The 43,932-nt window shown below is 65.2% G+C and carries 37 protein-coding genes; 20 read left to right on the forward strand and 17 right to left on the reverse strand.

The window, feature by feature from the left end:
• The 4 genes from A5740_RS20125 to A5740_RS20140 form a co-directional block, all read right to left on the reverse strand.
• Positions 1–1,515, reverse strand: a 1,515-nt coding sequence (locus tag A5740_RS20125) for an FAD-dependent oxidoreductase (RefSeq protein ID WP_076196981.1), incomplete at its 3' end; no start/stop codon positions are given.
• Positions 1,499–2,248 carry an ABC transporter ATP-binding protein gene (locus A5740_RS20130; RefSeq protein WP_076196915.1) on the reverse strand — a complete coding sequence of 250 codons (750 nt, stop codon included), beginning with the start codon at positions 2,246–2,248 and terminating at the stop codon, positions 1,499–1,501. The genes A5740_RS20125 and A5740_RS20130, both read right to left, overlap by 17 nt.
• Positions 2,245–3,120 (reverse strand): ABC transporter permease, encoded by an 876-nt coding sequence (locus A5740_RS20135; RefSeq protein WP_076196917.1) that lies wholly within the window; start codon positions 3,118–3,120, stop codon positions 2,245–2,247. The genes A5740_RS20130 and A5740_RS20135 overlap by 4 nt, the downstream gene beginning before the upstream one ends.
• Positions 3,099–4,058: an ABC transporter substrate-binding protein gene (locus tag A5740_RS20140; protein ID WP_076196919.1), complete on the reverse strand. Its 960-nt coding sequence runs from the start codon at positions 4,056–4,058 to the stop codon at positions 3,099–3,101. The genes A5740_RS20135 and A5740_RS20140 overlap by 22 nt, the downstream gene beginning before the upstream one ends.
• A 181-nt stretch (positions 4,059–4,239) precedes the next feature.
• On the opposite strand from A5740_RS20140, the gene A5740_RS20145 reads away from it, so the two are divergent.
• On the forward strand, positions 4,240–5,433 hold the full coding sequence (locus tag A5740_RS20145; RefSeq protein WP_076196921.1) for a cytochrome P450: 1,194 nt from the start codon (positions 4,240–4,242) through the stop codon (positions 5,431–5,433).
• A 25-nt stretch (positions 5,434–5,458) separates the two neighbouring features.
• Here A5740_RS20145 and A5740_RS20150 read toward each other — a convergent pair whose 3' ends face one another.
• Both A5740_RS20150 and A5740_RS20155 read right to left on the reverse strand, forming a co-directional pair.
• Positions 5,459–6,103 carry a hypothetical protein gene (locus A5740_RS20150; RefSeq protein ID WP_076196923.1) on the reverse strand — a complete coding sequence of 215 codons (645 nt, stop codon included), beginning with the start codon at positions 6,101–6,103 and terminating at the stop codon, positions 5,459–5,461.
• Entirely contained in the window at positions 6,104–7,186 is a 1,083-nt protein-coding gene (locus A5740_RS20155) for a M23 family metallopeptidase (RefSeq protein WP_076196925.1), read from the reverse strand.
• A 283-nt stretch (positions 7,187–7,469) separates the two neighbouring features.
• On the opposite strand from A5740_RS20155, the gene sucC reads away from it, so the two are divergent.
• Together sucC and sucD are read left to right on the forward strand one after the other, a co-directional pair.
• Positions 7,470–8,633, forward strand: a complete 1,164-nt coding sequence (gene sucC, locus A5740_RS20160) for an ADP-forming succinate--CoA ligase subunit beta (RefSeq protein WP_067771149.1) — start codon at positions 7,470–7,472, stop codon at positions 8,631–8,633.
• Between the two features lie 14 nt (positions 8,634–8,647).
• Positions 8,648–9,544 carry a succinate--CoA ligase subunit alpha gene (sucD, locus tag A5740_RS20165; RefSeq protein WP_076196927.1) on the forward strand — a complete coding sequence of 299 codons (897 nt, stop codon included), beginning with the start codon at positions 8,648–8,650 and terminating at the stop codon, positions 9,542–9,544.
• 75 nt (positions 9,545–9,619) lie between these two features.
• Here the strand turns inward: sucD and A5740_RS20170 are convergent, their stop codons facing one another.
• The 3 genes from A5740_RS20170 to A5740_RS20180 all read right to left on the reverse strand — a co-directional run bounded on the left by A5740_RS20170 (position 9,620) and on the right by A5740_RS20180 (position 12,849).
• Positions 9,620–11,476 carry a S9 family peptidase gene (locus tag A5740_RS20170; RefSeq protein ID WP_076196929.1) on the reverse strand — a complete coding sequence of 619 codons (1,857 nt, stop codon included), beginning with the start codon at positions 11,474–11,476 and terminating at the stop codon, positions 9,620–9,622.
• A gap of 7 nt (positions 11,477–11,483) precedes the next feature.
• The gene (locus A5740_RS20175) at positions 11,484–12,101 is read right to left on the reverse strand and encodes a TetR/AcrR family transcriptional regulator (RefSeq protein WP_083654298.1); all 618 of its coding nucleotides are present in this window, start codon (positions 12,099–12,101) and stop codon (positions 11,484–11,486) included.
• Positions 12,102–12,282: 181 nt separating this feature from the next.
• Positions 12,283–12,849, reverse strand: a complete 567-nt coding sequence (locus tag A5740_RS20180; RefSeq protein ID WP_076196931.1) for a TetR/AcrR family transcriptional regulator — start codon at positions 12,847–12,849, stop codon at positions 12,283–12,285.
• 140 nt (positions 12,850–12,989) lie between these two features.
• Between A5740_RS20180 and A5740_RS20185 the strand changes: the two genes are divergently transcribed.
• Entirely contained in the window at positions 12,990–13,946 is a 957-nt protein-coding gene (locus tag A5740_RS20185; protein WP_076196933.1) for an oxygenase MpaB family protein, read from the forward strand.
• Here A5740_RS20185 and A5740_RS20190 read toward each other — a convergent pair.
• The 4 genes from A5740_RS20190 to A5740_RS28520 all read right to left on the reverse strand — a co-directional run bounded on the left by A5740_RS20190 (position 13,920) and on the right by A5740_RS28520 (position 17,297).
• Positions 13,920–14,438: a hypothetical protein gene (locus A5740_RS20190; RefSeq protein WP_076196935.1), complete on the reverse strand. Its 519-nt coding sequence runs from the start codon at positions 14,436–14,438 to the stop codon at positions 13,920–13,922. The two genes, A5740_RS20185 and A5740_RS20190, sit on opposite strands and share 27 nt — an antisense overlap.
• 62 nt (positions 14,439–14,500) lie before the next feature.
• Entirely contained in the window at positions 14,501–14,968 is a 468-nt protein-coding gene (locus tag A5740_RS20195; RefSeq protein WP_139335251.1) for a hypothetical protein, read from the reverse strand.
• A 542-nt stretch (positions 14,969–15,510) separates the two neighbouring features.
• On the reverse strand, positions 15,511–16,989 hold the full coding sequence (locus tag A5740_RS20205; RefSeq protein WP_076196941.1) for a hypothetical protein: 1,479 nt from the start codon (positions 16,987–16,989) through the stop codon (positions 15,511–15,513).
• Positions 16,990–17,018: 29 nt separating this feature from the next.
• Positions 17,019–17,297, reverse strand: coding sequence for a hypothetical protein (locus A5740_RS28520; protein WP_139335252.1), 279 nt, complete (start codon positions 17,295–17,297; stop codon positions 17,019–17,021).
• A 103-nt stretch (positions 17,298–17,400) separates the two neighbouring features.
• On the opposite strand from A5740_RS28520, the gene A5740_RS20210 reads away from it, so the two are divergent.
• Entirely contained in the window at positions 17,401–18,927 is a 1,527-nt protein-coding gene (locus tag A5740_RS20210) for an acetyl-CoA acetyltransferase (protein WP_076196943.1), read from the forward strand.
• 75 nt (positions 18,928–19,002) lie between these two features.
• Here A5740_RS20210 and A5740_RS20215 read toward each other — a convergent pair whose 3' ends face one another.
• Positions 19,003–19,848: an LLM class F420-dependent oxidoreductase gene (locus A5740_RS20215; RefSeq protein WP_076196945.1), complete on the reverse strand. Its 846-nt coding sequence runs from the start codon at positions 19,846–19,848 to the stop codon at positions 19,003–19,005.
• 129 nt (positions 19,849–19,977) lie between these two features.
• On the opposite strand from A5740_RS20215, the gene sfnG reads away from it, so the two are divergent.
• The 6 genes from sfnG to A5740_RS20245 all read left to right on the forward strand — a co-directional run bounded on the left by sfnG (position 19,978) and on the right by A5740_RS20245 (position 26,844).
• The gene (gene sfnG / locus A5740_RS20220; protein ID WP_076196947.1) at positions 19,978–21,108 is read left to right on the forward strand and encodes a dimethylsulfone monooxygenase SfnG; all 1,131 of its coding nucleotides are present in this window, start codon (positions 19,978–19,980) and stop codon (positions 21,106–21,108) included.
• Between the two features lie 131 nt (positions 21,109–21,239).
• Positions 21,240–22,079 (forward strand): DUF5336 domain-containing protein, encoded by an 840-nt coding sequence (locus tag A5740_RS20225; RefSeq protein ID WP_076196949.1) that lies wholly within the window; start codon positions 21,240–21,242, stop codon positions 22,077–22,079.
• Positions 22,080–22,139: 60 nt separating this feature from the next.
• Positions 22,140–23,600, forward strand: coding sequence for a DUF6350 family protein (locus A5740_RS20230; protein ID WP_076196951.1), 1,461 nt, complete (start codon positions 22,140–22,142; stop codon positions 23,598–23,600).
• Between the two features lie 9 nt (positions 23,601–23,609).
• The gene (gene purN / locus A5740_RS20235; RefSeq protein WP_076196953.1) at positions 23,610–24,242 is read left to right on the forward strand and encodes a phosphoribosylglycinamide formyltransferase; all 633 of its coding nucleotides are present in this window, start codon (positions 23,610–23,612) and stop codon (positions 24,240–24,242) included.
• 10 nt (positions 24,243–24,252) lie between these two features.
• Complete coding sequence (purH, locus tag A5740_RS20240) at positions 24,253–25,815, forward strand: bifunctional phosphoribosylaminoimidazolecarboxamide formyltransferase/IMP cyclohydrolase (protein WP_076196955.1); 1,563 nt, start codon at positions 24,253–24,255, stop codon at positions 25,813–25,815.
• Between the two features lie 177 nt (positions 25,816–25,992).
• Entirely contained in the window at positions 25,993–26,844 is an 852-nt protein-coding gene (locus tag A5740_RS20245) for a hypothetical protein (RefSeq protein WP_076196957.1), read from the forward strand.
• Between the two features lie 157 nt (positions 26,845–27,001).
• Here A5740_RS20245 and A5740_RS20250 read toward each other — a convergent pair whose 3' ends face one another.
• Together A5740_RS20250 and A5740_RS20255 are read right to left on the reverse strand one after the other, a co-directional pair.
• Entirely contained in the window at positions 27,002–28,015 is a 1,014-nt protein-coding gene (locus A5740_RS20250; RefSeq protein WP_076196959.1) for an alpha/beta hydrolase, read from the reverse strand.
• Positions 28,016–28,065: 50 nt separating this feature from the next.
• Positions 28,066–28,317, reverse strand: coding sequence for a hypothetical protein (locus A5740_RS20255; RefSeq protein ID WP_076196961.1), 252 nt, complete (start codon positions 28,315–28,317; stop codon positions 28,066–28,068).
• Positions 28,318–28,442: 125 nt separating this feature from the next.
• Between A5740_RS20255 and A5740_RS20260 the strand changes: the two genes are divergently transcribed.
• A complete protein-coding gene (locus tag A5740_RS20260; protein WP_076196963.1) occupies positions 28,443–28,805 on the forward strand; it encodes a heme-binding protein in 363 nt (120 codons plus the stop codon).
• A gap of 80 nt (positions 28,806–28,885) precedes the next feature.
• On the opposite strand, the gene A5740_RS20265 is transcribed toward A5740_RS20260, so the two are convergent.
• Positions 28,886–30,739: an LpqN/LpqT family lipoprotein gene (locus A5740_RS20265; protein WP_076196965.1), complete on the reverse strand. Its 1,854-nt coding sequence runs from the start codon at positions 30,737–30,739 to the stop codon at positions 28,886–28,888.
• A gap of 125 nt (positions 30,740–30,864) precedes the next feature.
• Between A5740_RS20265 and A5740_RS20270 the strand changes: the two genes are divergently transcribed.
• The 8 genes from A5740_RS20270 to A5740_RS20305 all read left to right on the forward strand — a co-directional run bounded on the left by A5740_RS20270 (position 30,865) and on the right by A5740_RS20305 (position 43,808).
• Positions 30,865–32,277, forward strand: coding sequence for a sigma 54-interacting transcriptional regulator (locus A5740_RS20270; RefSeq protein WP_175616301.1), 1,413 nt, complete (start codon positions 30,865–30,867; stop codon positions 32,275–32,277).
• Positions 32,270–34,279 (forward strand): VWA domain-containing protein, encoded by a 2,010-nt coding sequence (locus tag A5740_RS20275; protein ID WP_076196967.1) that lies wholly within the window; start codon positions 32,270–32,272, stop codon positions 34,277–34,279. The genes A5740_RS20270 and A5740_RS20275 overlap by 8 nt, the downstream gene beginning before the upstream one ends.
• A gap of 56 nt (positions 34,280–34,335) precedes the next feature.
• Positions 34,336–34,992, forward strand: a complete 657-nt coding sequence (locus A5740_RS20280) for a hypothetical protein (RefSeq protein WP_139335254.1) — start codon at positions 34,336–34,338, stop codon at positions 34,990–34,992.
• A gap of 74 nt (positions 34,993–35,066) precedes the next feature.
• Complete coding sequence (locus A5740_RS20285) at positions 35,067–36,371, forward strand: PE-PPE domain-containing protein (RefSeq protein WP_076196971.1); 1,305 nt, start codon at positions 35,067–35,069, stop codon at positions 36,369–36,371.
• Positions 36,372–36,923: 552 nt separating this feature from the next.
• Positions 36,924–38,255, forward strand: coding sequence for a hypothetical protein (locus A5740_RS20290; RefSeq protein WP_076196973.1), 1,332 nt, complete (start codon positions 36,924–36,926; stop codon positions 38,253–38,255).
• A gap of 1,081 nt (positions 38,256–39,336) precedes the next feature.
• The gene (locus A5740_RS20295; protein WP_076196975.1) at positions 39,337–40,650 is read left to right on the forward strand and encodes a hypothetical protein; all 1,314 of its coding nucleotides are present in this window, start codon (positions 39,337–39,339) and stop codon (positions 40,648–40,650) included.
• A 512-nt stretch (positions 40,651–41,162) separates the two neighbouring features.
• Positions 41,163–43,013, forward strand: a complete 1,851-nt coding sequence (locus A5740_RS20300) for a hypothetical protein (RefSeq protein WP_139335255.1) — start codon at positions 41,163–41,165, stop codon at positions 43,011–43,013.
• Between the two features lie 249 nt (positions 43,014–43,262).
• Positions 43,263–43,808 (forward strand): hypothetical protein, encoded by a 546-nt coding sequence (locus A5740_RS20305; RefSeq protein WP_076196979.1) that lies wholly within the window; start codon positions 43,263–43,265, stop codon positions 43,806–43,808.
• Positions 43,809–43,932: the final 124 nt, after the last annotated feature.

Here is a 43,932-nt window from a genome sequence, read left to right on the forward strand (position 1 = left end):
CAGGAATCGATGTTCGTAGCGATGGTCGGTGTCGGGCCGGTCTTCGCGGCGGTGCAGACCACGCGTCTCGGGCCGGGCCAGGGAAGCCGCGGTGATCCAGCGCGCCACGGCGACCATGGCCTGCGCCTCGCGCTGCTTGTAGATCTCCCGGGCCGGGACCGGGGCCAGACCGTCGGCGATGTCGTGCCACACGGTCTCCAGCACCGCGGCCGATTCGGTCAGCCGCTCTTCGGATTTCAGGTAGCTGCGCTGCGGCGGCAGGATGTGTGTCTGCGCGGCGGCCACCACCTCCTCGACTGTCGGTGCACCCGAGCGTGACGGCCGCGCCAGTGACTCCCACCCGGCCGATTGGGCCCGTCGGCCGCGGCTGAACTCCGCCGCGCCCCGGCCGGCGAACGTGCCCGAGGCGATCGCCCAGGACCCGTTGCGGCTGCCCCCGCCGGACAGTGAGCCGGTGATGAGTTCGCGGGTCGCGGCGTCACCTGCGGCGTACAGTCCGGGAACCGTTGTGGCACAGTCGGGTCCGACCAGGCGCAGGCCACCGGTCCCACGAACCGAACCCTCGTAGACCATCCGCACCGGGTAGGCCGTGGTGAACGGGTCGATACCGGCCTTGTCCAGCGGTAGGAAGTAGTTCGGCTGGGCGTCACGCATGGTCTGGCGGATGTGTTCGGGCGCCCGGTCGAGCCGGGCGAACACGCGCCGGCCCTGGGTCAACGCCCGCTGCGCGTCCTGGCGTCCGCTCAACCCGCGTTGAGTGGTGAACGGCCGGCCATGCTCGTCGTAGAAGCTGCCCCACTGCAACATTCGGCCCTTGGTGTGCACACCCCATTCGGGCGCAAGGGCATAGGCGGTGCAGAACTCCATGCCAGAGAGCTGTGCCCCGTGCTCGGCCGCCATCAGCAGACCCTCGCCGGTATCGACGTTGGTGCCGAAAGTGCCTGACAGAAACGCGGTTCCGCCCGTGGCCAGTACGACGGCACCCGCGGCGATCTGCCATGGCCGGCCGCCGTCCTGACGGGCGATGCCGGTGGCGCCGGTGATGACGCCATCGCGGTCGGCGGTCAGCTCGAGTGCCGGATGATGATCGAGGATCCGCACCCCGCTGCGATGGGCTTTGCGGCGCATGCGACGCATGTACTCCGGGCCCTGCAGGCTGCTGCGCATCTCCCGTCCGTCGGCGCCGACCGGAAACGGATAGCCCCATTCGGAGAGCTGTTCGAGCCGGTCCCACGAGGTGGCCAGTACTCGGAACATCCACTCGGAGTCGGTGATCCGGCCCGCGGCCAGCTCGCGTTCCCGCACGGCCTCTTCGCGGCGCGGGCCCGGGCCGATCGCCCACAGGTTGTTGCCGCCGGCGGCCGTGGCCCCGCTGGTGCCGCAATAGCCCTTGTCCACGAGGATCACTTGGACCCCGGATTCGGCGGCCGAAATGGCCGCCCAGGTAGCCGCGGGCCCGCCGCCGATCACCAGCACGTCGGTGCTCAGCACGTCGGGGTCAACGGGAGCCGTCATGGCCTACTTCCTCTCGGACGCCGAGTTCCGCCAGCAGGCTGCGGCGCAGCTCGTCGAAGCCGTCGTCGCTGCGGGTGCGGGGGAAGGGCAATCCGACGTGGCGGTCCAGTGAGACCCGCCCGCCGGAGAGCACCACCACCCGGTCGGCCAGCAGGATCGCCTCGTCGACATCGTGGGTTACGTGCAGCACCGCCATGCGTCTGCGGGACCACAGCTCGTGCAACAGGCCGTACATCCTGAGCCGGGTCAGCGCATCGAGCGCGCCGAACGGCTCGTCGAGCAGCAGCAGATCGGGTTCGCGTACCAGCGCACGCGCCAAGGAAACCCGTTGCGCCTCACCGCCGGACAGCGAGAGTGGCCAGGCCCTGGTTTTGTCGACGGTCTTGTCGGCCAGGCCTACTTCCTCAAGCGCGGCCCGGGCCCGCGCCGCGCGGCTGGGGGCGTCGGGCCCGGCGTCTGGCAGTGCAAACGTCACGTTGGCCAGCGCGCGCCGCCACGGCAACAAGCGTGGATTCTGGAACACCACGGCCCGGGACCGAGGCACCAACACCGATCCGGTGACGTCGTCGTCGAGGCCGGCCAGCACCCGCAGCAGCGTGCTCTTGCCGGAACCGGACCGGCCGAGCATCGCGACGAATTCGCCGTCCTCGATGTGTAAGTCGAGTTCGTCGAGCACCTGCTGGGGTCCGAACGACTTTCGCAGCCTGCGTACCTGCACCACCGGTGCGCTCACGAGATGCCTTCGAAGCCGTTGCGCCAAGCCAGCAGTAGCCGTTCCAGGACTCGCACCAGCGTGTAGGACAGCAGACCGGCCACCGCATAGATGACGATGACCAGCAGCGAGACGTCGAATTGCAGGTTGGTCTGTGCCCGCGACATCAGGTAGCCGATGCCTTCGGTGGTGTTGATCATCTCCGCGAAGATCAGGCTCAACCACGCACTGGAGAGCCCTAGTCGTAGGCCCACCAGAAAATTCGGCATGGCCCCCGGCAGGATCACCTGGGTGATGAGGGTGGGGCGCGACGCCTCCAGGGTCTGGGCCATCTCCACCAATTGCCGGTCCACACCGCGGATTCCGGAGTAGGTGTTGATGTAGATCGCGATCGCCACCCCGGTGGTGATCAACACGATCTTGGGGCCCTCACCGATGCCCATCCAGATGATCAGCAGCGGCGTCAGCGCGAAGTTCGGGACCGCTTTGAGGATCTGCATGGTCCAGTCGAGCAGGTCTTCGCCGGTGCGGGTGAGCCCGGCCGCCACGGCCAGCAGGACGCCGATCAGGATGCCCAGCAGTGTGCCGGTCAGCACCCGGATGCCCGAGGCGCCGACGTGGGTGGCGAGTTGGCCGTCGCCGAGCAGCCGCCACGCCGTGGCCGCCACCTGGGTCGGCGGCGGGAACAGGTCGGTGTTGAGAAGCCCGGTCCCCGAGCCGATGGTCCAGATCGCCAGGATCAGGACGGGGCTCATCAGCCGGCGCACAGGCCGGGGAACACGTGCCCACAAGCCTTTTCGGCGGTTGCGGCTACCGACGACGTCGACGAGTTCAGGACTCGCCGACGGCGGCCGGACGGCTGTCGCGCTCGTCACGACTTGCCCCCGGCCCATTCCGTCACCGAGTACTCGTGGTCGAACGACCCGTCGGCGTTGAGGAACTTGTAGGCGGCCTCAAGCTGGTCAACGCCGACCTGAGGGAACGGTTCGGTGTTGAACTCCTCTGCACGGGTGGACTTCTGGACGAACTGCAGATCGGTGTCGTCGGTCTGCGCCACCCAGGACAGGTAGTCGTCGAAGTTCTCCGTGATGTCGCGGTTGACCTCGGTGACCGCCTGCTGCCAGGCCTCGGTGAACCCTGGGTGGGCGTCGGTGAACGTGGTGAGGGCGATGTTCGTGCCGGTGCTGCCGAACCCGTGACGCGACAGGCTGTCGATGATCGGGAATCCCTTGGACTCCAGCTCGGCGGCACTGGCGCCGGTCAGGATCGTCGCGTCGATCTTCCCGGAGCTCAGCCCGGCGATGGACTCCGGTGTCGGCACGTCACGCACCTGGATCTGGCCGGTGAGACCGGCGGCGTCGATGAGTTGGCGGGCCGCGCGGTCGCGGATCGTGCCCTGTGGCGCGGTGATGTCCTTGCCGACCAGCCCCTTGATGTCGGTCGGACCGCCTTTGGCGCCCACCAGCCAGGCGTCGCCGTTCACCGAATCCAGGGACAGCAGCACCACTTTGGGATCCCGGCTGCGGGCGCGCAGCGCGGGGTTGTCGCCGATGGCCGCGACGTCGATGGCGCCGGCGAACACGGCCGAGGCGACATCGCTGCCCGACTGGAAGAACGAGTACTCGATCTTGCCGACGCCGGCGGACTTCAGTTGTTCGGCGAGGATGCCCTGCTTGTCACCCCAGCCGAGCGATCCCGCGGGTGTCCCGGTCACCGAGGTGGCCCCGACGCGCAGGGTATAGCCCGAGGCCTCGTTGTCGTCGCTGCTGCACGACACTGCGGTGATGAGGAGGGTCAGCGCAAACGCGGTGCGCAACAAGCGGTTGAACATGGGGAGCGGGCCTCCGGGAGGTTTCGGGATGCGCACACACGCGAATCCGCCCCAGTAGACGCCCGGGGACGATTTCAGGTCGACCGTTTCGATCAGGCTGGTTGCAAGGTGATTGACCGGTAGATGAGTCGCACAGTACGGTGGAACAACTATTTGGTACGGACGACGGAGAAGCGGATCGGTGACGACTCAGCATGCGGTGGAGCTCTACTACGACCCCTTCGACAACGACATCGACGACAACCCGTATCCGATCTGGAAGCGGATGCGCAGTGAAGCGCCGTTGTACTACAACGAGAAGTACAACTTCTATGCGCTGAGCCGTTGGGACGATGTCGCGCGGGAGCTGCCCAACTGGCAGGCCTACCGGTCCGGTCGGGGGACCACCGCCGACATTCTGTTCAGCGGTATCGAGGTGCCGCCGGGCATCCTGCTCTTCGAGGACCCACCACTGCACGATCTCCACCGTCGGCTGTTGTCGCGAGTTTTCACGCCGCGACGGATGCTGGCCGTCGAGGATCTGGTGCGCGATTTCTGCGCCAAGGCCCTCGACCCGCTGCGCGAGCAGGACGGTTTCGACTTCGTCGCCGACCTCGGGGCGTTCATGCCGATGCGGACCATCGGCTATCTGCTGGGCATCCCCGAAGAGGGGCAGGAGCAGATCCGCGCCGGCACCGACAAGAACATCGCACTCGCCGAGGACACCATCGACGTCAGCGCGACGGTCTTCGTGGACGCTCTGGCGATGTTCTCCGAGTACATCGAATGGCGATCCACCCATCCTTCCGACGACCTGATGACCGAGCTGCTCAACGCCGAAATCGAGGAACCCGACGGCACCCGCCGCAAGCTGGAACGTACCGAGGTGCTGGCCTACACCGCGATGATCGCCGGCGCGGGCGGCGAAACCACCGCCCGGCTCATCGGTTTCATGGGACAGCTGCTCGGCGACCATCCCGACCAACGACGTGAACTCGTCGCCGACCCGAGCCTGATCCCAGGGGCGGTCGAGGAGACGTTGCGCTTCGAACCGCCCTCACCGGTGCAGGCCCGGTATGTCGCCGAGGACGTCGAGCACTACGGGCAGGCCATTCCGGAAGGCTCGTACATGTTGTTGCTCAACGGATCAGCCAACCGGGACGAGACGAAGTTCACCGATCCCGACCGGTTCGACATCCACCGCAAGGGTGGGCACCTGAGCTTCGGGCAAGGTCTGCACTTCTGCTTGGGCTCGGCCCTGGCCCGGCTCGAGGCGCGGGTTGCCATCGAAGAGGTGCTCAAGCGGTGGACCGACTGGGAAGTCGACTATGGCAACGCCTTCCGCGCCCACACATCTAGTGTGCGCGGGTGGGCGCGTATGCCGGTCATGTTCTAGATGCTCGTGGCGGTGTTGTCACCACTTACCGGCGCGCGGTCCAGCGTCCCGTCGAGGGCAACATGGTGAACACGATCGCGGCCACGGGGAGCGCCGGCATCGCATAGACCACGGGGTGCACGTGCGCTCCCGCGATGAACAGACTGCCGAAGATCAGCAGGCCGATCACCGCGCCGACGATGACCAGCAGCCGGCCCATCCGGTGCCTCAGCAACAATGCGACGAGCCCGCCGATGGTTGCTGCGGCCGAGATCGCCGCCAGGAAACCGATGGCCACACAGAACAACCGGTCGGTGCGCCACCAGCCCGCGATCAGATCGGTGGCGATGACGCCGGTAGCCCAACCACCCAGGATCGCCAACGTCGCGGCCACGATCGCCGTTCGAGGATTGGTGCTCGTCGACACCCGAGGAATGATCGGCGGACGGGCGCGCGGGACATAACTGGTGACCGCCTCGTCGGGCATCTCACCGAGCAGGCCGGTCGGCGGTTCTGCTCCGGCTGCGCTGGGAATGGCGCCGGTGGGATGACGGCGAATGATGCTCGTCTGGGGATCGTCGCCAACCGGTACGGGGCGCGACATCGGCGCCTGAGGCTGTCGCCGGATGATGCGGGTGCTGTCGTCGTCTTCGTCGGGTTGATCGGCTGCCAACTGGCCGTCGTCACTCACTCAGCCAACGTAGCTGCCGACGCTCAGTCCTCGCTTGGACAGCCACGGCACCGGGTCGATGCGGCTGGTGCCGTTCTGCAGTACCTCGAAATGCAGGTGGGGGCCAGTGGAGTAGCCCCGGTTCCCGACGGTGGCGATCTGATCGCCGGCCATCACCCGGTCACCCACGTTGACCAGCCAGGTGTTGATGTGGCCGTAGAGCGTGACGGTGCCGTCGGCGTGACGCAGCTTGACCCAGGCGCCGTATCCGGCGGTCGGGCCCGAGGCGATCACGACGCCGTCGGAGACCGCCACGATCGGGGTGCCGATCGGGCTCGCGAGGTCGATGCCGGCGTGCAGCACGCCCCAGCGGTAACCGAAGTTCGAGGTCCAGACGTAACCCTTGGTCGGCATGACGAACAGGGGCCGCGACAGCCGGGCCTCGCGTTCGGCTCGCTCCTGGGCGAAGGCGGCGGCTTTGGTGATCTCCTCGGCGTGCACCGGGGAGTCGGCGGTGGAGGCAACCGAGACGATCTGCATGCCGTCCACCGAACCGGTGACCGAGGCGCCTTCGATCTGGGTGCCCTCGGAGGCCAGGATGGTGTCGTCCGCTTGCGTGTCGGGCGTGCTGCCGAACGAGTAGGCGCCGGCGGCGGATGCACCTGCGGCCATCGCCGCGATCATCAGGCGGCTCTTGAGGGCCCCGGCCGGCTCCTTGCGGTGGGCACCACCGCGACGGCCGGAAAGGTTGATCACGTCGGTGGCGGCGAGGCCGTCGCTCACGTCGGTGTGGCTGTCGCGGTAGGCGTGCGTGGAATTGCGCCCTGTGCGTGAGGACGACGAGGTGCCAGCATCGGGGCGGAAGCGCGACGGCACGGCCAGTTGAACGGGCACCAGATCGTCGGTGTCGTTTAGATCATCGAGTTCCGGGGCATAGATGACGCTGGAGCCGTCATCAGAGGCGTCCTCGAAGTCGTCGAACGCACTGAACGGGATGATGTCGGTGATCTCCGCGGCGTCGAGTTCGTCCGGAGACAGTGGTCTGCGCTCGCGTGCGCCCGTCGGCACTCCTCGTGGAGCTGCGGACGAACGGTGCTGCGGCAAGACTCGGGAATCCTTCTTCGTCGTGACCTGAACGTGATCTGGACCAGAGGCACGTTAACCAAATCCCAATGATGGTGGCAACTCTTGTGTCTATTCCGCGCCAGAATGTGATCCGTATCACCGGAGCGCGGCGGTGAGATCTACCACATGAGCAGGAGGCGGTGCCAATCCACCACTCTGCGGTGGATAAAGTTCCCCCGGGCCCGTCAGAGGTACCGGACCGGGCAGCTTCGACGCGCGCGCTCGAAGCGAAGCAGACAGACAACGCCTATCTAGGAAGCACATGGATCTCTTCGAATATCAGGCGAAAGAGCTGTTCGCCAAGCACAACGTCCCCACAACCCCGGGCCGCGTGACCGACTCGGCCGAGGACGCCAAGGCGATCGCCACCGAAATCGGCAAGCCCGTGATGATCAAGGCACAGGTGAAGGTCGGCGGTCGCGGCAAGGCCGGCGGCGTGAAGTACGCAGCTACCCCTGAGGACGCGCTCACCCATGCGCAGAACATCCTCGGTCTCGACATCAAGGGCCACGTCGTCAAAAAGTTGCTGGTGGCCGAGGCGAGCGACATCGCCGAGGAGTACTACATCTCCTTCCTGCTCGATCGGGCCAACCGCACTTACCTCGCCATGTGCTCGGTTGAGGGCGGCATGGAGATCGAAGAGGTCGCCGCCACCAAGCCCGAGCGGCTGGCCAAGGTTCCCGTCGACGCCGTCAAGGGTGTCGATCTGGCCTTCGCGCGTGAGATCGCCGAGAAGGGCCACCTGCCCGCCGAGGTGCTCGACGCCGCCGCGGTGACGATCCAGAAGCTGTGGGAGGTGTTCGTCAAAGAGGACGCCACCCTGGTCGAGGTCAACCCGCTGGTGCGTACCCCCGACGATCAGATCCTGGCGCTGGACGGCAAGGTCACCCTCGACGCCAACGCCGATTTCCGGCAGCCCGGCCACGCCGAGTTCGAGGACAAGGACGCCACCGATCCGCTCGAGCTCAAGGCCAAGGAGAACGACCTCAACTACGTCAAGCTCGACGGCGCCGTCGGCATCATCGGTAACGGTGCCGGCCTGGTCATGTCGACGCTGGACGTCGTCGCCTACGCCGGTGAGAAGCACGGCGGCGTGAAGCCGGCCAACTTCCTCGACATCGGTGGTGGCGCCTCGGCCGAGGTGATGGCCAACGGTCTGGACGTCATCCTGAACGACAGCCAGGTCAAGAGCGTGTTCGTCAACGTGTTCGGCGGCATCACCGCCTGTGACGCGGTGGCCAACGGCATCGTGGGGGCGCTCAAGAAGCTTGGTGACGAGGCCAACAAGCCGCTCGTCGTGCGTCTCGACGGCAACAACGTCGAAGAGGGCCGCCGCATCCTGGCCGAGGCCAATCACCCGCTGGTGATCCAGGCCGAGACCATGGACGCCGGTGCCGACAAGGCCGCCGAGCTGGCGAATAAGTAAGGGAGCCAACAACAATGTCTATCTTTCTGAACAAGGACTCCAAGGTCATCGTCCAGGGCATCACCGGCGGCGAGGGCACCAAGCACACCGCACTGATGCTCAAGGCCGGCACCCAGGTCGTCGGCGGCGTCAACGCCCGCAAGGCCGGCACCAAGGTGTCGCACGTCGATAAGAACGGTCAAAGCGTCGAATTGCCGGTGTTCGGCTCGGTGGCCGAGGCCATGAAGGAGACCGGCGCCGACGTGTCGATCGCCTTCGTGCCGCCGGCCTTCTCGAAGGACGCGATCATCGAGGCCGTCGACGCCGAGATCCCGCTGCTGGTGGTCATCACCGAGGGAATCCCGGTGCAGGACAGCGCTTATGCGTGGGCCTACAACGTAGAAAAGGGTCAGAAGACCCGCATCATCGGGCCGAACTGCCCCGGCATCATCACCCCCGGCGAATCGCTGGTCGGCATCACGCCGAACAACATCACCGGCAAGGGCCCGATCGGCCTGGTCTCCAAGTCGGGCACCCTGACCTACCAGATGATGTACGAGCTGCGCGATCTCGGCTTCTCGACCGCCATCGGCATCGGCGGCGACCCGGTCATCGGCACCACCCACATCGATGCCATCGAGGCATTCGAGAAGGATCCCGAGACCAAGATCATCGTGATGATCGGTGAGATCGGTGGCGACGCCGAAGAGCGTGCCGCCGACTACATCAAGGCCAACGTGACCAAGCCGGTCGTCGGCTACGTCGCGGGCTTCACCGCTCCGGAGGGCAAGACCATGGGCCACGCCGGCGCCATCGTGTCGGGCTCGTCGGGCACGGCTGCGGCCAAGAAGGAGGCCCTCGAGGCCGCCGGCGTGAAGGTCGGCAAGACGCCGTCCGAGACCGCCAAGCTGGCTCGCGAGCTGCTCAGCTAGCCTAATTTTTCCCGCGAGCAGACATAAAACTGCCCCTTTCCACACGGAAAGGGGCAGTTTTATGTCTGCTCGGCATCAAAGGTGAGTGCCCAGGAACCGCTCGACGGCGTGGTACATGTCAATCTGGTTGTCGGGGTTGAGGAATCCATGGCCCTCGTCGGCTTTGACCATGTACTCGACCTCTACGCCACGCTTGCGCAGGGCTTCGACCAGGTTGTCGGATTCCGCTTGGACCACGCGAGAGTCGTTGGCGCCTTGGATCACCAGCAACGGGGTGCGGATCTGATCGACCTTAGTGATGGGGGAGCGGGCCAGCATGTCGGCCTCCTGCGCCGGATCGTTGTGATTGCCGACGTAGAGGTGCCAGTTGTTGGCCAGAAACGGCCGGGCCACCGTGGGCAGCGTGCGCATGAAGTTGGCCAGGCTCGAGATGCCGACGTAGTCGATGGCCGCAGCGAAGACGTCCGGCGTGAAGGTGACGCCGACGAGTGCGGCGTAGCCGCCGTAGGAGCCGCCGAAGATCGCCACCTTGTCGCGATCGGCGTACCCCTGCTTGACGGCCCAATCCACGGCATCGATCAGGTCGTCGTGCATCTTGCCGGCGAACTGACCGATGGCGGCCTTGGTGAAGGCCTTGCCGTAGCCGGTCGAGCCGCGAAAGTTGACCTGTAGCACCGCGTATCCGCGGTTGGCCAGCATCTGCACATCGGGTTGGAAGCCCCAACAATCCCGCGACCATGGGCCGCCGTGCACCAGCAGGACCATGGGAAGGTCGACGGGCTCGATGCCGACCGGCAGGGTCAGGTACGAGTGCAGTTCCAGTCCGTCGCGTGCGGTGATGGTGACCGGGGTCATCGGTGCTAGTGAATCTGAATTCAGATTCGGATATGGCCGGAAAAGCATCCGACTTTCTCCGGTGGCGTGGTCGTAGAAGTAGGTGACGAACGGGTCGCGGTCGTGGGAGAAGTTGACCACCCATCGACGCCCGCTGTCGTCGGAGGAGATGCCGCCGAGGTCACCGTCGGACAGTTTGGTCAGATTCTCCAGTACGGCAGCGAAATTCGGGTCGAGTGAATGTATCACCTGGCGTTCGCCGTAATACCGGGCGCCGATCAGTTCGCCCGTCCGCTCGCCGAGGATCAGTGGCGACGGCAGCACCATCTGCGCGGCCAGGTCGAACGTCGGGTGGCTGTCCACCTCGGTCTCCACGCCGGTAACCACATCGATACGGACGAGGCGGGTTCGGTCGGTGCCGGTGTTGGCGCCGAGCCAGATGCCGGTGCCATCGGGAGTGACGGTGACGGGGTAGATGCCCAGTGGATAGTCGGTGCCGTCGAACGTGGTGATGGTGCGCAGCGAGTTTGTCGCCGGAACCCATTGCGACAGTTCGACATCCCCGTTCTCGCTCAGTGTGGAGCTGAACAGCTCACCGGTGCGGCTGGACAGCCAACTGAACACATTGCCCGGATTCTGGGCGAGCAGCGTGAGTTCTCCGGTGGCGACGTCGAGTTCGTAGACGTCGAGCAGTTCGGGTGTGCGGTTGTTGATCTGGACGATGGCTTTTCCCGGGCGGCCTTTCGGCAGCGCGAGTTCCGCCCGGGCGCCGGGGGATGGCGTGAGATCGACGGCAGCGGCGTCCGGGTTGTCCAGGTCGACGCGGTAGACGTGCCAATTCTCGTCGCCGCCGGTGTCCTGGAGGTACAGGAGCCACCGCGGATCATCGGTCCAGTAGTAGATGTAAACGCTGCGGGTCTCGTCGGCGGTGACGCATCGTGGCGGTGTGTCACCGTCGAGGTCCTCGACCCACACGTTGAGGCGGTTCTTCCACGGTGCCAGGTAGGCGATCCTGGTTCCGTCGGGGGAGATCTTGGCGGCTGTGCGTTCGGGCGGACTGAAGAAGTCCTCTACCGAGATGAGTTCGGGCAGTGCCATATTGCTCCTATCGGGGTTTGACGGGGCCGCCGAGGCGCCCGTTGGTCGCTTCCCGGATGGCGCGGTCGATCAGGGCGAGCGCCTCTTCTTGGGTGACCGCCTTCCCCTCGACGATCACCGCCACGCTGACGTCTTCGTCGACGACGCGGAACGCGCCGGTGACTGCGGCGGCGAACAGTCGGACGGTCAGGTCTGTTTCGGCCAACTCCAAGCGGTCGGCGATCACCGGGAGGAAGCCCTGTTCCATCCGGTCGTGCACCATCAGGTACGACGTGCGTAGGGCGGGTTCGGTCGGGGTCATGGTGGCGATGCGCATCGCACTTACCTCGTCCTCGACGTCGCGAGGTGTCATTGGGTGTGAAACACCATCGGCGGCAAGATGTTCGGCCAGAGACAGCTCATGTGGCCACCGGTGGAGAATGGTGATGAACCGGTCCGCGGATTTGGCCAGCACCGGTTCCACACAGGCTTCCTTCGACCGGAAGTAACGCCAGATGGTGCGGGTCGAAAGCCCTGCTGCCGCGGCGATGTCGTCACCGCTGGTGCCGGCGACGCCGCGTTCCCAGAACAACCTGCAGGCATGTCGCGACACCGCGAGCCGGGCCTGCTCCTGCTTCTCGCCCATCGCCGTCACCTCCAGGGTTGTCACTTAGTGACATTGTCAATCTGTCACTAAGTGACAGACTCGTCAAGGGTGCAGGTCAGCTGGGATCTGCTGCGTCGTTTTCTGCGCCAGGGCGGTGCCCGCTCGGTCGGAGCGACCAAGGCGTGGAACTCGGTCCAGAAGGCGCCGTCTCGCGTGCCGGCTACTCCCGTCCGCCCGCGAGTAGCCCCGCCGAGGCGAACTTCAGACCGCTGCGCAGTTCGTCGAGTTGGATCGGGTCGTCGCTTTCGATGTAGCGCGTGGTGGTGGCCACGGCCATGTTGAAGAACAGCCACGCCAGTGCGCGGGCACTGAGCTCGTTGCGGTACTGGTCCCGGTAATGCGCCATGTGCACCGTCGTCATCGCCAGCAGCGTCGCGTTGAGGCCCGACGCGTTCTCCAATGTGCGGGCATAGTCCGGCCGATCGGCGACGTAGCGGAGCAGCTTCCGATTGGAAATCGTGAAATCGATCAGGATGTCGATCGAGGCCTGCATGGCTTCCTGCGGCTGTTCGAGGGTGATCGAGCGGAGCATGTCCTCGATCCGCGGCGCCTGCTCGGCGGCCAGCTGTTCGATCGCCGCGTGGATGATCTCTTCCTTGTTGGCGAAGTACTGGTAGATGGATCCCTTGCTGACGCCGGCCTGTCCTGCGATGGCGTTGGTGGTGATCTGCTCGGGGTCGGTCTTCTTCAGCAGCTTCACTGTGGCCGAAACTATTTTCGCGACCATCTCACGAGAGCGTTCCTGCTGCGGCCTCTTGCGCGGCGCTGACGTGGAGTTTTCCATTTTCACCTTCGCCCTGGAATGCGACTTGAATGCGACCTTTAGGTCAGATTACCGTCGGCTCACGCTCAAGGAGGTGCGCTGCCATGACCACCACATCGGAAGTATCAACTTCAATCGTCGAAGACTCCGACGACATCGAACTGGTTCCGCTCGACTCACTGACCGGCGAGCACACCGGCCGGTGGACGTTCCTCATCGTCGACGGGGCGGCGTTCATGATGCAGGCGATGCATCCCGTCATCGCAGAGATCACCGGCCGCTATTCAGCTGCGTTCCACGGGGATCCGGGTGGACGCGCCATCCGCAGCGTCGACTCGGTGCTGCGGTGGACCTATGGCGGCACCGAGGCAGTCGCCGAAGGGAACCGGGTGCGCGCGCTGCACCAGCCGATCACCATGAAGAGCGCCGAGACCGGAAAACAGATCAGTGCGCTCAATCCCGAGGCGTACCAATGGGTAATCGCCACGGGTTACATCGTCAACGCCGAAGGTGGCGGCAAGCTGCTGATCGGACGCGACTTCACCGACGCCGAAAAGGACGAGTTGCTGCGGGACAACCGCCGGCTCGCCCGTCTGCTGCATGTGCCGATGAATGGTTACCCGACCACGCGCGCCGAGATGGCCGAGTACTACGAGGCCATGATCGACAAGCTGGAGGGCACGCCGCAGGCCTTGCGGTTGATCAAGGACATGCAGACCGGCAACGTCGAGCTTCCGCCGTCAGTACCGAAGTTGTTGCACCCGTTGGTCCGTCGCGCACTACGGCCCGCACTGCGGTTCAACTACCTGTCGGTCGTGGGGCTGCTCGAACCACGGCTGCGGGCCAAGCTCGGGGTCACCTGGAGCGACGCCGAAGAGCGTCAACTTCAGCGCATCTACGCCGTGATCCGCACCGCCTACCGCGTCCTGCCGGATCGGCTGACCTACTTTCCGCTGGCGTATCACGCACGCAAACACCATGAGTGCCTTGAGAAGATGAAGCAGCGGCAGCAGAAGTCGTTCGCCTACAACCTGTCAGAAGGCCCAGCTGCCACTCGGTGAGACCACGAAGCCGTGATGATAGGCGGTGTAGCAGGCCACGAAGTCATCCCCGGCTGCACAGCCGGAGTCGTTGACGAGGAGTTTCTGCCCTACCGACAGCTCCGTTGGTTCATGATCCTGGCCCCATGGCACTCCGCGGGTGTAGGTGAATTCGAATTCACCACTTGAGGTTTCGCTGACCGATTGGACGACGGTGTCCCAGGCCGGTGCTCTGGCTGGCAGGTCTTGTCCAGCCGCATCCGGTGGGAACCCGGGCAGGCTCGGAGCCCGGCAGTCGATCATGCCGAGTCCGTCGACCCCGGTCGTCTGGCCGTACACATTGGCCAGGCAGGTCACTCCGGCCGCTGTGAACGAGACTTGGGTGTCGTTGTGCCAGTTGGTGCTGGAGTACGCGGCGAGATCGGCGGTGTGGAATGCGGTGAGATCCGGGAAGGTGTGGGGCGGGGGAGAAGGGTATGACGCCGGGCCCGAAACAGCTTGGCCCTCAAGCATTGTCGTGCAGGAACAGAGGGCCATCGACAGCAGTGCTCCAATGGCCGCTGGCCCGACACGCATCAGAACGTCCAACTGCCGGAAGGTTGCAGGACGAAGCCGTGCTTGTGGTCCGCGTCGATGCACGCGACGAGGTTGTTCTTCCCGACGACGCAGCTGCTGTTGTCGCCCTTGAGTTTCTTGCCCGTGGTGATCGGCTTGAATCTGGCTGAAGCGCAGGCACCTTTGGTCCGTGTGATGGAGTACGGTGTCTCGCTCGGGCTGTCGTCGGGCTTGCTCACCCTAGGACAACCGTCGCCACCCAGTGAGTCGGGAACCCCGTCGATGTTGCCGCCGCACACCACCGTCTTACGCGGTCCGTTGTCAAGCACACAATGGATCTGCTCTGGACTGACGAATGCCGTACCGCCCAAGCTGTAATCCTTGGGATCTACCGCGGTGAATGAGTTCAGGTCGGGGAAACCCTCCGGGGGTGCGGGGAGTTCGGAAGTCGACGAGCAGGCCGCGAGCACGAAGGCTGAAACCGCCAAACATTGGGCCAACCTCATCAGAACGCCCAGCTGCCGGACGCTTGTAGGACGAATCCGTGATTGTGCCAGTTGTCGATGCAGGCTACGAGGTTCTGATCCCCAACTGCGCAGGTTGTGCCGTACGCCTCGAAAGTCAGTTTCTCCCCGGGATTGAGCAAGTCGTCGGACGTGGGAACGCATGGCTTGTCAGACTTCTCGAACCGAAACGGCTCCGATGGATTCCCGCGGGTAACGGACGTGCACGTGCTTTTCTGGTCGGCTACCAGACCGGGTAGGTTTCCATAGCACCAGGTGCCGCCACCGAGGGCGCACGAGATCCCGGATTGGGTCCGGAAGAAGGCGTAACCGTTGGCCCATTTGTCCGGGCGGGTGAATTTTCGGCCGTCGTGCACCTCTGTGAAAAGTGAGAGGTCTGGAAATCCGGGCGGCGCGGAGCTAGCCGTCGCTGGAAAGAACGTTGCGAGGCTCGTCGACAATGCCAGGAAGACGAGGCATCGCTTCGTAGACCTGCAGGCTTTACTCATCGTGCTGCTCTCCATTTGTTAGTGCTGCACCGTGACAGTTGTCGAGTAGGTCTGGGGGTTATATGGCATTTTCGGCTGTTCGGGTGTTGGTCCCTTCCACCATTCAGGTCGCTCCCACGTGCTGACTCGCAATTGGACCGTTTCCGTGCCTGTGACCGGGTCGTAAGTCGTGTCGATGACGGTTGGCCCATAGGGCGGTGCAGGCGGTGAGCCTGGCCAATTCGGATGAGGGCCTGGTGGAAATAAGTCGGTGCGCGGGGCGGTGAGCAACCCTTCCGGGGTAGCGGCTGTGACCGCACCGATTGGCTGTTGATTGCCATCTCGGACAACGTTGTCCGAGCCGACGAGCATGTATCCGCCACCTTTGAGTGCGACGAGTTGACTTTCTCGATCGCCAGGAAGTCCCTGTACTTCCCCCTGGGGCTTCAGAGTCTGCATCCACCCGTTCGGATTGGTGGGATCGATCGGATCGGACATGTACAGCATTCTCGTTCGATCGCCGGGGTGAGGGCCGGTGTTTCCGACTACGACCATGCGGTTGGTTTTGGGGTCGTAGACACCGCTGGCTTGGGAGATTCCTGGGAGGGCACCGATGCTCTTCGACGGATCGGACAGATCGACCACAGTCGTATTGGCAGTCGCATACTCGGGATTGGGATCTCCATTCGGCAGCGTGTAAGGGACCTCGCTGTAGAGCGCGTACTGCTTGCCGTCGGGGCCGACAATCGTGCCGGTCGGTAACGGCCGAACTTTGTCACGCCCTTCGGGGTTGTCCACCGACGGCTTGTTCGCATCGATTTCCAACGGGTTTCGTTCACCATTCAACGTGGGGTAGCCGGTCCGTCCGTCGCCGCTGATCTCGATGCCGGTGCCGGGCAACGTGGAATTCAGGTCTGCCGCCTTGCTTTCAGGTCTCAGTGGGCCTGGCATCCCGGTGATCTGCGGGGTACCGGACTTTCCGGTTTCCGGAGCACCACCCTTGCCGCCTTCAAGATCGAATTCGTGCAGTTGTGCGGTCATGCGATCAAGTTGGTCAGCAACCTTCTGATCGGTGAACTCCAACACCGTCGCCTTCGCGCGAATGTCGGCTTGTGCGTGTGTCGCCTGCAGTTTTCGCATCAGGGCCAGGGCGGGGCTGATGATCCACGGCACGCGGTCGGTGACAGTCAGATCCTCACTCACCGAGAAGAACTGGTTTTCGGTGTTCTTGATCGCGTTGACTGCGTCGTTCTTCGCCGTGTCGACAGATTCCGCTCCCGACTTGGCGATAGCCGCCGCCTGCCGCATCAATCCCAGTGCGCCTTGAACTTCGACCATGTTCTCGGCCAGTTTCTCATTCGCTCGGTCTGACGCCGGGCCGGTCCAGGGAACGCCGCCAACAGTGCTTTGTGCCTTGCTGTAGTGCTCTTCGATGATGGTGGCGCCGCGCTCCCATCCGAGCGCCGCGGATTTCAGGTGGCCGGTCGTCCAACTCTCGACACGGGAACGTGTCAGCATCTCGACCCGTTGCTCCTACTTCGACGGGTTCATGGTGTGGATAACGGCACCAGCATTGGCCGAGTCGGTCGCATCGTAGAAGCGCGTGCCTGGGCGATGTTGTCGGCGAAGCTGAGCAGATTGCCGGAACATTCGCTCATCACGTGATTGGTCGCAGCAGTGACGGCAACAGTGGCCTTCGCTGACGGTTGATCCGCCGGCGGTTGCCATTCGTGAGTGAGTGAATGGTCCAGTCCGTCGCTCAGCCCGGCCAGTTCTTGGGCAGCGCTCCTAAGCGCTGCGGTGTCAACTCTCAGTGGCTGCGTCACCCATCAACGGTAATGCAGCTGATGACGGTCGATATGCACCGATTTCCCTCGCTAAACCCCAATCGGTTAGCCTCACGAATTAACACCCGTCAAGGAGATTGCCATGGTCGATCCGCGCACCCCCGTCATCGTCGGCGTCGGACAGTTCACCGAACGTATCGATCTTGACGGCTATCGCGGGATGTCCTCGGTCGAGCTGGCCACCGAGGCAGCCAAGGCGGCGCTGCGCGACACCGGGGCGGACGCGGCGGCCGTGGCGAAGGCCATCGACACAGTGGCAGGCACCCGGCAGTTCGAGATCTCCGGCCCGGTATCAGCGACCCTGGGCGTGTCCAACAACTACCCGCGTTCCGTCGCGCGCAATGTCGGCGCCGATCCGGCCCGGGCCATCCTCGAGGTGATCGGTGGTCAGAGTCCGCAGCATCTGGTCACCGAGTTCGCCGGGGCCATCGTGGCCGGCACGGCCGACGCGGTGCTGCTGTTCGGCTCGGAGAACACCTCGACGCTGCGCCACTTCTCCAAGCGGGACGACAAGCCTGATCATTCCGAGACCATCGACGGTCAGTTGGAAGACCGCGGCTACGGCTATGACGGCATCTTCGACGAGTACACGATCAAGCACGGATTGATCGGCGCCCCGGTGCAATACGGACTGTTGGAGAACGCCCGTCGGGCCCGGCTGGGCCTGTCGGTCGACGACTATCGGCAGGCAATGGCCGAGCTGTTCGCACCGTTCTCCAAGGTTGCTGCCAAAAACCCGTATTCGTCGTCCCCGGTGGAACGTTCGGCGGAAGAGCTCGCCACCGTCACCGAGAGCAACCGGATGATCTGTGACCCGTACCCGCGCATGATGGTGGCGCGCGATCAGGTCAACCAGGGTGCGGCCGTTCTGTTGATGTCCGTCGAAACCGCCCGGAAACTCGGTGTGCCCGAGGAGAAGTGGGTGTATCTGCGCGGGCACGCCGACATGAAGGAAATCAAGCTACTCGAGCGCGCCGAGCTGGGTTACACCGCGACGGCGGCGATCGCCGTCAACGAGGCCCTGCGCGTTGCCGGCATCACGCTCGACGACATCGAAGCATTCGATCTCTACAGCTGCTTCCCGTTCCCGGTGTTCAATTTCTGCGACGGCACCGGCCTGGCGCCTGACGCCGAACGCGGCCTGACCCTCACCGGCGGCCTGCCGTTCTTCGGCGGACCGGGCAACAACTACTCGATGCACGGCATCGCCGAGGCCGTCAACGAAATGCGGGACAAGCCGGGACAATTCGCGCTCATCGGCGCCAACGGTGGCATCGCCAGCAAGTACTCGGTCGGCATCTACTCCACCGCGCCTGCCGACTGGGTGGAAGACAACAGCGCGGCCCTGCAGGACGAGTTCAACACACAGCAACGGGTGGCGATCACCGAAAAGGCCGACGGGCCGGGCCGGATCGAGACCTACACGGTGCGCTACGACTGGACGCCACGCACCGGCATCATCATCGGCCGCCTGGACGCCGACGGCAGCCGATTCCTGGCCACCACGACCGACGAAGCCTTGCTGGAATTGCTCACCGAAGGTGAGCCGTTGGGCGCGAAGATCGTCGTGGCGTCCGGGGAGAAGCGCAACACCGCGTCGCTGGCGTAGTCCAGCCCCCTGCCGAGCAGACACAAAACTGCCCAAATCCGATGGGGAAAGGGCAGTTTTGTGTCTGTTGGCGGGCTAAATCGAGGCCAGCTTGCCCGCGAGTCGCTCCACGTAGGCGGCGACGTCAGCCTCGGACTTGTCCGGCAGGCCGAAGAGCACCTCGGTGACGCCCAATTCGCGCCAGTGCGCGAGCTTCTCGGCATCCGGCTTGAAGTCCAGTGCCACGATCTGCGGCGCGCCGGAGCGTCCGGCCGCGGCCCAAGTGTCCTGCAGGAGCTTGACGGGCTCATCGATGTCGAAGTCGCGTGGCGTGGTGATCCAGCCGTCGGCGGACTTCGCGATCCACTTGAAGTTCTTCTCGGTGCCGGCCGCGCCCACCAGGACCGGGATGTGCGACTGCACGGGCTTGGGCCAGGCCCACGACGGTCCGAAGTTCACGAATTCCCCTTCGTAGGAGGCTTCTTCTTCGGTCCACAGCGCCCGCATGGCTTCCAGGTACTCACGCAGCATGGTGCGACGCCGGCCCGGCGGCACGTTGTGGTCGGCGAGTTCGTCGGTGTTCCAGCCGAATCCGACGCCCAACGACACGCGCCCACCGGAGAGATGGTCGAGGGTGGCGATGGACTTGGCCAGGGTGATCGGGTCGTGTTCGACAGGCAGCGCGACAGCCGTCGACAACCGCACCCGCGAGGTCACCGCGCACGCAGTGCCCAACGACACCCACGGATCAAGGGTGCGCATGTAGCGATCATCGGGCAGGGACTCGTCACCGGTGGTGGGGTGAGCGGCCTCGCGCTTGATCGGGATATGCGTGTGCTCGGGCACGTAGAACGTCGTGAAGCCGTGATCGTCGGCGAGTTTGGCGGCCTTGGCCGGGGCGATGCCGCGGTCACTGGTGAAGAGAACGAGCCCATAGTCCATATCCAGAATTAGAACGTGTTTCAGTCCCAGTAGCAAGACGATCCGTCTCGTAAGCGCCGGTGTCAAAAGAAAACTTCACCGCGAGCGATACCCGCGACGTGCGCCGATGCGTTGGCTGGGATCTCCGGCATGACGACTGAACGCATCGCCGACCACGTCAAGTTCGCCTACTGGGTGCCCAACGTCAGCGGCGGCTTGGTCACCAGCGACATCGAGCAGCGCACCGACTGGAACTACGAATACAACAAGAAGCTGGCCCAGACCGCGGAGAACAACGGCTTCGAGTACGCCCTGAGCCAGGTCCGCTATGAGGCCAGCTACGGCGCGGAGTACCAGCACGAGTCCACCAGCTTCAGCCTCGCGCTGCTGCTGGCCACCGAGCGACTCAAGGTCATCGCCGCCGTTCACCCCGGTTTGTGGCAGCCGGCGGTGCTGGCCAAGTTGGGGGCCACCGCCGATCACCTGAGCAACGGCCGATTCGCGGTCAACGTCGTCTCCGGCTGGTTCAAGGACGAGTTCACCCACCTGGGTGAACCGTGGCTCGAACATGACGAGCGCTACCGCCGCAGCGCGGAGTTCCTGGAGGTGCTGCGCAAGATCTGGACCGAGGACGACGTCGATTTCCGCGGCGATTTCTACCGCATCCACGATTTCACCCTCAAGCCCAAGCCGCTCAACACCGCCGAGCGTCCCAACCCGGAACTGTTCCAGGGCGGGAACTCCACCGCCGCCCGACGCAACGGCGGGCACTACGCCGACTGGTACTTCTCCAACGGCAAAGACTTCGACGGCATCACCGAGCAGGTTGTCGAGGTGCGTGACCACGCGCGTGACGCCAATAGAGAGGTGAAGTTCGGACTGAACGGATTCATCATCGCCCGCGATACCGAGAAGGAAGCAAAGGAGACGCTCAAGGAGATCGTCGCCAAGGCCAACAAGCCCGCGGTGGAGGGGTTCCGCGGCGCGGTACAGCAGGCCGGCAACTCCACCGGCGACAAGAAGGGCATGTGGGCTGATTCCAGTTTCGAGGACCTGGTGCAATACAACGACGGCTTCCGCACCCAATTGATCGGCACACCCGAGCAGATCGCCGAACGCATTGCCGCATATCGCAAACGCGGCGTCGACCTGATTCTCGGCGGCTTCCTGCACTTTCAAGAGGAAATCGAGTACTTCGGCGCCAAGGTGCTGCCACTCGTCCGTGAAATCGAGGCCGCCGAAACCAATTCCGCCGACGCACCCGTCCTGGTATCAGCTTGAGACCGCGCCGACACCGAGCACGCGCGCCCGGCACCCAGCTGGGTGCGCTAGCGTGGAAGCTCGAATCGCTCACGTGGTCGGTATTCATGCCTGCGTGATACGTCGCGAAGCTCGATAGCACAGGAGAGGTCATGACCTACCCGCCCAGTAACCCCGGATACCCCCCACAGTCGGGATCCCAGTTCGAGGCGACTCAGCAGTTCGCCAAGGCCGTCCCCGCGCAGATCCCCGCCACCCAGGCCTCGGCCGCGCCCGGCGAGAGCAAGCTGGCCGAGATCCTGCTGGCCGTGGTGGCCGCTGCGGGCTTCATCACCTATCTGGTGAGCTTCGCCTTGGACTCCAGCACCGCGCAGGGCTTCATCATTCTGGTGGGTCTGCCCCTGCTGGGCGCGCTGTTGGCCGGCGTCAGCCTGCTGCCCAAGCAGAAGAACTACACCGCGGTCGCGGCTGTGGTCTCGACGATCCCCTTCTTGTTCGTCGTTGCCGCCGTGGTGCAAAGCGGGGGCGAGATCGGCGGCGCGTTGTGGGCAATTCTCGCCCTCACCCTGATCCAGGCGGGCGCGGCGATCGCGGCACTGCTCTTCGATGCCGGCGTCATCACCCCGCCCGCACCCAAGCCGCAGTTCGATCAGCAGCCTCAGTACGGCCAGTACGGTGGCCCGTCGCAGTACTACGGCCAGCAGCACCAGCCGCAGGGCGGCCAGCCGTATCAGCAGGCTCAGCCGCAGCGTCCCGGTTACCCCTCGCAGTACGGCGGTTACCCCGGTGCCCAGAACACGGGTGGTTTCCCGGTGCAGCCGTCGCAGGGCCAGCAGGGTCAGCAGCCGAGCGGTCCGCCGACCCCGCCGACCGGCTACCCGACCTACGGACAGCCTCAGCAGTCGCCCGGTTCGGCGCCCACCACTTCGGTGCCGGCGCAGCCGCAGGCACAGCAGTCGTCTTCACAGCAATCTGGCCCTGCGCCGTCGTAAGCTGATCGGCGCGTGCGCTGCGGTGCGCACGCGCGATCATTGCGAGGAGCAGCCCAGCAAGTGAGTAACCGGCCAGTCGGCACCCGCCAGGCACGTGAGTTGCTCCGGGTCGCATTCGGGCCGTCCGTCGTAGCGCTGGTGGTCATCGCCGCAGTTGTGCTGCTGCAACTGCTGATTGCCAACAGCGATATGACGGGCGCTCTCGGCGCGATCGCCAGCATGTGGCTGGGTGTACATCAGGTGCCGGTGTCGATCGGCGGCAGTGAGCTCGGCGTGATGCCGTTACTGCCGGTGCTGGCGATGATTTGGGGCACCGCGCGCATCACGGCCGCGGCCACCGCGCCGAATTCCTCCTGGCTGGTCACGCGCTGGGTGGTGGCCTCGGCGTTGGGTGGGCCGATTCTGATCGCGGCCCTGTTGTTGGCGGTCATCCACGACGCCGCCTCGGTGATCAGCGAGTTGCAGACCCCGAGTGCGCTGCGGGCCTTCGGCAGCGTGCTGATCGTGCATGCGATCGGCGCGTTCGTCGGCGTCGGCTCGAAGGTGGGCCGGCGCACCCTGGCCGTGTTGCGAGTGCCCGCGTGGCTGCCTGACGCGATCCGCGCGGCGGTGGCCGGCGTGCTCGCGCTGTTCGGGCTTTCCGGGGCGGTGACGGCGGTGTCGCTGGTGGTGCACTGGGGCACGATGCACGACTTGTTCGCAATCACCGACAGTCTGTTCGGCCAGCTCAGCCTGGCGTTGCTGTCGATCCTTTACATCCCCAACGTGATCGTGGGTACCTCGGCGATCGCGGTGGGGTCCAGTGCTCACGTCGGTCTGGCCACGTTCAGTTCGTTCACGGTGTTCGGCGGAGACATTCCCGCCGTGCCGGTGTTGGCCGCCGTGCCCTCGCCGCCGTTGGGGCCGATCTGGGTGGCCTTGTTGATCGTCGGCGCGGCATCGGCGGTCGCCGTGGGCCAACAGTGTGCGCGACGGCCGCTTCCGATCGGTGCTGCGACGGGCAAGTTGGTGGTGGCGTCGGGCCTGGCAGCGGTGACGATGGCGTTGGCCGGTTATGCCGGGGGCGGTCGGCTGGGCAACTTCGGTGACGTCGGGGTGGACCAGTCGACATTCGCGCCGGCGGTGTTCCTGTGGTTCGTCGGGATCGGTGCGCTGACCGTGGTCATGTCCGGTGGCCTGACCCGGAAGCCGAGGCCTGTGGTGGCGCCCCGACCGGAGCCCGAGCCCGAGCCCGAGCCCGCGCTGGAGCCGGAGTCGGAGCCTGTGGAGGAACCCCTGCCCGAAACCGATGAGTACGTCGACATCGAACCCGAACCGGCACCTGGTGAGCCGCTGGTGTCGTGGTCGGCCGACGACGTTGCGGACGACACCGAGCAGCCGCTGGACGTGGAGGAAGTCGTCTACGAGCCCGGTCCGCAGACCTACGACGACCTCGATGACGATCCGGAGGACCACTTCTTCGTCGACGACATCTCCGATGACCCAGCGACCGGCGATCAGCCGCGTCGCACGGGCGACTAGGCTGCTCGCGTGCAGCAACCGCTACGAGTGCCTCCGAGCGCACCGGCACGGCTGGTAGTGCTGGCTTCGGGGACAGGGTCGTTGCTCGCGTCGCTACTGGCCGCCGCCATCGACGACTATCCCGCCCGCGTCGTCGCCGTCGGCACCGACCGCAAATGCGCCGCGCTGGACATCGCCGCGGCGGCCGGCGTGCCGTCGTTCACCGTGCGGCTGGGCGATCATTCGGATCGCGCCGCCTGGGATGCCGCGCTCACCGAGGCTACCGCCGAGCATCAGCCCGATCTCGTGGTGTCGGCCGGGTTCATGAAAATTCTGGGCGGCCAATTCCTTTCCCGTTTCCCGGGTCGGGTGGTCAACACCCATCCGGCGTTGCTGCCCGCGTTTCCGGGGGCGCATGCGGTGCCCGAGGCGTTGGCGTACGGCGTGCGGGTGACGGGCTGCACGGTGCATCTCGTGGACTCCGGGATGGATACCGGGCCGATTCTGGCCCAGCACGCCATCGAGGTGCTCGATGATGACACCGAAGAGACTTTGCATGAGCGCATCAAGGTGGTCGAACGGCGGCTGCTGGTGGATGTGCTGGCCGCGCTGGCAACCCGCGGCGTGACCTGGACTGGACGAAAGGCGACCTTCGGATGTTGAGGAGACAACGGTGAGCGAGAAGAAACCGATCCGACGGGCGCTGATCAGTGTCTATGACAAGACCGGTCTGGCCGATCTGGCCCGCGGCCTGCATGAGGCGGGTGTGGCCATCGTCTCCACCGGGTCGACCGCCAAAACCATTGCTGCCACCGGTGTTCCGGTCACGCCCGTCGAGGACGTGACGGGTTTCCCGGAGGTGCTCGACGGCCGGGTCAAGACCCTGCACCCGCGCGTGCATGCCGGCCTGCTGGCCGATACCCGCAAGCCTGAACATGTTGCGGCTCTGGCCGAACTCGAGGTCGAGGCGTTCGAGCTCGTGGTGGTGAACCTCTACCCGTTCTCCGAGACCGTGGAGTCCGGGGCATCGGTGGACGAGTGCGTCGAGCAGATCGACATCGGCGGCCCGTCGATGGTGCGTGCCGCCGCGAAGAACCACCCGAGTGTGGCCGTGGTGGTCGATCCGCTGGGCTATGACGGCGTGCTGGCCGCGGTGCGGGCCGGCGGCTTCACCCTCGCCGAGCGAAAGATTTTGGCGTCCTTGGCTTTCCGGCACACCGCCGAGTACGACGTGGCGGTGGCGTCGTGGATGGGGTCGACGCTGGCGCCCGAAGAACCGGCCCAGAAGCTGCCGCAGTGGTACGGCGGCACCTGGCATCGCAGCGCGGTGCTGCGCTACGGCGAGAACCCGCACCAGCAGGCTGCGGTGTATCGCGACGATTCCGCGTGGCCCGGACTGGCGCAGGCCGAGCAGCTGCACGGCAAGGAGATGTCCTACAACAACTACACCGATGCCGACGCGGCGTGGCGGGCCGCGTTCGACCACGAAGAGATCTGCGTGGCGATCATCAAGCACGCCAACCCATGTGGCATCGCGATCTCCTCGGAGTCCGTCGCCGACGCGCACCGCAAGGCGCACGAATGCGACCCGCTCAGCGCGTTCGGCGGCGTGATCGCCTCCAACACCGAGGTCAGTGTCGAGATGGCCGAGACCGTGGCCGACATCTTCACCGAGGTCATCATCGCCCCGGCATATGAGGCCGGCGCCGTGGAAGTGTTGGCCCGCAAGAAGAACATCCGCATCCTGGTGGCCTCCGAGCCCTTGGTCGGCGGCATCGAGCTACGCCAGATCAGTGGAGGCGTGCTGTTGCAACAGCGCGACGCGCTCGATGCGGCCGGCGACGATCCGGCCAATTGGACACTGGCCACCGGTGAACCGGCCGATGCGCAGACACTCACCGATCTGGTGTTCGCCTGGCGGTCCTGCCGCGCGGTGAAGTCGAACGCGATCGTCGTCGTCAAGGACGGCGCGACCGTGGGTGTCGGTATGGGGCAGGTCAATCGGGTCGACGCCGCCGGGCTGGCCGTGCAGCGTGCCGGTGATCGCGTGGTCGGTTCCGTCGCGGCCTCTGACGCGTTCTTCCCGTTCCCCGACGGCCTGGAGACACTGACGAATGCCGGTGTGAAGGCCATCGTGCATCCGGGTGGGTCCGTGCGCGACGACGAGGTGACGGCGGCCGCCGCAGCTGCCGGCATCACGCTGTACCTCACTGGTGCACGGCATTTCGCGCACTAGCTGACGTTCGCCGTTTTCTACCTGGGGGTTGTGGCGGTATGCGGTTGACGACCTTGGGGTAGAAGTCGGTGCGTGGCTTGGCGGGCGTTAATCCACAGCGCGTATTTCATCCCCAGCTTCAGTTGAGCGAAGCGGAGATGCCGTCAATCCGTCGGTCGTGGTGTTGATCGTCAGTCCATGAGTTTCCCTTTCATCGGTCCCGAGGCGCTCGCGGCGGGCAGTCTCACTCGAGCGCAACTGCGGTGGCGATATGCCTCGGCGCATCCACGCGTCTACCTGCCGAACGGTGCCACCCGAAACCTAAAGACCAACACCGTGGCCGCATGGTTGTGGAGCGGCCGTCGCGGCATCATCGCCGGTCGGGCCGCGGCCGCATTACACGGTGCGGAGTGGGTCGACGACGACGTTCCGATCGAACTGATCACCGAGCATGGACGTCGGCGCCCCGGCATCATCGTGCGAGAGGAACGCATCAGGTCCGACGAGGTTTGCCAGGTCGGCGATTTCAGCGTCACCACACCTTTGCGGACGGCGCTTGATCTCGCCCGGTTCCTTCCTCGTGATGACGCGGTCGCTCACCTCGATGCGCTGGCCATCGCGACGGGCATTGAGGCCGACCAGGTGCTCGAAGTAGCTGACCGATATCGCGGGCTGCGGGGAATACGAAGCGCCCGAACAGCACTCGACCTGATGGATGCCGGTGCGCAATCTCCGAGGGAAACCTGGCTACGGCTGCTTCTCATCGACGCGGGATTTCGACGGCCGCGCACGCAGATCCGGGTGAGCGACAAGTTCACCGAGGCATTCATCGACATGGGATATGACGACGTCAAGGTGGGGCTGGACTACGAGGGCAAACACCACGCCACGGACCGTCGACGTGTTGTCCACGACATCGGCCGCAACGAGTTCATTGAACGAGAAGGCTGGATCGACATCCGCGTGGTGGCCGAACACACCAGGGCTTTCATCCTTCGCCGGGTTCGAGAAGCCTTTGCCCGTCGCGGTGCTTCCCCGTTTTCTACCTAGGGGTGGTGGCGGCAGGGGTTTGACGACCCTGGGGTGGAAATCGGCGCAGGGGTGTGGCGGGCGGCTCACGGTTTTCTACCTAGGGGTTGTGCCGGCACGCGATCGACAACCGTGGAGTAGAAAACGGCGCACAGGTGAGGCAACGGCACGCCAAAACCTACGCACTCACCTCATCTTCGGCCTCAGCAGTCGCATAGGCGATGAAGGAGGTGATCTCCTCGACCGCGCGACGGGCATCGGGGTTGACGTCGAAGCTGAGCTGGAACATGTGCATTGCCCGGTCCCACACTTGAACCCACACGGGCACACCGGTGGCCTGGAGTTTGTCGGCCAGGGCAAAGGCGTCGTTGAGCAGCATCTCGTGGGTGCCGACCTGCAGCAGGAACGGTCCGAGCCCATGCAGATCTGCTTCAGGCGGCATCACGGGTGTGGGCCGGGTGCCGTTGACGGTGGCGAACACGTCATAGATGAACTTGACCGTCATGAACGGGAACATCACGTCGCGATGTTCTTGCAGGGCACGGTATTTGAGGTCCATGTCCGATGACGTCAGAGGCGAGAGCATGACCTGCCCGGCGGGGACCGGCAGCCTGGCGTCGCGGGCGGCCAGTGCGGTGTTGGCGGCCATCAATCCACCGGCCGAATCACCGGCCAGGACAATCCGATTCGGAGCGAACCCGAGCGACAGCGCCAGGCGGTACCCGTCAAGACCATCGGCCACCGCGTCTTCGATGTCGGCCTGAGGTGCCAGCCGGTAACCGATGTTGAGCACGCGGGCCCCCGTGGCGGCCGACAGCTTCGAGACGAAACGTCGGTGTGAGTTCAGCCCGAGGGTCACCAGTGCCGAGCCGTGCAGGTAGACGATCACCAGATCGGAGTCACGGGCCTCGGGGGCGATCACCCATTCGGCCGGGCAGTTGGGCAGCGCCACCGGCGTCACCGTCGTACCGGGCAATGGCTTGATGAACCGCAGTGGCCGGTCGATGACGTCGAGGCGGGCGCGCTGCAGCAGTGCGGGGGCGATGCGGTTGACGGCCATGCCGATCACGGTCAGCAGCCCGAGCAAGGGTCGCAGGGTCAGTGCGGTGGCCACACCGAGGGCTCTGGACTGCAGGGATGCGGGGCCGAAGTGCACGGTGGCCGGCCGGCTACGCCAATCGAGCGAATTCACGGTACCGAGGGTACTGGGTACCTAGCGGGCCGTGAGGCCCGCCCCGTCGATCAGATGAAGCCGAAGGCGGGGAAGCCGTAGAACTCTTCCTCGCCCGGGTACACCGGCGGCGTCGCGTCGATCTGGACGTTGCCTTCCGAGGCGCAGTCGGTGGTCTGCCCGCCGGCAATCGAGCTGCCACCGGTCACCTCGCACTGCGGAAGCAAGGACGGTTCGGCGGCCGCGGTCGGCGCACCCAGAATCGCGACCGCGACGCCGAACCCAGCGGCACTGAGGACCAAGAGGTTACGCATTGGCGACATGGCGAGTCGTTCCTTTCATCCGGGTCGACGTTGCGTCGACCCCGCACGCGAGGGTGTCGCGCAAGTTATTGTTGCGGCAAACATAGACCATCGCTTGCGAGCGGGCCTGATGATCGAGGAGTCTCATGAAACTTGTCACACGTTCACGCAGCTGTGCCGTCGCCGTGCTGGGCGCGGGCGCGGTGCTCCTCGGAACGTCGGCAACCGCCGCTGCCGAGCCGCCGAACTGCACCACTGCTGACGTGACCGCGGTGATGGCAGGGGTTTCGACGAACATGACCGCCTACTTGTTCACCCATCCCGAGGTCAACGCGTTCTTCACCGGGTTGCAGGGGCAGGGTAAGACGGATACCGCTCAGAAGACCAAGTCGTACCTCAACGACAATCCGCAGGTGCGCGCCGAACTCGATGCGATCCGTGCACCCGCGGTCGACCTGCGCAACCGCTGCAACATCCCGCTGGACGCCGAGATCTCCGGCGTGATCTAGGCCCGCCGACGGCGTCCATAGACGTCCGAAAGAGTTGGAGCCGGCCCCCTTTGGTGGCCGGCTCTTCTCGTGTGATCGGCTCAGGGCAGGGCGACGGTGGCCTGGGCCTCGATCGCCTTGTTGACGTCGGTCAGCGCGTTCTTGTCGCGTTCGAGTGCGTCGGCGTTGATCTGCAGCACGTAGACGTTGCCCGGCGCCGGGATCACCACGGTCGTCTGGGTGATCGCGCGGCGCTGGTTGCCCTTGGCGTAGGTGCCGCCCAGGTGGACGGTGGGGAAGCCGCTGATGTTGCCGCGAGTGACCTCGCCGCTGGCCTTGTAATCAGCCAGATTCTGCAGTTCGTTGGGCGCGTATTCGAGCAGCTTGTTGGGTTCGACGTCGCCGGCCAGCTTGGAGATCAGCGAGATCACCGACGGCGGGTCGGCCGGGCTGACCGGGTCGTTGACGATCGCCGAGTACGCCCAGTTCGGGGTGCGAGGCCCGGCGTCGACCCATCCCGGCGGCGTCGGCATGGTGAACACGGGTGCGCCCGGATCACCGCGGTGCACCGGTGTTTCGATGAAGCCGCTCTGCTTGATGTAGTCGGCGATGGTGAAGGCGTGCCCAGGCGGTTTCGGTGATGTCGAGGTGGCACTGTCGTCGGCAGCCACTGCCGACGTGGTCTCGCCGCCACCGCCGTTGTCGTCACCGCCCGAGGTCACCGCGAGCGTGATGCCGCCGACCAGCAGCACGACGGCACCGATCACCCCGGCCGCCATGATGATGTTGCGCCGGTTGTCGGGCTTCTTGGGTACCGGATTCCGTGGCAGCGGAGGCGGCCCGAAACTGGTCTGCGGCGGCAGCGGCGGCGGTCCGCCCAGGCTCTGCATACCGCCCGGGACACTCGCGACGGGTTTGCCCGACGAGATTTCGTTGCCGGCCCACGATGACGTGAACACCGGTGGTTCCGACGGCTGCTGCACCGGCCGCGGGTTCGACGGCGACTGCGGGGTCACCGGCGGCGGGGGCGAATGCACGGGCTTGGGGATGATCAGCGGGGTGGTGGGCGGCGCCGGCTCCGGGGTGGGCGCGGGCGTGCGCATCTCGGGGGTGGTCCCGGTGGCTGCCTCGGTGAGTGCGACGGCGAAGTCGTGGCAGGTGTCGAAGCGGTCTTTGGCGTCTTTCGACAACGCTTTGGCCATCACGGAATCGAAAACGGCCAGTTCGGGTTTCGTGTCACCGAGCTTTGGCGGTGGGGAGTTCAGATGGTGGCTGATCACCACGGCCGGGTTGCTGTGCGCGAACGGCGGGGCGCCGGTGAACAACCGATAGGCGGTGGCAGCCAGCGAGTACTGGTCGGCTCGGCCGTCGAGCGGTTGGCCCATCAACTGCTCGGGAGCGGTGTAGGACATCGAGCCCACGGTGATATTGGTCGAGGTGAGCCCGTTGACCTCGTCGGCGCGGCGCGCGATACCGAAGTCGGTCAGCATGATGCGACGCTTGGCACCTTGTTTGCTGGTGAGCAGGATATTGGCGGGTTTGACGTCGCGGTGCAGCAGCTTGCGTTGATGCGCGTAGTCCAGCGCGTCGCCGACGGCGGTGACGACTTCGATGACGTCTTCGGCCGGCATGCCCGACGGATACTGATCGTGCAGGAGCCGGGCGGCGTCATGCCCGTCGACATAGTCCATCGAGATCCACAACCGGCCCTCGAACTCGCCGCGGTCGTGCACGCCGACGATGTGTGGGTGCCACAGCGTGGCCGCCATGTCCGCCTCGCGGATGAACCGCTGCCGGAATTCGTCGTCGGAGCTGACGGTGATGGGCAGCACTTTGAGAGCGTCCTCGCGAGGTAACCGCGGGTGGGACGCCAGATAGACCTCGCCCATGCCTCCAGTGCCCACCAACCGCACGATGGTGAACCCTGCGAATTCCTGACCGCTAGCCAACGGCATGGAGCGCAGACTACCTGTCGGAACGTCTGGATCACGACTATGGCGGGGGTATGGCTCGTGCGCGGCGGGCATCGGTTCTGACGGGTGGCGATGTGCGCAGGCCGGTTCAGTCGTAGCGTGGAGTGGTGAGCCAACCCAAAAACGATGGTCGCCGGCCAGCCGTCCCCGGTGATCTGCCTCGTACCGTCGGTGAGCTTCGTGCCGCCGGCCATCGTGAACGGGGCGTCAAAGCCGAGATCCGCGAGAACCTGCTGGCCGCCCTGGCGGACCGCCGCGACATATGGCCCGGGATCCTCGGTTTCGAGGACACGGTGATCCCGCAATTGGAGCGCGCCTTGATCGCCGGGCACGACGTCGTGCTGCTCGGCGAGCGCGGGCAGGGCAAGACCCGGCTGCTGCGGGCACTGACCGGACTGCTCGACGAGTGGACGCCGGTGATCGCCGGCTCCGAGTTGGGCGAGCACCCGTTCAGCCCGATCACTCCGGAGTCGATCCGCCGGGCCGCTGATTCCGGTGAGGACCTGCCGATCGAGTGGCGCCACCGCAGCGAGCGTTACACCGAGAAGCTGGCCACCCCCGACACCAGCGTGGCCGATCTCGTCGGCGACATCGACCCGATCAAGGTGGCCGAGGGGCGCAGCCTCGGTGACCCGGAAACGATCGCCTACGGGCTGATCCCGCGGGCGCATCGCGGCATCGTGGCCGTCAACGAGCTGCCAGACCTGGCCGAGCGGATTCAGGTGTCGATGCTCAACGTGATGGAGGAGCGCGACATTCAGGTCCGCGGCTACACGCTGCGGTTGCCGCTCGACGTCGTCGTCGTGGCCAGCGCCAACCCCGAGGACTACACGAACCGCGGCCGGATCATCACGCCGCTCAAGGACCGGTTCGGCGCCGAGATCCGCACGCACTACCCGCTGGAGATCGATGACGAGGTGGGCGTGATCCGCCAGGAGGCCCAATTGGCCGCCGAGGTCCCCGATTACCTGCTCGGTGTGCTGGCCCGCTTCGCCCGCAATCTGCGGGAGTCGAGTTCGATCGATCAGCGCTCCGGGGTGTCGGCGCGGTTCGCAATCGCCGCGGCCGAGACGGTGGCGGCCTCGGCACGGCACCGCTCGGCGATTCTCGGCGAGGACGATCCGGTGGCCCGGGTGGTGGACCTGGCCAACGTGATCGACGTGCTGCGCGGCAAGCTGGAATTCGAGACGGGCGAGGAGGGCCGCGAGCAGGCGGTGCTGGAGCACCTGCTGCGACGCGCCACCGCCGACACCGCACAACGGTTGCTGGGCGGCATCGACGTCGGCCCGCTGGTGGCCGCGATCGAGGAAGGCTCCCCGGTGACCACCGGTGAGCGGGTGTCGGCCAAGGACGTACTGGCCGCGCTGCCCGATCTGCCGGTGGTCGACTCGATTGCCTCCCGGTTGGGCGCGGTGTCGGTCGGTGAGCGGGCCGCGGCGGTCGAATTGGCCTTGGAAGCGCTGTATCTGGCCAAGCGGGTGGACAAGGTGTCGGGGGAGGGCGAGACGGTCTATGGCTGATTCTGGGGCCGGCGCCGGCCGGGGCCACCACGCACACACGTCGCGGTATTCGCGATACACCGGTGGCCCCGACCCGTTGGCACCGCCGATCGATCTGCGCGACGCGCTCGAGCAGATCGGTCAGAGCGTCATGGAGGGGAGCTCGCCGCGTCGGGCCCTCTCGGAGCTGATGCGCCGCGGCACCGAGGGCATGCGCGGCACCGACCGGCTGGCGGCCGAGGCCAACCGCAAGCGTCGGGAGTTGTTGCAGCGGCACAACCTCGACGGCACCCTGCAGGAGATCAAGAAGCTGCTCGACGAGGCCGTGCTGGCCGAGCGCAAGGAACTGGCCCGCGCACTCGACGACGACGCACGCTTCGGTGAACTGCAGATGGAGGCGCTCTCGCCGTCACCGGCCAAGGCCGTGCAGGAACTGGCCGACTATGACTGGCGCAGCCCCGAGGCACGCCAGAAGTACGACCAGATCAAGGATCTGCTGGGCCGGGAGATGCTGGACCAGCGGTTCGCCGGCATGAAGGAGGCGTTGGAGAACGCCACCGATGAGGACCGCCAGCGGGTCAACGACATGCTCAACGATCTGAATGACCTGTTGGACAAGCATTCCCGCGGTGAAGACACCCCGCAGGACTTTCAAGACTTCATGGACAAGCACGGCGAGTTCTTCCCGGAGGGCCCGCAGAACATCGACGAGCTCCTCGACGCGCTGGCCAAGCGGGCCGCCGCCGCACAGCGGTTCCGCAACAGCCTGTCCGCCGAACAGCGGGCTGAGCTGGATGCCTTGGCGCAGCAGGCGTTTGGATCACCGTCGCTGATGAATGCGCTCGACCGGCTCGACGCGCACCTGCAGGCCGCCCGTCCCGGCGAGGATTGGACCAGCTCGGAACGCTTTTCCGGGGGCGACCCGCTGGGCATGGGCGAGGGCGCGCAGGCGATGGCCGACATCGCCGAGCTGGAGCAGCTGGCCGATGCACTGTCGCAGAGCTACGCCGGCGCGACGATGGACGACGTCGACCTCGAAGCGCTGGCCCGCCAACTCGGCGACGACGCCGCGATCGACGCCCGCACCCTCTCGGAGCTGGAGAAGGCCTTGGTGAACCAGGGTTTCATCGATCGCGGCTCCGACGGGCAGTGGCGGCTGTCGCCCAAGGCCATGCGTCAGCTCGGCCAGACCGCGCTGCGCGATGTGGCGCAACGGCTTTCCAGCCGGCACGGCGAGCGGGACACCCGCCGGGCCGGGGCGGCAGGAGAGTTGACCGGGGCGACGCGACCCTGGCAGTTCGGCGACACCGAGCCGTGGAACGTCACCCGCACCGTCACCAACGCGGTGCTGCGTCAGGCCGGGAGCCGGGCGGACGGCCCAGCCCTGCCGATTCAAGTCGCGGTCGAGGACGTGGAGATCTCCGAGACCGAGACCCGCACCCAGGCCTGCGTCGCGCTGTTGGTGGACACCTCGTTCTCGATGGTGATGGAGAACCGCTGGCTGCCGATGAAGCGCACGGCGCTGGCGCTGAACCACCTGGTGAGCACCCGGTTCCGCTCAGATGAGTTGCAGATCATCGCCTTTGGGCGTTATGCGCGCACCGTGACCGCCGGAGAGTTGACCGGGCTCGAGGGTGTCTACGAGCAGGGCACCAACCTGCACCACGCGCTGGCGCTGGCGACGCGGCATCTGCGTCGTCACCCCAACGCCCAGCCGGTCGTGCTCGTGGTGACCGACGGCGAGCCCACCGCCCACCTGGAGGATTTCGGTGACGGGGAAGGGTCGTCGGTATTTTTCGACTACCCCCCACACCCACGAACCATCGCCCACACCGTGCGTGGGTTTGACGAGGTGGCCCGACTGGGTGCTCAGGTGACGATCTTCCGGCTGGGCTCTGATCCCGGTCTGGCCCGGTTCATCGACCAGGTGGCCCGCCGAGTGCAGGGGCGTGTGGTGGTGCCTGATCTCGACGGCCTGGGCGCCGCTGTCGTCGGCGACTACCTGCACTCCCGCCGCCGCTAGCCGCGTCGCGCTCGACGCAAAACGTGGGCGCGTAGTGTCTGTCTGCGATGGGGGACATGAGGCGTGGTGTGGTTGCGTTGGCGGCCGTCCTGATGGTCAGCGGGTGCACGCAGCTGACGGACGGCACGCCGAAGGCCGGGTTCGAGCCGGCCGGTCACTCGACAGATCCCTCCGGCGCGCCGGCGTACAAGCCACAGTCGTGCGAGCAGGTGCATTCGGACGCCTGGATCGAGCTGTCCGGAATCGGGCCGGACGACCCCAGGGTGCGGATCGCCCAACCGCCGGGCTGGGAGCCGGTTCCCGAGTTGGCCACCGGGCCGGTCCGATTGGTGCTGCGCAATGTGTCGCTCAGTGATGGTGTGACGAATCCGGCGCTGTCGGTGGCCACCGCGGATGCCACCGACGGTGACCGCCCACCCAGAGACCTGTTGAACGACAGCATCAAGGGCTTCCAAGCCGGCGGTGGGCAGAACATCAGCCCGGTGCCCGCCGAGGTCTGTGGGTTTCCGGCATTGATGGCCAACTACACGGTTCCGCCCAAAGAAGAAGGCGGCAAGACGGTCTATGTGACCGCGGTGTCGGTGATGGTGCCGCTCGGGTCGAGGGTGTGGAACGTGGTGGCGATGGCGCAGACCACGGCCCCCAACAACGAGACCTACATGAAGGACGTTCAGGTGATGTTGGCCGGCCTGCGGATCGCCTTGCCGCGCTGAATGGGCATTTGCTGACACTGCGGTTTGCCGTCGGGTAGCTTCTGCTCATTCGAATCAGGCGGAGAGGTGGCGGCATGGCACATCGCTGGGGCCGACGCGCGGTGCCGGCATCCCTGCTGGGCGGTACGGCGCTGGTGATGACGGCTGCGCTCGGCGTGACACAGCCGGTCACCCCGGTACAGCTGGCCGCGCTCATCATCGGCGCGAGTTCGACGAATCCCGGCGGTGACGGCGTCGCGGATTTCTACGGCGGGCTTTACCGGCAGGGCCACGACGAGCCGGTCGTCGCGAACTTTTTCACTGGTCCGTTCGGGGTCTACCGCGCCATCGGTGACCACCGCGCCGACGACAATGTGGTGCTGTCCTCGGGTTGGGGCGCGGCCAATGTGAGCTTGCTGCTGAGTTACGGCAAGCTCACGCACGATTCCGTGGTCAGCCAACCCCGGCTGTATGTGCTCGACAACAACGTCGCCAGCCCCAACGGCGGATTCGGCACGCGGCTACCGTTTTTCGCGGCGATCGGGGTGAATCCCATCCCCACACCGACAGACCCGGGCGTGCCGGTGGTCAATGTGGTCTACGAGTACGACATCAACTCCAACATCCCGGCCTACCTGTGGAACGCGCCGGCGATGGCGAACTCGTTGATGGCTTACCTCGATCGCAGGCTCAACCAGGACAGCCTCGATTTCCCGATCGACGCCGAGGGCAACGTGCGCGATTGCGACACCGCCTGCCAAGACGAACTCGCCGCCGGTGGGACCATCCTGCGCCCCACGGCCGACGGGACGGTGCGGATCAGCAAGGTCGACGACACCACTTACGTCGGCTATGAGTCCGCCGACCTGCCGCTGGTATCGCCGCTGCGGGCGTTGGGGGAGCCGGGCAACCTGCTGGCCGACGCCGCCACCCCGGCACTGCGGGCCGTGGTGGACTACGGCTATCCCGACAACGACCCGCTGGCCAACCCGCAGAAGTACACCCCGGCCCGGCTCATTCCGACCCGCCAGGAAACACAGCGGTTCGTCACCGAGTTCACCGCCGGCGTCGAGGAAGGTGCGGCCATTCTGCGCCGGGGTTCGGTAGCCGAGCCGTCCGAGGCTCCGTCCGCGCGGACAATTGCGACTGCGCAGGCGACGGAGACGAAGACGGAGACGGAGACGGCGAGGGCGCCGCGGCCGTCGTTGCGTAAGAGTGCGGACTTCTCTCCGAAAGCCGCAGGGCGCGACCACGCCTCGGCTGTACGGCGAGCGAGCCTGACCCCGAGCGAGCCTGTGTCCGAGGGAGTTCGGGCGTGGGCCAAGAAGAAGCTGCGCGGTGACAAGTCTGCGGCTGACAAGTCTGCCGCTGACAACCGAGCGGATTCAGCCGCGTCGTAGTGTGCGCTCGAGTGTGCCGAGTGTGCACGGCCATTGCCGGCTGCGCAGGATCGCCGTGGTGGGGCCGATAGGGCGGAATTAACCAGAAGTGCAGCGATCTTGAAAATGCGCTGATTGACAATGTCAGTGAGCTTGTTTATCCATTATTGGTCAGATCACAGTGCGCGCAGATATTGATTCGCTGCGCTGTCATGAGATTCGGTGTCATGCGGTGGTGGGTGGCTCGGACGGCGGCGAAAATGTGCTCGTTGTGAGTCGTCATCGCAGCTGACCACTGCTGGTGGAAGGTTCACCCGCGGGTTTGTCTCCAATTCGATCGTTGGCGGCTGGCTGTTCGGATTTGCTGTTAATTCACCGATCTTGAAATTAATTCGGCTTTGCCTCGCTATTTAGGCACGTCGACATCGTGATTGGTCTGTGATCGGTGGTGAGTGGAGGGTTGCGGAAACTTGAGCGGCGCATTTAGCCTTTTAAGGAGTTTCTCAGTTGCACGCCGATATCGAAATCCATTTCGGTTTGTCCGATTCAAGATTCAAGAGGAGGTCTACGCAGATGGAAGTTCGTTCGTTCGTCACCGCCAGTGCGGTACTCCTGAGCACCGGGGCGCTCGTGACCGCGGTACCCATGGTGTTGGTCCCGCAGTCGGAGATCCAGATCGCTGCCGAGTCCACGGCGCCGCCGAAGCAGATGACGATTCAACAGGTCAGGTTGATGGCGTTGAGCGACATCACCGATCAGGGTTTGTCCGACGCCTATTTCCACGGCTACCGCGGCGCGGTCACCGGACCTCCCGAAGGCACCCCCGCCCCGACGGGCATTCTCGGCGCCGCGAACTACCTCGTCGACACCGCGCTGCCTGCCGACACGCTCGCCGAGAACATCGCGATCGGAATCAAGTACCTGCCGGCCATCCGGAAGTCGGCGATCGACGTGGCCAACAGCCTCGATCCGACCGGCAAGTATGAGCTTGGAAAGCGCGTCGACAACTTCTTCGAGGACGTCACCACCAAGGCGCTGGGTGACGCCGTGATCGACAACCTCCCCGATGACACCTTCGCCAAGGGGGTCGCCAAGGCGTACTTCGGCAGCTACCGCGGGGCGGCTGGCACGCAAGGCGTCGTCAACTACGTTTCCGACGCCATCGATCAACGGGACTGGACACCGACACCGGGTGGCACGACGACGACATCCGACAAGGCATCCGTCCGCCTGCTGTCCACGGAGGCCGACACCGATACCGACGCGGACAGCGATACGACGACGGCCGCCGACCCCGGGACGGCCAAACTGCCCAACTCGAAGTCGCTGGTGAAGTTGTCGACACCTAACATCGAACCGAAGATCGTCCTGCCGAAGATCGAGCCGAAACTTGAGCGGGGCGATACGAATTCGACGATCGAGCTGCCGACGATCGAACCGAAGGTGGAGCTCACGAAAGTCGAGCCCACGATCAAAATCCCGAAGGTGAAGACGGAGCTGCCGAAGGTTGAGTCGCCCAAGGCGACCCAGCGTACGGTCGCGGACACCAAGTCGGAAACCGAGTCTTCGACGCTCTCGGCGGACGACTCCGAGGCCGACACCTCGGACTCCACTGCCGGGGTGGGTCGAGACGGCTCGGTGGCCAAACGGGAAAGCAAGAGCACCCAAAGCAAGAGCACCGAGAGCAAGAGCACCGAGAGCAAGGCCACTGACAAGGCCACCGAGAGCAAGCCCACCGAAAGCAAGAAGTCGGCCGGTGAGAAGTCTGCGGATAAGACCACGTCTGCGGTGAAGAAGGCGGCCGATAAGGCGAAGAGCTCCAAGAGCAAGACAGCCAGCTCGCGCAGTAGTGACACCGGGAGCAAGAGTGATTCCGGGTCGCATTCCGCCGATGGCAATAAGTAGCATCGGGCTCCTCAAACGGCCCCCACCGTCGGTGGGGGCCGTCTCCTTCGGAACTCATAGTTGACGTCCGGCTGCGGCTGGGTGACCGAGGGGGCGGAACGCTCTGATCCCGCGGTTTCAGAGGGATATCCGTTGTGCCCGCCTGCGAGCGACTTTTCAGCGACTATCACCACACCCGCATCAATGTGCTCACCAATCCCGTTGTCGCTGAGCATTTTTTGCACTTGCACACCGCTGACCCCATGAGCCTCATCCGTCCAGCGCCCGGTTGTCAGCGACTCTGTCGCTGACCGGTGGGCAACCTAAACCACTGAAAGGCAATGCCTTTGGCGCCGCAATGGCGTGAGTGGTTCGTTGGCCGGGTACGAACGGTGCCCCGGTACTCATGCGGCAGCAGTCGCTGAAAAGTCGGCGCTTCGACGGCGTGGTGGAGCATCGTCGCGTCGCGGGCCAGCGACGGCCAGAACTGTCAGCCGAACGTCGATCTGCACGGTGCGGACGCGGCCTTCTGTGCGGTTGGTAGGCCGCTGGGACCATAAATCTCAGGTTTCTATCAGGTTGCTGGGTCGGCCGATGGCCGGCGCCGAGGCTTTGATGCACGTCGGTGAAAAGCCATTGTTTACCACCTCGTAAGTTACCGATTATCGCCCGTTTACAGACGGCGTTTTCAATTCTTTGCATTCGCAATCGATGGACGCTCGTGTTGGTGAGCTACCACCGGCTGGCGTGTGGTGTGAAGGAGCCTCGTTGCCGAGAACATGCAGGATGATGCGCGGACTCACGATGGCCGGCGATCCAGGGCGAGTATTTGTTGTCGAATGCAAAGGTTGGCTGCGCCATTTCTCTCCGTGCTGCATCGGCCCGCCGATCGGGTGAGTACGCATTTGTCGCTGCATAACTCGGATGCGCGGCGCATGCGGGCGGCGACGTCCATCGATTCAATTGGTCAATGCTTGTCGCCATCGGTTGCGGGCCGCCGAAGTGAGCCTTAGCATCCTCAGCAGTTTCTCAGTAGCCGCGGCGCCCGCGCGGATTCTCGGAATCGGCCGTTTTCGTCCTCTAGACACAAGGGGCCCATCACATGGCTGTACGTCCGCTCGTCACCACCGGTGCCGCACTGCTGAGCGCGGGCGCACTCGTCGCCGCCACGCCGGCGTTGTTCGTTCCTCGCGATCAGATGACAATTGCCGCACCAGTCGCGGCAGCGGCGCCGGCGAAGCTGACGCAGGAGCAGATCAATCTGCTCGCACTCTCATTGCAGGGCGCCTGGCAGTCCTTCACCCAGGGGTACGGCGGGATCTGGTTCCCGGGTGAAGACGACGATGGCAATGCGGTGGAGGGCGACTGCACGCTCGAAGGCGCGGTGTGCCAAAAAGGTTTCACCGGGCTGGCGTACTACCTCAGCGACACCATCCTGCCGTTGGGCGATCTGGACAACATCTTCTTCGAGGGCGGCTTCACCGAGCTCGCACACCAGGCTGTGCGCACCGTTGCCGTGGCGATCGATGCGGTCGACCCGACCGGCCGGCTGGACCTGACCAGGCGCGTCGATGACTTCTTCGAGGGCGGCGCGACGCAACTCGTCGGCAACCTGCTGCTCGACAATCTGCCGCAGGACGGCTACGCCTACGGCGTCACCAACTCGCTCTTCTTCGGGTACGGCGACAACACCGGCATCTATGCCACATTCACGTACATCGTGGATGCCATCGCTCAGGGCACGCCGACGCCCGAACCGAACCTCATCAATCCGTTCACCGCTGAGGTGCAGACCCAACAGCTCGACGAGTCGACATCCGACACCACATTGCTCGCCAGGAGCACGGCCTCGGCGGAGTCCGGTGCCGGCTCGACCGGCCTGCCCAACTTCAGCAAGCTCCCGTCCCTGCCGATGCCCAAACTCGACGCCGAGGTGCCGTGGAAGAGGCTCACGGAGAAAGTGGACCTCACTCCACCGTCCAAGCTCGCCGAAGACGTCGACGGCGAGGATCAAAACAAGGTCGACGAGAACGCCGAACCCACTCCGGTGGTGAACGAGCCGGTCAAGTCGGAGACTCCCACGTTGAGCCCGCCGAAGTTCACGGCCCCCAAGGTGCCCGAGCTGAAGTTGCCTGAGCTGAAGCTAGACGCCAAGCCCCAATTCAAGGCACATATCAAGGCCAAAGACCATGTAAATACTGATGATACGGAATCTGGCTCCAAGGATGTGAACACAGGCGTCGACACGTCGGGCGGCAACAAGGTGACGCCACCCGTCCTCTTCGGCGACGGCGAACCGAAGGGTGAGTCCAACGGCAGCAAGTTCCTGAAAAATCTGGCGGAGGCCGTCAACGGTGTCACCGGCGGGAAGGACGCCGGGTCCGGCAGCGGCAAGACGGACGACGGCGAGAAGTAACGCCGTCGTGGATGCTCTCAGTTTTCACCCAGAAGCCTGCGACGGCGTCGATGTTCGCTAGGAGCGGCACTGCCGGTTCTCGACCGGGCAGTACGCGAGACGCTTGCGGCGTTTTTTGTGGCCGGCTTTTTCCGGCTATTTCAGACGGAAATCGAAGACGGCCGCGAGCACTTTTCGTCACTGCCATGAACCGAACTCCCACTGGGGTACCCGGCTGATTCCCCGACAGGTACCCCAGTGGCTCCTGCACGGGTTGCCACGCCCGAGGTGTTCTGCGCAGCATGAGGCTGAATCTCGTGCCATCGCACCCACGGGCATGAGGGCTGACGTAGGCATACGACGTCGGCAGCCACGGGCTGATACTGAGCCGAGACCGCTGCCGGCGCGAGTGTGCCGTGACTGTACGGGGCCTGAGCAGGCCACGAGTTCCTCGGACGTCGACCGGCGGTTTTAGGGCTCACGCGTCGAGCGACAACGAAATTCGTCATTAGCTGTATGGACGCCGAGTCAAAATGGCGGCCTCACGGCCGAATGCATTTTCAGAACCGCCCCGCAAAAACCGCGTCCAGGCGCGCGGTGAGGGGCTCGACCGCGTGTCGGTAGAGGTTGCGGGAGGCCGTGGCGGGTCTTACCCTTCTCAAGGACTTTTAAGGTTCCACGCAGGTACCGGCATGGATTCTCAGGATCCGCTCACGTTCAAGACAAGGGGCCACACCCATATGGCAGTCCGTCCGCTTCTCACCACCGGTGTTGCACTCGCGAGCGCGGGTGCCATCATCGCGGCGACACCGGGGTTGATGACTCCGCCCAACATCGCGATCGCCGCGAGCGATGCTGCCGCGGCGACCCCGAAGAAGTCGGTCACCGTTAGCCAGCTGAATCTGCTCGGGCTCAGCGACATCGACATCCAGACCATCTCCGACATCTTCTTCCGCGTTGATGCATGGGGTGGCATCGTCGGCAGCTCTTACGACCAGTACTACGGCGGCAGCTATCAATATGCCGTGGACGAAGACGGGAATCCCGTCTACGAACAACAGGTCGATGCAGATGGAAAGCCTGTCGTCGACGCAGCGGGCGACCCGGTATTCGTGCCGGTTCTGGATGAGAACGGGGAGCCTGCGGTTGATGAGGACGGGAACCCTATATACAAGCGGAAGCTTGTTCCTATTAGTGGCCAGATCTACCGCGACGGGCTTGTCGGGCTTGCTTACTTCCTGAGCGACCAGATCCTGGACGAGGCTGTCACCGCCGGTATCCCGGTGATCTCGGATGCCGCCGCGTTCCTGTACGACAACGTGAACCCCTACTTCTTCGAGGCCGGCCTCGAGGAGACCTTCCGGGTCGTCGCCTCTGAGCTCACCGGCGGGATCAACGGACCCGTCGGGCAGGCGCTGGCCACTGCCGAAGATCTCTCGCACAACTGGCTGACCTATACCGGGGCGATTCTCACTCTTGCCGCGGGCGGTGTCCCGTTGGCAGGTCCGGACTTGGCCGCCGCCACGAGCATCTTCTTCTTCGGCGGTCCGGTCGAGGACGACGGCAAGGAGTACAACCAGGGCATCGATGGCGTCATCAACTACGTCGTCGACCGGGTTCTCGGTGCGCCTGCCCCTGGCACTGAGGTCGAGGACCCTGACGAAGACGGCGAGACCGGTGAGGGAGCCGAAGACGCCGAGACCCTGAACGCCAAGACCGGCATCGCATCGCTCGTCTCGGCGCGGAAGGCGTTGCCGTCGCTGGACAAGCTGTTCAATATCGACCTCAAGGCCGAGGAAGAGGCTGCGGAAGACGGCACCACGGTCGGCAAGACCGAGGGCAGCGCCGAGGGGATCACGCCGGTCGCCGAGGTATCACAGCCTGAGGCGCCGAAGCTTGGGTTCCCCAAGCTGTCGAACCTGAAGCTGGATTTGACCCCCAAGGCTCCGGTCAAGGAGACCGCAGCCGACGAGGAGCTCAAAGAGGCTGCGCCCGAGGGGAATTCCGGAGAGACCGAAGAGAAGTCCGGCGAGACGGACCCGAAGTCGGGCGAGACGGACCCGAAGTCGGGCGAGACGGACCCGAAGTCGGGCCAGACCGAGCAGAAGGCCGGCGAGACCGAGTCCGCTGACACAGGCGCCGCGCGCGGGTCTGCCAACAAGTTCACCCCGAAGCGCCACACGGAGCGCAAGAAGTCTGCGGGTGAGAAGTTCGTCGAGAAGGCCGCCGATGACCTGAAGAAGGCGTTCACACCGAAGACGAAGGCCGGCGCTGACAAGACCGCCAAGCCTAAGCATGACACCGGCTCCGCCTCCGCGTCGGGTTCCAGTGCCTCCGGCAGCAGCGACAGTGGCAGCAAGGACAAGAAGGACAAGAAGGACTAGCGGCACCGACCTTCAGGTCAATGGCCCCCTCCAAATCGGAGGGGGCCATTGCTTTTTCGCAAATCAGCCCGTTTCTGCGTGCTGACTGTGAGTTCTCGTGATCATGGGCCGAATTGCGCATGAACAACGTCGTCGGCGCCTATCGCGGACGAGTGCCGTGCCTTAGTTTCGCTGTCGGACCAGCGGCAGCAGCTGCCGTCTGGGCTGAAACCATCTGCGGCGCAACGCCAATCACGAGAGGTAACGGGCATGGCAAAACATCGGAAGGTCTCCGAGCGGTCGGTACGGGGACGAACGCTGGTCGGTGGGATCCTCGCGGGCGGTGCGCTGGCGATTGCCGTGCCGGCCGGGTTGGCCTCTGCCGACTCCAGCGCGTCGGGCAATGCGGTGGGCCGTCCGGCCTTCGACAACCCGGCGCCGGGAGTGCGGGCGGCCCAGGCCGTCGGTGACAAGGTGTTCAACCAGACCCCGGGCATCAACAAGACGCTCGACGACAGCCCGCTGGGCGAGGTGTACCACACCAACTACGGCACGGGGAACTATGCCGATCCCAGCAAGGGGACCAACGGTGCCGTTCAGGGCGAACTGAATGTCAACGCCGGCAAGTACTACTACAACGAGACGCAGAAGTATTCGGCGCAATACCTGGGCAACAAGATCCTCCCGGATGAGAAGGACTTGCCGGGCACGTTGCCGAAGGCGGTGGCGGGCGTCAGCGTCAAGTCGTCGAGTGCCGAACCCTCCAACGCCAACAAGTCGTTGACGTGCGTGGCGACGACGGCCTGCCGGCACTGATCGTCAGAGACAACGACGGGCGGGCCTGCGGGCCCCCCCCACGCCCTCCTCCCCCCGGGCTTATTCCTCGGCCCCGCCGGCGGGCGGCGCGCCCCCCCCGCCGCGCGGATCACCCTCTTTGAGG

The organism is Mycobacterium sp. GA-1841, assembly GCF_001954135.1.
Classification (GTDB): Bacteria; Actinomycetota; Actinomycetes; order Mycobacteriales; family Mycobacteriaceae; genus Mycobacterium.

Excerpts from the sequence above, each read along its gene's own strand:
- A5740_RS20135 (WP_076196917.1), bottom strand. The coding sequence starts at position 3,120 with ATGGGCCGGGGGCAAGTCGTGACGAGCGCGACAGCCGTCCGGCCGCCG.
- A5740_RS20140 (WP_076196919.1), bottom strand. The coding sequence starts at position 4,058 with ATGTTCAACCGCTTGTTGCGCACCGCGTTTGCGCTGACCCTCCTCATC.
- sucC (WP_067771149.1), top strand. The coding sequence starts at position 7,470 with ATGGATCTCTTCGAATATCAGGCGAAAGAGCTGTTCGCCAAGCACAAC.
- sucD (WP_076196927.1), top strand. The coding sequence starts at position 8,648 with ATGTCTATCTTTCTGAACAAGGACTCCAAGGTCATCGTCCAGGGCATC.
- A5740_RS20170 (WP_076196929.1), bottom strand. The coding sequence starts at position 11,476 with ATGGCACTGCCCGAACTCATCTCGGTAGAGGACTTCTTCAGTCCGCCC.
- A5740_RS20175 (WP_083654298.1), bottom strand. The coding sequence starts at position 12,101 with ATGGGCGAGAAGCAGGAGCAGGCCCGGCTCGCGGTGTCGCGACATGCC.
- A5740_RS20180 (WP_076196931.1), bottom strand. The coding sequence starts at position 12,849 with ATGGTCGCGAAAATAGTTTCGGCCACAGTGAAGCTGCTGAAGAAGACC.
- A5740_RS20185 (WP_076196933.1), top strand. The coding sequence starts at position 12,990 with ATGACCACCACATCGGAAGTATCAACTTCAATCGTCGAAGACTCCGAC.
- A5740_RS20190 (WP_076196935.1), bottom strand. The coding sequence starts at position 14,438 with ATGCTTGAGGGCCAAGCTGTTTCGGGCCCGGCGTCATACCCTTCTCCC.
- A5740_RS20205 (WP_076196941.1), bottom strand. The coding sequence starts at position 16,989 with ATGCTGACACGTTCCCGTGTCGAGAGTTGGACGACCGGCCACCTGAAA.
- A5740_RS20210 (WP_076196943.1), top strand. The coding sequence starts at position 17,401 with ATGGTCGATCCGCGCACCCCCGTCATCGTCGGCGTCGGACAGTTCACC.
- A5740_RS20215 (WP_076196945.1), bottom strand. The coding sequence starts at position 19,848 with ATGGACTATGGGCTCGTTCTCTTCACCAGTGACCGCGGCATCGCCCCG.
- sfnG (WP_076196947.1), top strand. The coding sequence starts at position 19,978 with ATGACGACTGAACGCATCGCCGACCACGTCAAGTTCGCCTACTGGGTG.
- A5740_RS20225 (WP_076196949.1), top strand. The coding sequence starts at position 21,240 with ATGACCTACCCGCCCAGTAACCCCGGATACCCCCCACAGTCGGGATCC.
- A5740_RS20245 (WP_076196957.1), top strand. The coding sequence starts at position 25,993 with ATGAGTTTCCCTTTCATCGGTCCCGAGGCGCTCGCGGCGGGCAGTCTC.
- A5740_RS20255 (WP_076196961.1), bottom strand. The coding sequence starts at position 28,317 with ATGTCGCCAATGCGTAACCTCTTGGTCCTCAGTGCCGCTGGGTTCGGC.
- A5740_RS20260 (WP_076196963.1), top strand. The coding sequence starts at position 28,443 with ATGAAACTTGTCACACGTTCACGCAGCTGTGCCGTCGCCGTGCTGGGC.
- A5740_RS20265 (WP_076196965.1), bottom strand. The coding sequence starts at position 30,739 with ATGCCGTTGGCTAGCGGTCAGGAATTCGCAGGGTTCACCATCGTGCGG.
- A5740_RS20275 (WP_076196967.1), top strand. The coding sequence starts at position 32,270 with ATGGCTGATTCTGGGGCCGGCGCCGGCCGGGGCCACCACGCACACACG.
- A5740_RS20280 (WP_139335254.1), top strand. The coding sequence starts at position 34,336 with ATGAGGCGTGGTGTGGTTGCGTTGGCGGCCGTCCTGATGGTCAGCGGG.
- A5740_RS20285 (WP_076196971.1), top strand. The coding sequence starts at position 35,067 with ATGGCACATCGCTGGGGCCGACGCGCGGTGCCGGCATCCCTGCTGGGC.
- A5740_RS20290 (WP_076196973.1), top strand. The coding sequence starts at position 36,924 with ATGGAAGTTCGTTCGTTCGTCACCGCCAGTGCGGTACTCCTGAGCACC.
- A5740_RS20295 (WP_076196975.1), top strand. The coding sequence starts at position 39,337 with ATGGCTGTACGTCCGCTCGTCACCACCGGTGCCGCACTGCTGAGCGCG.
- A5740_RS20300 (WP_139335255.1), top strand. The coding sequence starts at position 41,163 with ATGGCGGCCTCACGGCCGAATGCATTTTCAGAACCGCCCCGCAAAAAC.
- A5740_RS20305 (WP_076196979.1), top strand. The coding sequence starts at position 43,263 with ATGGCAAAACATCGGAAGGTCTCCGAGCGGTCGGTACGGGGACGAACG.